The following is a 56,282-nucleotide window of genomic DNA, read 5'->3' as shown; positions in this document are numbered from 1 at the left end:
TTTTTCTTTTTTTTTTGTGTTTTCTTTTTCTTTTTTTGGGGCGCTTTGTGTTCTCCCCCCCCCCCCCCCCCCCCCCCCCACCCCCGGCTGGTTAGGCGAGCCTAAGCTAAATCATTCTTGGCGGCATTCCAAGCCGCCCCGGGGTCGCCTACGCGCTGACGCCGGCCGTGGTGAGGCTCTCGGCGCGCTCGGTGACGAGCGTGAGGAGGCCGTCCAGGTCGGCGGCGGTGGTGCGGGGGTGAAGGAGCGTCACCTTCAGCCACAGCCGCTGCCGTCCGTCGCCGTCCGCCACCAGGGCCCGGCCCAGGACCGCCCGGCCCTCGGCGAGCAGGTCGCGCCGGACGGCGGCGACGAGCTCGTCGCCCGCCGCGTCGGACAGCTCGTCGGCGGCCACCGGGCGGAACAGCACGGTGCTGATGCCGGGGCCGCCGGGGCGCAGCCGCAGCGCCGGGTGCTCCTCGATCGCCCGGGCGAGCTCCGTGGCCGCCCGGACGCAGTGCTCCACCGTGCGGCCCAGGCCCCGGCGGCCGAGGGCGCGCAGGGTCGTCGCGATCTTCAGCACGTCGGGGCGGCGGGAGGTGCGGATGGAGCGGCCGAGCAGGTCGGGCAGTCCGGCCTCGGTGTCGTCGTCAGCGTTGAGGTAGTCGGCGGTCAGCGACAGCGGCTCCAGCAGGGCGGCGTCGGCGACCGCGAGCACGCCCGCGGCGACCGGCTGCCAGCCCAGCTTGTGAAGGTCGTACGTCACCGACACGGCGTGCTCGATGCCGGCCAGGCGGGGCGCGAGGAGCTCGCTGAACAGCAGGGGCCCGCCGTAGGCCGCGTCGACGTGCAGCTCGGCGCCGTGCGCGCGGGCCACCGCGGCGAGTTCGGGCAGCGGGTCGACGAGGCCCTCGTCGGTCGTGCCGGCCGTGGCGACGACCAGCGCGGGGCCGCCGGCGCTGTCGGCCAGCGCCCGCTCCAGGGCCGCCGGGCTCATCCGGCCGCCCGGGCAGTCGACGACCACCGGGGTGGCGAGGCCCAGCATCCAGGCGGCCCGGCGCACGCTGTGGTGCGCGTTGGCGCCGACGAACACCTGGAGGCCCCGGGCGCCGGTGGCGCGGGCCCGCTCCCGGGCGAGCAGCAGGGCGACCAGGTTGGACTCGGTACCACCGCTGGTGATGACCGCGTCGGGCTCCGGCCGGCCCGCGTACACCAGGTGCGCGAGGGCCGCGGTGACCTCCTCCTCGATGACCGCGGCGGCGGGCGCCTGGTCCCAGGAGTCCATCGACGGGTTGAGCGCGGAGGCGACCAGGTCGGCGGCCGCGGCGACGGCGAGCGGCGGGCAGTGGAGGTGCGCCACGCAGTGCGGGTCGGAGGGGTCCGCGGCGCCCTCGGCGGCCGCGCGGGCCACACCGTAGAGGGCGTCCTCCGCGCCGAGGCCCTCCTCGGGCAGGACGGGCGCGCAGAGTTCGCGGGTGCGGACGGCGACCTTCTCCGGTCCGCCGGAGGGCAGCGGGCCGCCACGGGCGGCGGCGCCGTCGGCCAGGGCGTCGAGGGCGACGGCCGTCAGCCGGCGCAGGGCGCGGGGGTCCGCCGGGTGGGCGACCGCGTCGGGGCGGAGAGGCTCGCTCACGCGGCACGCTCCGTGGAGATGGCGGAGAGGGAGTCGGCGATGCGGTTCAGCACGGAGTCGGCCTGCTCGTCGGTGAGGACCAGCGGGGGCAGCAGGCGCAGCACGGTGTCGCCGCGGCCGCCGAGTTCGAGGATGAGGCCGCGCTCCAGGCAGGCCTGCTGGAGGGCGCGGGCGAACGCCGGGTCGCCGGGGCGGGAGCCGAGGGCGTCGGCTTCGGCGGTGGGGTCGACCAGCTCGGCGCCGATCATCAGGCCGCGGCCGCGCACCTCGGCGATCTGCGGGTGCTCGGTGGAGAGTTCGCGCAGGCCGGCGCGGATGCGCTCGCCCAGCTTCGCGGCGTGCTCGGCCAGCTGCTGCTCGGCGATGGTCCGCAGGGTGACCTCGCCGGCCACCATGGCCAGGGTGTTGCCGCGGAAGGTGCCGGTGTGGTCACCGGGCTGCCAGGTGTCGAGGTCGGGGCGGTAGGCGATGAGCGCCAGCGGGAGACCGCCGCCCACGGCCTTGGAGGTGACGAGGATGTCGGGGGTGACGCCGGCCCGCTCGCAGGCCCAGAAGTCGCCGGTGCGGCCGATGCCGGTCTGTACCTCGTCGATGATGAGCAGCACGCCGTGCTCGGCGGTGATGCGGCGCACCTCGCGCAGCCAGGCGTCGGGGCCGGGGACGACGCCGCCCTCGCCCTGGACGACCTCGAGGATGACGGCGGCGGGCTTGCCCACGCCGCTGCTGGGGTCGGTGATGTAGCTCTCCATCAGGCGGGCGGAGAGCTGCCCCGCCTGCTCGGCGCCCACGCCGAACGGGCAGCGGTAGCCGTAGGGGTACGGCAGCCGGGTCACCGGCTGGGCCTCGGCCGGGCCGAACTCGGCGGGGCCGCGGCGCATCCGGCCGGGGCCGGAGACGGAGGACGCGCCGAGCGTCATGCCGTGGTACGCGCCGGTGAAGGCGAATATGCCCTGGCGGCCGGTGGCGCTGCGGGCCAGCTTGAGCGCGGCCTCGACCGCGTCGGTGCCGGCCGGGCTGCAGAAGTGAAGCTTGGCGTTGTCGTTGAGGGTGCCCGGCAGACGCTTCAGCAGTTCCTCGCTGAAGGCGTCCTTCTGCGGGGTGATCATGTCGAGGGCGTGCAGCGGGGCGCCCGAGCCGATCACCTGCTGGAGGGCGGCGACGACGTCCGGGTGGTTGTGGCCGAGGGCGAGGGTGCCCGCACCGGACAGGCAGTCGAGGTACGTACGGCCGTCGGCCCCGGTCACCTCGGCTCCGGCGGCGGCGACGGGCGCCACCGGGATGGACCGGGCGTAGGTGCGGGCAGCGGACTCACGTTGCGCCTGTCGGTCGAGGAGACGAGCACGCAGCATGGTGGGATCCTTCGGTCACGAGCGGAGCTGGGCAGGCAAAGCGGAGCCGGCGGGCCGGGAGGGCATTCCCGCCACCCGCCGACTTAGGTAAGCCTAACCTAGCAAACGCTGGGCGCAACTCTCACCCGGCGCGTATCCCGTCTCCCCCACCGCACCTCACGCCCCGTCAGCAGCCTTCGCCATGTGCCGGCTCAGCGGAATCACCAGCGGCGAGCCCGTCTCCTCGTCGTGGCGGACCCGGGCCCGCAGCCCGAAGACCTCCCGTACGAGCTCCTCGGTGAGCACCTCGGACGGTGTGCCCCGCGCGACGACCCGCCCGTCCTTCATCGCCACCAGCCGGTCCGCGTAGCGGGCCGCGAGCGAGAGGTCGTGGAGGACCACGACGACCGTCCGGCCCGTCGTCAGGTGCAGCTCGCGGACCAGGTCCAGCACCTCGATCTGGTGTGCCAGGTCGAGGTGGTTGGTGGGCTCGTCCAGCAGCAGCAGCTCGGTCTCCTGGGCCAGCGCCATCGCGATCCACGCGCGCTGCCGCTGGCCGCCGGACAGCTCGTCCAACGTCCGCTCCGCCAGCTCGAACGTCCCCGTGGCGCGCAGCGCCCGTTCGACGGCGGCCTCGTCGTCCGAGGACCACCGCCGGTACCAGCTCTGGTGCGGGTGACGGCCGCGCGCCACCAGGTCGGCGACGCTCAGCCCCTCCGGGGCCGCCGGCGACTGCGGGAGCAGGCCCACGCGTTCGGCGACCTCGCGCGTGGGGATGCGGTGGACGGGCCGGCCGTCCAGCAGGACCGTCCCGGCGCTCGGCTTCATCAGCCGCCCGAAGGCCCGCAGGAGGGTGGACTTCCCGCAGCCGTTGGGCCCGATGATCGCCGTGACCGTCCCGTCCTCGATGTCGAGGTCGAGCTCGCGCACGACCGTCCGGTCCCCGTACGCGAGCGACAGGCCCTCCGCGCGCAGCCGCACCCTCGGGCTCGTGGCACCGCCGTCGTGCTCCGCGGCGGCGGGGCTCGCGGCGGGGGTGCTGGTGGTCTCGGTCATGACGTGCGGGCCCTTCCGCTCCGAATGAGCAAGTACAGGAGGTACGGGGCGCCCAGCGCGGCGGTGAGGATGCCGACGGGCAGTTCGATGTTTCCGAAGGCGGTGCGCCCGAGCACGTCGGCCCAGACCGTGACCGCCGCGCCGATCAGCGCGGAGGCGAACAGCGGCGGCGTGCCGGTGCGCAGCAGCCGGACCGCGAGCTGCGGGCAGGCCAGCGCCACGAAGGCGACCGGTCCCGCGGCGGCGGTCGCGGCGGCGGTCAGCAGCACCGCCGTGAACAGCAGTGCCACCCGGGTCCCGGTCATCCGGACGCCGAGGCCGCGCGCGGTGTCCTCGTCGAAGACCAGCGCGCCGAAGGGGAACGAGAGCAGCAGCGCCACGGGCATCAGCACCAGCAGCGTCCACATCACCGGCCGCAGGGTGTCCCACGAGGCGCCGTTGAGGCTGCCGTTGAGCCACAGCAACGCGCGCCCGGCGTCGACGATGTCGGCCTTGAGCAGCAGCCAGGACAGCACGCTGGTGAGGATGGCGTTGACGCCGACGCCCACGAGCAGCACGCGGTAGCCGGACAGTCCGCTCCGCACGGCCAGCGCGTAGACGGCCACGGCCGCCAGGATGCCGCCGGCCATCGCGGCCGCGGGGATGCCCACGTCGGCCAGCGTGCCGCCGACGCCTCCGTAGGCGCCGCCGAAGACGATGACGGTCACCGCGCCCACGCCCGAACCCGCCGTGATGCCCAGGATGTCGGGGCTCGCGAGGGGGTTGCGGGCCAGGCCCTGGACGACGGCCCCGGCCAGCGCCAGCGCGGCGCCGACGAGCAGGCCGGTCACCGAGCGGGGCAGGCGCAGCTCCGTCACCACCATGCGGTTGCCCTCGTCCCCGCCACCGAGGAGGGCCTGGGCCACGTCGCCGACCGGGATGTCGATGTCGCCGCGCCCGCAGTTGACGAGCACCCCCAGGAGGAGGACGCCGAGCGTCAGCAGGGGGATCAGCACCGTGCGGGGCCGCCATACCCCGGAGACCGGCCCCACGCGCAGGGGGGCGCGTCCGGGGACCGCGGTCGCGGGCGTCCTCCGGACCGAAGGCGCGCTCATATCCTCACCGCCTTGCGGCGGCGTACGAGCTGGATGAAGACCGGCGCGCCGATGAGCGCCAGCATGATGCCCACCTGGAGTTCGCCCGGGCGGGCCACCAGCCGCCCGAGGGTGTCCGCGGTGAGCATGAGGATCGCGCCGATGAGTGCCGCCTGGGCGACGATCCAGCGGTAGTCGGGGCCGGAGAAGTACCGGGCGATGTGCGTACCGACCAGCCCGACGAACCCGATGGGTCCGCAGACGGCCACCGCCGTGCCGGTCAGCAGGGTGATCGCCGCCATGCCCAGCGCGCGGTTCAGCCCGATCCGTACGCCCAGCATCCGGGCCACGTCCTCGCCGAGCGAGAGCGCGTTGAGCCCGGGGGTGTTCAGGGCGGCCAGCACGAGCCCGGCCACGATGAACGGAAGGGCCTGGACCGTCAGGTCGAGGGGCTGTCCGCTGACCGACCCCACCGTCCAGAAGCGGTACGTCTCCAGGGCCTGCCGGTCGAAGAGCACCATTCCGGCCGTGAGCGCCGTGAACAGGGCGTGAGCCGCCGCGCCGGCCAGGGCGAGGGTCACGGGCGTGGCACCGCCACGGGTGAGCGCGCCCACCGAGTACACCAGGGCTCCGGAGAGGGCCGCGCCGAGGAAGCCGAACCACACATAGCCGTACAGGCCGCTGACGCCGATGAGGAAGAGGGAGGCCACGACGCCCATGCCCGCGCCGGCGCTGATGCCGAGCACCACCGGGTCGGCGATGGGGTTACGGGTGTGACCCTGCATCAGGGCTCCGGCGGCGCCCAGCGCGATGCCGGCGACCAGCGCCGTCACCGTACGGGGCAGGCGCAACGAGCGGACGATGACGTCCCCTTCCGTACCGGAGGCACTCCACAGCCCGTGCCAGATCTGCCCCGGACCGAGCGGTTGGGCACCCAGTCCGATGCTCAACAGCACGGCCAGGGCCAGGAGACCCAGGAGCCCGACTGTCCACAGGCGGCGTGTTCTTGCTCTCTCGGACGCGACCTGCCTTGTTTGCCCCTTTTTCACGGGCGGCGCAGGTAGCGCTTCGGTCACGATCCCCTCCACAGCGATTTTCGGCCACTTAGGTGAGCCTATCCTTATGATGCACAACGAGAACAGAGAAGGGACCCCGCCGATGAGAGCCCGTTGGCTCAGTCGTTTCAGCCGCACTGTCGGAGCCGTCGCCGTGACCGCAGGCCTGCTCGCCACCGCCGCCTGTGGAGGCGGCTCGGACAAGGATACGGACGACAAGAGCGACAAGTCCTCGGCCGCCGTCGGCACCGCGTTCCCGCGCACGCTCGACCACGCCATGGGCAAGACGGAGATAAAGAAGGCTCCGAAGCGCATCGTCGCGCTGGACATGACGTTCGTCGACGCCACGCTGGCGCTGCAGTCCGAGGTCGTCGGCTACACGACCTTCGCCTCCCCCGACGAGAAGCTGCCCGCCTACTTCGGCGACGACGCGGCCAGGTTCGGCGGCAAGGCCAAGCCGGTCGGCATGCTCGAGGAGCCCAGCCTGGAGAAGATCCAGGCCCTGAAGCCGGATCTGATCCTCTCGGCGAAGGTCCGTCACGAGAAGCTGTACAAGCAGCTGTCCGGCATCGCGCCCACCGTCTTCACCGAGGACACCGGCGCGACCTGGAAGGACAACCTCAAGCTCGTCGGCAAGGCGCTCGGCAAGGAGAAGCTCGCCGACGAGAAGGTCGCCGCCTACGACAAGCGCGCCAAGGCGATCGGCGAGGAGGTCCGCAAGAAGAAGGGCTCCAACCCGTCGGTCTCCGTCGTCCGCTTCGTCGACGGCCCCACGCGCCTGTACAAGGAGGACACCTACATCGGTGTCATCGTGAAGGACCTCGGCTTCGGCAAGCCCGACGACGCCAAGGGCACCGGCTTCAACGCCGATATCTCCGAGGAGCAGATCAAGAAGGTCGACGCGGACGACATCTTCGTCACGGCCTTCCCCGACCCGCAGGGCGCCTCGAGGAAGAGCCAGGAGAAATTCCAGGCCAATCCGCTCTGGAAGCAGCTCAAGGGCCAGGTCCACGAGGCCAACGACATCACCTGGATGCTCGCCGTGGGCCTCTACGGCGCCCACTCGGTCCTCGACGACGTCGCCAAGACGTACGGGGTCGACGCCGCCCGCGCCTGACGCACCGGCGGTCCGTCCGTACAGCACGGAAAGGCCGGGTGCTCCCTCCGGGGAGCGCCCGGCCTTCGCCGTGCGGGCGGACCGTGAGCGGATGATGCGACGCGTCGTCAGGGGCGATCGCCCCGAGGGCAGGTGCCGCACATCTTCCGCGGGCCGAGGGTGTACCACAGACAGCAGGTGATCCGGGTGCGCGTGGCCTCGCCGGTCTCCGCGCCGGCGCCCGCCTCCCCGCACGACCGGAAGGCGGCCGCGCCCACGAACGGCGCGGTGCGGCCCGGCAGCAGCGCGTCGGCCGCCGCCGCGGCGCGGCGCTCCTGACCGGTGGCCCGGCCCACGAACCAGACGCCCTCGGCCAGCTCGTCCGTCGCCAGCCCCCACAGGGCACGCGGGCCCCGGCGCAGCAGCGGACGGAACTCCTCCAGAACGGGCCCCAGATGGTGGGCGACCGCGTTGCGCAGCGTCGCGCGCAGCGCCTCCTCGTCCGCGACCACACGGGCCCCGGGCCGCCCGGCCGCGGGGTCGCCGGGCAGGCAGGTGATGTAGGAGGGCGAGACGGTGAGCGAGGCCGACGCCTGGTCGTACCCGATGCCGTCGGGCCCGACCCATGGCACGCGACGCTCCAGGAACCAGGGGCCGCTCATGGCCACCGTGGCGAGGAAGGCGTACTGGTGGAGCACCTCCATGGCCGCCACGTCGCGCCGGGGCGTCACCCCGTGCTCCTCCGCCAGCCGCCGGCCCGTGACGTCGACCAGCCACTCGCGCAGCGCGGCGTCGCGGACGAGCCGCTCGCCGGTGATGCCCTCGCCCCGGGTCCCGCCCCCCGCGTCCAGCCGGACGAGGGGGGTGAGGACCTCCGCCAGGCGCGCGTACGTCTCCCGTACGACACCGGCCTCGTGCGGCGGCTCCACGCGGGCGGCGACGCCATGGGCGGCGACCGTCCCGGCAGCGGTGACTGCTGTCGTCACGAGGACCCCCAGCGGGTGATCGGCAACCGATTACAAGATAGGCAAGGCTTACCTTAACAATCGGATCTCCGCAAGTGATCTCCGGGTCCCGGTTCCTCTCACCTCGCCCCGCTCGCCGCGCCGAGCATGATCTCCCTGACCCGGTCCAGGTACTTCGGCACCCCCGCCGCGGCCTCGGGCGTGTCCGGCATGCTGACCACCAGATCGGCCCGGTCGGGGAACCAGTTGAGCCACAGCGACACACCGCTGGCGTTGTCGGGGCCGGTCAGGACGGTCGCGTCCGCGTCGAGGTAGTCGCGGGCGCCCGGCGTGGTCCGTCCGTCGATGTAGGACGCCATGGGGGGAATGCTGGGGACCTCGCCCCCGTCGAGGAGCAGCTCCAGCGCCCGGTGCAGCGGAACGTCGTAGCCCGCGCGGGCCCGCTCGAAGCCCTGCTGCGCGACGGGGATCGCGCCGGCCAGGGTCGGCGAGGCCGACAGCCGGAACAGCAGGGGCACCAGATTGACCAGCCAGCCGTGCACGCGGAGCAGCCGGGGGTAGCCCCTGGTCGACACGGCGGTGAGCACGCGGTAGACGTCGTTGCCGGTGAACTCCCACTGCGCGAGGGCCAGCGCGGCGAAGGCGCCCGCGGCGAACCCGCCGCCCTGTCCGGCGCAGTAGGCCCGGAACGCGCGGGCCTGGGCACCCGTGAGCACCGGGTACTGCAGCCGCGTACCGGTCACCAGTTCGCCGGAGTCGTTGCCCAGCGCGACGGGGAAGGCGGGGAAGCCGCCGTCCCGCACGGCCAGGAACTCCGACCAGGCGGCGAGCTCCGGCGCGTCCGCCGTCAGCGCCGCGGAGCGTTCCCGCTCCCGGCGGTTGCCGTCGAGGTAGCCGGCGACCGGCGGCAGGTCGATCCGGGTGCCGGCGCGGGCCGCGTGGTAGCGGGCACGGAGCTCGTGGAACACCAGCGCCAGGGAGTGCCCGTCGGTGTAGGCGTGGTCGATCGCGAAGAACACCGTGGACACCGTGTCCCGCCGGATCACCCCGGCCAGCAGGCTCGGCCAGCCCACCGCGGTCTGCTCGTCGATCCGCCGGTGGAGATGATCCCGCAGGTCGTCCGTGCCCGGGAAGTCCCCCACGGGCACGGGACGCATGGTGAGGGAGCCGGGCGGCAGCCGGAACCCGGCCAGGTCCCCGCCCTCCGGCTCGTACCAGGTGTGGAAGGCCTCGTGCCGGCGGACGAGGCCCTGCCAGGCCTCGGCGAGCGCGCCGAGGTCGGCCCGGCCCTCCAGGTCGAACGTCATGGCCACCCAGGGCGACTGCCGTCGCCCGGCGGCGCGGTGGGCGGCCGCCAGCCGCAGGTGCGCGCTCTGGAACAGCGAGGGGGGCACGTCGTGTCGTACGGGAGCCCGGTCGGTGGCCGGCGTGAACTCGACCACCTCGCCCGGCTCGGGCCTCCAGTCGACGATCTGGGTCATGCGCACGGTGGGGTCTCCTCCTACGGTTCGGCGGCGCCCCGAAGGGCGCGGGGAACTGCGCGACCGGCCACGACGCGTCCGCGGCCGGCTCACCGGACGTCCGGCGGAGCGCTCAGGCGGGCAGGGGCACTGCCTCGGCCCGGTGGCCGTTGGCGACGCGGGCGGCGGCGTGCGCGGCGGCCAGGACGAAGCGGCCGACGTTCGCGCGCGCCATGGCCGTGTCGGGGAAGCGCGTGGACAGGTGGACTCCGCGGTCGCTCCTGGTCAGCCACACGTACACCTCGGCCGGGCCGTGGATCCGGCTGCGCAGCATCCGGTCCTCCGGCCGCGGCGGGGTGCCCGGCACCCGGCGTACGTCGAGGCAGGACACCACGAACCGGGGGTGGATCTCCCGGCGCAGCATCCGGCTGATGTGGGGCAGCGAGCTGCCCGGGCCCGGGCCGCGGCGGCGCAGTTCGGCGGTGGCGAGGGCGACGGTGTCGGCGAAGGCGGCGCCGGGAGCCGTCGGGATGCGCACCGGGTGGAGGCCGACGAACCAGCCCGGTGCCGCCCGCCAGCCCTCGGGCCGGGCGTTGGCCAGACTCACCACGGACAGATGCCGCTCCCCCGCGACCTTCGCCGCGGCGAGCGCGAGGCAGGCGAGCAGCCCCGCGGCGGTCGTGCCCCCGCCCGCGCGCGACGCGGCGGCGAACCGGTCGGCCGCCGGTCCGTCGAGGAGCCAGCGGTAGGCGCTGCGCTGCCCGAGCGGCGCCTCGGCCGCGCCGAGCGGCAGCGGGAAGGCGGGGGTCCGGTCGCGGGTGTCGCCGAGGAGGGCCCGCCAGGGGGCCGCGTGCTCGCGGCCCGCCGGCGACCGGTCGACCAGGCTCCGCTCCTCGGCCCCGAAGTCCAGGAAGGTCGGCCCGGGCACGGCCCCGGCGCGGCCCGCGAGGAGGTCGCGGATCTGCCCCGGGATCATGGCGAGCGTGTAGCCGTCCATGACGCCGTGGTCGGCCCCGGCGAACACCGTCGTCCCGCCCGCGCCCTCGACCGTCGCGAAGACCACCTGCGGCCAGCCGAGCGGGCCGGTGCGGCGGTCGAAGAAGGCCTCGATCTGCCGGCGGACCGAGGCGCCGTCGGCGAAGTCGCCTATGTCCTCCCGCCGCAGCGCGACCGCGCCGGCGGGGAGCGTACGGCGCGCGCAGCCCCCGGCGGCCGGCAGCAGCCGGCTGCGCAGGTGCTCGTGCCCGCGCAGCCAGGCCGAGAACGCGGCACCGGCCCGGTCGGCGCCGGTGCGGCCGACGCCGAACGACACCCCGATCCAGGCCGGGTCCACATGGCGCGGCCCCCGGGCGGCCGCGGCCCGTACATGGTGCTCGTGGACGAGCGCGGGCGCCCGGGAATCGTCCGCCCAGGCCGAGTCCGGGGCGGTCGGCGTCCAGAACACCAGCCGGCCGCCCGGAACCGTGCTGTCACCCAATTCTGTGAATTCCAATGTCTTACCGATCCGACACCGTGCGGAGCCGGACTCCGGTCGTCTTCACCATTCTCTCCTCGTGACGCCTCGTCATTGCATGCGGAAACCATCCGGCGCGGAAGCTATCCGGCCGCGATGAAGCAAAGATGAAGGAGAGGTGTTTTCGCTGGTCATACCGGTACGGCCGACTCCCCGGGAATCAAGGCCACTTGTTGCCCACCAGGGGCGCTGCTAGCTTCACCCACCGTTATCGAATTCCGCACCGACGGAGGGTCGATTCATGAACACACGGGCAGACGCCGCGTCCTCCCGGATCCCGGGTGACGCGCCGCCGTCCACGGACTACGCCGCGCTGCGCGGCGACCCGGAATACGCCGGGTTGAACAGCGCGCTGCTCGACCTGGTCCCGGTCGGCTCCGGACCGGCCGTCCTCGACGTGGGATGCGGGGACGGAGCCGTCAGCGAGCGGCTGCTGGAGCGCGACCCGGCCATGTCCCTGATCGGCGTCGACCCGGACCGGGCCCTGCTCGACGCGGCGCGGACACGGCTGGGCGACCGGGCCCGCTTCGTCGAGGGCGACGCGTCCTCCGTCGCCCGGCTGTTCCCCCGGGACGTCTTCGACGTCGTCGTGCTGGCCAACTGCGTCCACCTCTTCCCGGACCTGGCCGAGGCGTTCGACGCGATCGGGCGGGTCCTCGCCGGCGGCGGGCGCCTGGTGTTCAACTCGGCCTTCTACGCGGGCGCGGAGTCCGCCGACGACCTGCCGCGGTACGCCGAGCTGGTCGGCTCGGCCCGCCGGACCGCCCGGACGCGCGGGCTCCCGCTGGCCCGGTCGGCCGCCGGCCGGCCCTCGGGACTGCGCAGGACCGCCGAGGACTACCAGGACGCCCTCGCCGCGGCCGGTTTCACCGGCGTGGTCACCGCCGAGCGGGAGTTCACCCTCGGCCGCCACTTCCTCACCGCGCTGTGCTCGACCCCGATGTTCGCCACCGCCACACTGCCCGGCATCGACCGGCACACCGCCGCCGAACTGCTCACCGAGACGCTGGAGAAGCAGTACGAGCGGGCCCCGTTCACCATCACACGACGCTGCGTCTACTTCACCGCCACCCGGCCGTAGAAGACTCGACGAAGGGAATTCCTCATGACCGAGGTGCTGCACGTGGTCACCCAGGCCATCTCCGGCATACGCCCGGACCTGGCCGAATCCGGAACGGCGATCACCCGCGACGCGGCCCTGTTCTACGCGGCCGGCCCCGGCCAGCCGGTGCTGGGCCTGGATTCCATGGAGGCGCTGGAGCTGATCTCCGTACTGGAGCAGGAATTCGGGATCGAGCTGGCGGAGACCGACATCAGGATCTCCGACCTCCGCACGGTCGGGGACGTCGTCGACGCCATGTCGGGGGCGATGTGATGCCGGAGCCGGCGCGCCGGCGCGTGCTGGTGACCGGCATCGGCGTCGAGTCGTGCGCGGGCGGCACGCCGGACGCCATGTGGGACGCCCTGTCCGCCGGGCGTCCCGCGATCACGGCGCTGGAGCTCGAGGAACCGCTGCCCTGCCGGGTCGGCGGCGTGGTCGCCGGCTTCGACCCGGGGCAGCACATGCCCGCCCGGCAGGTCCGCCGCACCTCGCGCTTCCAGCAACTGCTGTTCGCCGCGGCGATGAAGGCGCGGGAGGACGCCGGGCTGCGCACGGCGCCCGGGGCCCTGTACGTGGGCACGGGCGGCGGCGGGCTCGACGAGGCCGCGCGGCTCGTGACCGTCCTGCGCCACAGCGGCTGGTCACGGATGGACCGGCTCGGGCTGCTCCGCCTGCTGCCCAACCAGGCCGCCGGGCTGGTCGCCCAGGAACTGGACATCACCGGACCGGTGCTCACCCTCTCCACCGCCTGCGCGTCCTCGACGGACGCCATCGGGGCCGGGATGCGCGCGGTGCGCGAGGGCGTCGCGGACGTGGTCCTCGTCGGCGGGGTGGAGAGCTGGCTGGACGTACCGTGCCTGGCCTCGTTCTGCCTGCTGGACGCGCTCTCCCAGCGGCCCGCCGAGGAGGCGGGGTCGGCGTCCAGGCCGTTCGACCGGGACCGCGACGGCATGGTGCCGGCCGAGGGCGCCGCCGTGCTCGTACTGGAGTCCGAGCGGTCGGCGCTGCGCCGGGGCGCCACCGTGTACGGCGAGGTGCTGGGCGCCGCGACCACCTGCGACGCCCACCACCCCCTGGCGCCCCGCCCCGACGGCGCGGTGGCGGCCAGGACCATCGAGCTGGCCTGCGCCGACGCCGGCCTCGACACCGGCGCCGTGGACCTGGTCAGCGCCCACGGGACCTCGACCCCGCTGAACGACCGGGCCGAGACCGCGGCCGTCAAACGGGCCTTCGGCGACCACGCGCGCCATGTGGCGATCACGGCACCCAAGTCGGTCATCGGCCACGCGTGCGGCGCGTGCGGGGTGCTGGAGAGCGTCGGCGTGCTGCTCGCCATCCGGGAGAAGTTCGTGCCGCCCACCGCGAACCTGGACAACCCCGACCCCGAGTGCGACCTGGACTACACGCCCCTGGTGGGCCGGTCCGCCGCGATCAACGTCGCCGTCAAGCAGAACTTCGGGTTCGGCGGCCAGAACTCGGCGGTGGTGTTCGGCGCCGCGTGACGAGCGCCGAACACCGTGGGGCGCGGCCGGGGTTTGCGGGACAGGCCGGTCAGCGGGGCGGGCCGCCGCCCCGGCGCGCCCGGTAGGTGCGGGCGAGGTGGTCCTGCAGGCGGGCGTGGCGGAACTGGTAGACCGCGCCGGCCTGCCGGAGCACGCCCCGCTGGTAGGCGTCCTCCAGGAAGGCCACCAGGGACCAGGGCAGCCGCCCGGTCAGCGGCAGCCAGATCCGTGAGAAGGCCACCCACTGGCCCCAGGCGGTCAGCGCGAACCCGTAGCCGAGGGCGCCGCCGATCCCGCTGATGACGCCGAGCTTGAGCGAGGAGGCGGGGTCCCAGGCGAGCGGGCCCAGCAGGGCCGACATGGAGGGGATCGTCAGCGGCGGCGCGATGCCCGCCAGGATGCCGAAGGTCGGTACCCAGACGAGGAACTGGGCGGTGGCCGTCCGGCGGTTGGTGCGCAGCAGGCTCACCGGGTTGACGGCCGACCGGATGTCGAGAGGGGTCTCCAGGAACGCCAGGAGGCCCAGGGTGGGGCCGCCGCCCAGCGCGAAGACGGTCCCGAAGAACACCCCGTCGTAGAGGGCGATGTAGAGGGTGACCAGGGGGTCGTGGCCCCCGAGGATCCCCTTGAGCACCCCGTGCTCCAGCCCGTAGCCGAAGCCGAAGACGAGCCCGCACAGGAGCCCGATCGCGAAACGGACGGCGGTTCTCCGCCCGGCCTTCCCCGCTCTGCCGAACACCTTCATGCGCACGCCCGACGGCGGCACCGCCGTGTTCCGGGCCGCGGCCAGGAACCAGTAGGCGACCGCGCAGATGAGCCCGGACAGGAGGCCCGTCGTCAGGCTCTCCGCGATCTGGGTGCGGACGGTGTCGAAGAAGAGGCCGACGACGCAGTCGACGAGCCCGACGGCCAGACAGGTCATCAGCGCGGTCACCAGGGTGCGTGTCAGGCGGCGCAGCCCGGAGCCGAGCCGCCACCACTCCAGGTCGGGGGTGTCGAGCCGGGTCAGGTGGTGGGCGAGGTAGCCGAGCCAGTACTGGGCGCGTTCCGGGTCGACGTCGTGGCGCGGACCGCCGTCCGGGCGGCCCTCCGGCCGGAGCCGGTAGGCGGCGGCGGTGAAGGCGTCGAGGAGGTGGTCCTCCAGCTCTCCGGGACCGCCGAACCGGCCGGTGTCCAGGAGCGTGGCCGGATCACGGCCGGGGGTGTCGCTGTAGACGGCGCGGGCGAGCGTGACCATCAGCGGGGTGGTGAGCACCGCGGCGAGCTGGGTGCCGCCCGGCCCGCAGGGCCGCTCGCGCAGCGCGCTCAGCACCGGGTCCCACGCGGTCGTGACCGCGCCCCCGGCGGGGTCCCGTGGGGTACGCGCCTTGCGCGTGGTGCGGGGCAGGTAGTCGGCCAGGTCGTCCAGGGTGAGGTCCGTCAGTTCCACCGCGGCGGCGGACGTGAGGACGTCGGTCTCCGCCACCGCCGTGGCGTACTCGGACGGACGGCTCGTCAGCAGCAGGGGCAGCGTGGTGGCGTTGAGCGCCTCCAGCGCGGGACGGTGCAGCCCCCCGGCGATCTCGTCGAAGCCGTCCAGCACGGGGAGCACCCGGCCGGCCTCGACCAGGGCGGCGGCCAGGCTCGGGCCGCCGGGGGCCGGGCCGGCGAGACCGGGATGGTCGCGGATCAGCTGCGCGGTCAGCCAGTCCCGGAAGGTGATGGCGGTGGGGTCCCACGCGCCGATGCTGAAGATCACGGCCACCGGGTCGGCGTGGGTCCTCGACTTCACATGGTCCAGGACGAACCGCGTGGTGAGGATCGACTTCCCGGAACCGGGCCGGCCCAGCACCACCAGCCGACCGGAGGGTATCCGCCGGTAGACGTCCACGATCTCGTCCAGGCGGCCGCCGAGGTCCAGCGGACCGTGGGTGCCTCCGGCGGGCAGACGGCGGATGTTGGCCCAGTGATCGGTCAGCTCCTCGGGCACCGGCAGCCAGCGCACGGGCAGCGGGTACGGGTCGTGCACCTGCCGCTGCTCCTCCTCGCGCTGCCAGCGGGAGGCCACCGCGTGGGCGAGCTGCTCGGCGACGTCGGCGAGGGTGTCGTGGAGGGCGGAGGCGGGGCGGGGCCGGTGCTCGACGGCCGGTCGGGGCGGAAGGGGCGGTGGGGTGGCGGGTTCGACGTGGCCGGGTGGTTCGACGGGAGCGGGTGGCTCGTCGGGACCGGATGGTTCGGGATCGGCCGGCTCGTCGGGACCGGCCGGCTCGACGTGGCCGGCCGGCTCGACGTGGCCGGCCGGCTCGACGTGGCCGAGCGTGGTCCCGGGCCGGCGGACGGCGGTGGCGAGCAGTTCCTCGCGTTCCGCCGGAGCCAGCCCGAGCGCGTCGGCGAGCAGCCGCACCGTGGTCACCCGGGGGTCGGCGCGCTCGCCGGTCTCCAGCCCGCGTACGGTGCGCACGCCCACTCCGGCGCGCTCCGCCAGGGTCTCCTGCGTCATTCCCGCGTTGTGCCGCAGCCGCCGTAACAGCGTGCTGAACTCACTGGCCACAGGTCAGGGCCTCCCCCTCGGACAGGTGTTTCCCCAGGTGACGGACTTTAGCGTGGCCGGAGTGGCCGCCACCGGCCGCAAACGGCCGGTCGGTTGGCCTGTCCGGCACCGGGCGCCGGGACCAACGTCGACGGCATGCGCCGCGGCGAGCGGCCCGACCTCGGGGAGCCATCATGCCGATCACCACGACCACCCGCCAGCCGTCCATGACCTTGCTCCAACGCCAGGAGCGCGACGTGCTCTACGCGGTCGGCTGCGGCTTGCGGGACGACGAGATCGCCGCCGCCCTCGCCATACCCGAGGACGCGGTGGCCGGACACCTGGCGCGGATCCTCGCCACCCTCGGCCTGCGCGACCGCGCCGCCGCCATCGTCCACGCCTTCGACTGCGGTCTGGTCGCCCCCGGGCGCGGCCCCCGCAGGCCGGCGCCGAGCCTCGCACCGGCTCCGGCTCCGGCCCCGGTCCCGGTCCCGGCCGCGGCGCGGGGCCCGGTGTCACCGGCCGCCGCTCGCCGCGTGTCCGGGCCACGGTTGCGGATCTCGGTGCTCGGACCGCTGCGGGCCTGGCGCGACGGGCACCCTGTGGACCTGGGGCACCTGCGCCAGCAGGCCGTACTGGCGACGCTGGCCCTCTGCCCGGGCCGGACGGTCAGCCGGCAGGAACTGCTCGACTGGGTCTGGGGGGAGGAGCCGCCGAACACGAACGTCGTGCCGGTGTACATCTACCGGCTGCGCAAGGTCCTGCGCGTGGCCGGCGCACCGGACGCGGCGATCGAGCGCGACCGGTGCGGCTACCGGCTGCGGCCCGGCGCGGTCGCGGTGGACGTGGCGCGGATGGAGGAACTGGTCACCGCGGCCGGTACGGCCGAGCGGGCGGGCGACCTGGCCGAGGCGGTCCGCACCTGCTCCCAGGCGCTGGACCTGTTCCGCGGGGAGCCCCTGGCCGGCCAGCCGGGGCCGTTCGCGGAGCTGGAGCGGCTGCGGCTGACCGAGCGCAGGATCGTCCTCGTGCAGCGGAAGCTCGACTGGCAGTTGCGGCTGGGCCAGCACGCCGACGCGATCGCCGAGCTGTCGGCCCTGACCGTGGCGCAGCCGCTGAACGAACCGGTCGCCGCGATGCTGATGCGCGCGCTGTACCTCAGCGGCCGGCAGGCCGACGCGCTGACCGTCTACGACCGCACCCGCCGCCGGCTGGCCGACGAGCTGGCCGTCTCCCCGGGCCCCCTGCTGCGCCAGACGCACCGGACGATCCTGCGCGGGGACGACATCCGCCTCGGCCTCACCGGAACCACGCGGTGATCGGCCCGGCACGGCGTCCGCGCGACGGCGAGGAACTGCTGCTGGCGAGGATCTCGGCGGCGGCCGGCCGCGAGCTCCTGGGCAGGCGGCGCGCCACGTACACGGGAGTCACGGGAACGGTGTACGCGAAGTCCCTCCGGATTCCGGGGTTCCGCGCTCTGCTGGCCTTCGTACGGCACGGTCTGGCGTCCGCGGCGCACGACCGTGACGACGCGCGGCTGGACCTGTACGAGAACGGGATGACGGTGGCCGTCAGGGGCCGGATCCACATCGTCCGCTACGACGCGACCTCGGTGTTCCGGACGGACACCGCCTGCGCGCTCACCGGTGTCGACGAGGAGCGGATCGTGCTGCGACGCGCTCCGGAGCGCGGCGACGCGCCGCCCGCCTGGTGGTCCGGGATCCAGCGGGGCGTCACCGGTGCCCAGCTGCCCCGGGCGCTGGCGGCGCTGGCCGGGGGCGAGCGCCTGACGTTCGGCGACGTCTGGCTCACGCGGGAGGAGATCGGGTGGGAGGAGATCCGCGCACCGTGGCGGCGGGTCCGGGACGTCCGGGTCCGGAAGGGGGCCGTCGGGCTGGACGTCGACGGCACGTGGCACGGGCCGGGCCCGCGGGCCTCGGAGATCCCGAACCTCTTCCTCCTCCGCGCGCTCGCGGAGCGCCTGGGGCCGGCGGACGCGGGATGAGGCCCGGGCGGGTTTCATCACGATGTCACCGCCCGTACCTAACGTCGCCCACAGGCACACCGATTGACGCGACCTGAGGAAGGAGAACGAACGATGAGCCTGGTCCGCAGATGGAGGAAGGCGATCGTCGCCGGGGCGGCGGCGGTCATGGTGGCCGTCACGGCCGCCGCGCCCGCCGTCGCCGACGCCGGTCCGGTACGTCACTACTACCTGGAGCTGGGCGGCACGGGCGCGGGGGCGCCCGGGCCCGACTGCACCAGCAGCTACACCTTCGCCAACAAGCACCTCAACGGGGGCATTCCGGTACCCGTGTGCTACCCGGCGAGCGCCGGGCCCTGGCTCAACGGCCGCAACCAGTCCCCGGACCCGAGCGCGCCGAGCTTCGACGCCAGCGTGCACGAGGGCTACCGCAATCTGCTGGCCGCCGCGGAGGACACCCACCGCCGCGACCCGAGCGCCAGGCTCACGATCGTCGGCTATTCCCAGGGCGCGCAGGCGGCCGACCAGGTGCTCCAAACGATCGCCGCCGGCGGCACGGCCATACCCCGCTCGCAGGTGAACGGCATGCTGTACTCCGATCCGATGCAGCCGGGCACCGGCATCTGGGCCAAGCTCCCCAAGGGCTGGAGCGCCCTGGGCTTCACCTCCCCCGGCGCGGGCCCTGCCACGTTCACGGGCGTCCCGGTGCAGCGCTTCTGCATCCGCACCGACGGGGTGTGCGACGCGACGTCGGTGCTGTCCGTGGGCGGCTTCCTGGCCCAGCACCCCAAGTACTGGCAGGACGGCGACATCATGACGCGGACCATCGGGAATGACGGCGGGGACGGCGTCGTCTGGTACGACGCCTGACCGCTCGGGGGCCGGTGGATCCACCGGCCCCTGAGCGCGGACCCGAGAACCGTTGACCCATCCGGGTGATATCCGGGTCGCGCACATTCCCGAAATCCCCGACGAGGCGCACGCTCTGCCTACAGGAACACTCCCTTCACGCAAGGGAATCCGCAGGGGGAGCACATCATGGCAGGTCTGGAATTCGGACGCAGTGGCTTTCTGTTCCTCGGCGACGGCCAGCAGCAGGACTTCGCCTTCGACTTCGGCAAGGATCCGAACCAGTTCTCCTGGATCCGTCCGGCCACATACTTCCACGCCTTCACCGACACGAACTCCCGTCTCCAGTACGTGGCCGAGTACACGTTCTGGGACGGCACCAATCCGATTCCGCCCTTCTGGGCCCTGACCCTACGGTCGAGCGGAAACTCTCAATTCGTCTTCACCCTCGCCCTCGTCACCCCGTGAACACGGAGGGATCCCATCATGCGCGTTTATGCGGCATTCAGCGAAGACGGCCGGATCACCGCCCTGGCGGAGATCATCGAAGAGGGCGACGACCGTATCGGCGTCCGCCTCCTCCCCGGCGAGGACCGCGAGGTGGCGGAATTCACGGTGCCACCCGAGTACACCGGCAGGCCCCTCAGCGAACTGGTGGCCCACTACCGGGTGAACACCACCCCGGACGGCCCCCGCCTCGCGCGCCGCTGACGTCCGGGGCACGGATCCGAGAACGCGGAAGGCGTGCGCCGGTGCGCCTTTCGTGTTGTTCGCGTGCCACGATGGCCGGGCGGTGGCCGGCCGGGGTGGCGGGAAGATCTTCGCTTCGTCCGGTGTTGACGCCTCGCACAGGTCTTCGACGCTCGTGACAGGAGTGGAACACCGCCATGCCCAGCACCCCCGCCACCACCGCAACCGCGCAGATCGGCGTCACCGGGCTCGCCGTCATGGGCAGCAACCTCGCCCGGAACTTCGCCCGCCACGGCCACACCGTCGCCGTCCACAACCGCACCGCCGCCAGGACCAAGGCCCTCGTCGAGCAGCACGGCCACGAGGGGAGCTTCGTACCCTCCGAGAGTGCCGAGGATTTCGTCGCCTCGCTCCAGAGACCGCGCCGCATCATCGTCATGGTCAAGGCCGGCGAGGCCACCGACGCCGTCATCGACGAGTTCGTGCCCCTGCTCGACGAGGGCGACGTCCTCATCGACGGTGGGAACGCGCACTTCGCCGACACCCGGCGACGGGAAGCCGCCCTGCGCGAGCACGGCATCCACTTCGTCGGCGCCGGCATCTCCGGTGGTGAGGAAGGCGCCCTCAACGGGCCCGCCATCATGCCCGGCGGGTCCGAGGAGTCCTACGAATCCCTCGGGCCGCTGCTCGAGTCCATCGCCGCCAAGGCCAAGGACGGCACCCCCTGCTGCACCCACGTCGGGCCCGACGGCGCAGGCCACTTCGTCAAGATGGTGCACAACGGCATCGAGTACGCCGACATGCAGCTGATCGCCGAGGCCTACGACCTGCTGCGCGCCGTCGGCGGGTACGAGCCGGCGCGGATCGCCGAGATCTTCCGTACGTGGAACACCGGGCGCCTCGACTCGTACCTCATCGAGATCACCGCCGAGGTGCTCGCCCACACCGACGCCGCGACCGGGCGGCCGTTCGTGGACGTCGTGGCCGACGCGGCCGAGCAGAAGGGCACCGGGCGGTGGACGGTGCAGACCGCGCTGGACCTGGGGGTCCCGGTGTCCGGTATCGCCGAGGCGGTGTTCGCGCGGTCCGTCTCGGGCCACGCGGACCTGCGCACGGCGGCGCGCGGGCTGCCCGGGCCGGACGTCCCGGCGCTGTCCGCCGGCGAGGCGGAGGCGTTCGCCGCCCAGGTCGAGGAGGCGCTGTACGCCTCCAAGGTGGTGTCCTACGCCCAGGGCTGGAACATGATCGCCAAGGCGAGCGAGGAGTACGGCTGGGACATCGACCTCGGCGCGGTCGCCGCGATCTGGCGCGGCGGCTGCATCATCCGGGCCGCGTTCCTGGACCGCATCCGGGCCGCGTTCGCCGCCGACCCGGGCCTGGCCACCCTGCTGGCGGACCAGGGGTTCGCCGAGGAGACCGGCCGCGCGCAGGAGGCCTGGCGCTCGGTCGTCGCCACGGCGGTGCGCCACGGGGTGCCGACGCCGGGCTTCTCGGCGGCGCTCTCCTACTACGACGCCCTGCGCGCCCCGCGCCTGCCCGCCGCGCTCACCCAGGGGCAGCGGGACTTCTTCGGCGCCCACACCTACCGGCGCGCCGACCGCGAGGGCTCGTACCACACGCTGTGGAGCGGTGACCGCAGCGAGGAGCGGACGGACTGATCCCCCGTCGTCGTGAGGGTGCCGCTAGCCTGGTCCGTATGCCGGACCTTCAGCGGCACCCCAACATCGACACCGCCGTCCGCTACCACGAGGCCGTGGCCCGGTGGGCGACCGGTGCCGAACTGGCGGCGTTCTTCCACGAGGACGCCGTCCACCACGAGCTGCCCAACCTCCTCTTCCCCGACGGCGTGGTGCGCGACCTGCCCGCCGTGCTGGAGGCGGCCGACCGCGGCCGCGCGCTGCTGAGCGCGCAGCGCTTCGACGTGCTCAACGCGGTCGCGGTGGGCGACCAGGTGGCGCTCGAGGTCGCGTGGAGCGGCACGCTGGCCGTGCCGCTGGGCGAGCTGCCCGCGGGGCACGTACTGCGGGCCCGTATCGCGACGTTCATCGAGTTCCGCGACGGAAGGATCGTCGCCCAGCGCAACTACGACTGCTACGAGCGCCTCACGGCTTCTCCTCCTCCTTGATGTCGGAGATGAGCCGCGTGCTCAGGTCGGACTGCACGCTGAGGTAGGTGTATCCGGGCTTGGCCTCGTCGCCCCAGGTCAGCCGGACGCGCGTCCAGGTGTGCCCGGCGCCGCTGTTGTCGTAGGTGACCTGCCAGGCGCGCGGGGTGTTCTGGGCGCGCAGGACGCCGTCCACGCCGTTCTTCCGTTCCCAGGTCCTCAGGCGGTCCCGGAACTCGCCGGTGAGGTAGTGGGCGCGCAGGGCGTCGGCCAGGGCCGTGTCCGGCGTGCCGGAGCGGGCGTCCACGTAGGCGCCGTAGAAGGCGGCCACCCGGTCGACCACCGAGGACGGGGTGCCCTCGTGCTCCACCGCGGGGGCTCGCGTCCCCGCGCCGGGAGCGCCCGGGGCGGCCGCGAACGCGCCGGCGGACACCGTCAGCGCGGCCAGGACGGCGAGCGCCGCCGCTGTGCGCCAAGTCGTGCTACGGGATATGCGCATGGGTTTCCCCCCAATCGCACGGTGCCGCTGACGGCACCGACTCCGCTGGTTCACCTTGTAGAGCGCACGAGTTACCCGGAAGAGTTCCTTCCATGCATGCCGGGGGCTCTGTCTTGGGCTTCGGCCGGACTGGCATAGTTCCGGCGCACGACGTCTCGCACCATGCCCGTACAGCTTCCGGCCGGCTCCGAAAGGTACCCGCGCATGCGCCGTCCGCTCGTCGCCTTCCTCTCCCTCCTCCTGGCCGCCCTCGCGCTCGGCGCCGCCCCGCCCGTCACGGCGGCGGCTCCGGGGGCCGGTGGCCCGCCCGATCCGGTCGTGTTCGTGCACGGCGCCAACGCGGACCCGGGCGTCTGGGGCACGATGCGCGACGACTTCGTCCGCGCCGGGTATCCCGCCGACCGCCTGGCGGCCTGGTCGTACGACACCCGCCTGTCCACGAACGAGGTGCTCGCCGGACGGCTCGCCTCCTACGTGGACACCGTGCTGGCCCGGACCGGGGCCTCGCGCGTGGACCTCGTCACGCACAGCCTGGGCGGCCTCCCCTCCCGCTGGTACGTGAAGTTCGGCGGCGGTGCCGGGAAGGTCGGGCACTGGGTGTCGCTCGCGGGGCCCAACCACGGGACGAACGCCGCCTACGCGTGCGCCCTGCTCTACCAGAGCTGCCGGGACATGACCCCGGGGTCGTACGTGCTCCGGCAGCTCGGTTCCGGTGACGAGACGCCCGGCACGACGCGCTACGGCACCTGGTGGTCGCCCTGCGACGAGGTGATCCTCCCGCACTCCAGCACCCCGCTCGACGGCGCCGTCAACACCCGGACCGACGGCTGCCTCACGCACAACGGGCTGCTGACCGATCCCGTCGTCGCGCGGCAGGTCCGCGCCTTCCTCGCCGAGATCTGACGCCGCATCAGGACACTGCGTCCGGCGCCCCCGCCGCGGGCAGGGAGACGACCATGGTGAGCCCGCCCCCGGGGGTGTCCTCGGGGGTGAGCGTGCCGCCCATGGCCTCGGTCAGGCCGCGGGAGAGGGCCAGGCCCAGGCCGAGGCCGGTGGTGTTGTCGGTGTCGCCGAGCCGCTGGAAGGGCGCGAAGGCCCGCTCCCGGTCGGCGGCACGGATGCCGGGCCCCCGGTCGACCACCCTGAGCTCCACCCGGCCGGCCAGGACGCTGGCGGTGACCGAGACCGGGTGGCCGTCCGGCGAGTGCCGGACGGCGTTGGCCACCAGGTTGGCGACGACCCGCTCCAGGAGCGGCGGGTCGGCGAGCACGTCCGGCACATGGGTGAGGTCCTGGGCCGCGACGGTCGCGGCGGTGCGGTCCTGCGCCTCGGGCAGGCTGTCCAGGGCGGGCGGGAGCACCTCGGCCAGTGCGGTGGGCTGGAGGTGGAGGGTGAGGGCGCCGGCCTGGATGCGGCTCATGTCGAGGAGGTTGTCGACCAGCCGGTTGAGCCGGACCAGCGACTCCTCGGCCGTGGCCAGCAGCTCCTCCCGGTCCTCGTCGGAGAAGCGCACGTCCCGGCTGCGCAGCGAGCTGACGGCCGCCCAGCCGCTGGCCAGCGGGGTGCGCAGGTCGTGGCTGACGGCGGCCAGCAGCGCGGTGCGCATCCGGTCGGCGGCCCGGACGGGTTCGATCTCGGCGGCGGCCTCGGCGAGCCGGGCGCGTTCGACGGCGGCCGTGAGGTGGGCGGCGAAGGCGGTGAGCACCCGGCGCTCGGCGACCGGCAGGTTCCGGCCGCGCAGGACGAGCCGGTGGTCCTCCCCCACCGGGACCCGGATCTCGGCGGCCTCGCCGGGCGGGTCCTGTCCGGCCCGGATCACCTCCCCGTCCCCCTGGCTCGGGCGGAGTTCGGCGGAGGCCATGCCGAAGGTCTCCCGGGTGCGTTCGAGGAGGACGGGGACGTCCCGCTCGCCCCGCAGGATGCCGCCCGCGAGCGAGGAGAGGGTCTCGGCCTCGGCGGTGGCGCGGGCGGCCCGGCGGGAGAGCCGCAGCGAGCGGTCCACGACGGCGGCGACGGTCACGGCGACGACCGCGAACACCAGGAGCGCCAGGACGTTGTTGGCCTCGGCGATGGTGAACCGGCCGGCGGGCGGGATGAAGTAGTAGTTGAGCAGGAGGGAGGCGGTCAGGGAGGCCAGCAGGGCGGAGAGCACGCCGCCGATGCAGGCCACGCCGACGACGGCCACCAGGAAGACCAGGGCCTCGCTGGTGAGGTTGAGGCCCAGCGCGTCGGCGATCTCATGATGGCGCAGCAGCAGGGTCAGCGCGGCGGGCAGGGCGAGGCCGGCGGCGGGTCCGCCGAGGCGGCGGGCGAGCGGGGTGTCGTGGGCGGGGCCGGGGCGGCCCCGGCCGCGGCCCGCCCGCTCGTGGGTGACGAGGTGGACGTCGATGTCGCCGGAGGAGTCGGCGACGCTCTCGCCCACGCCGCGGGCGCCGAGGAGGCGCGGCAGCCGGCCGCGGCGGCTGACCCCGACGACGAGCTGGGTGGCGTTCTCGGCGCGGGCGAACTCCAGCAGGGCGACGGGCACGTGGTCGCCGACGACGGTGTGGTAGCTGCCGCCCAGGCTCTCCACGAGCCGCCGCTGGCGGGCCAGGGCGGCGGGCGAGGCGGCGGCGAGCCCGTCGCTGCGGGTGACGTGGACGGCGAGCAGGCCGCCGCCGGAGGAGCGGGCCGCGATGCGGGCGGCGCGGCGGATGAGGGTCTCGCCCTCGGGGCCGCCGGTGATGCAGGCGACGACCCGTTCCCGGGTCTCCCAGACGCCGCCGATGCCGTGGTCGGCGCGGTAGCGCTGGAGGGTCTCGTCGACGCGCTCGGCGACCCAGAGGAGGGCCAGTTCGCGCAGGGCGGTGAGGTTGCCGACCCGGAAGTAGTGGGAGAGCGCGGCGTCGATCTTCTCGGGGGTGTGGATGTTTCCGTGCGCCATGCGGCGGCGCAGCGCCTCGGGGGGCATGTCGACGAGCTCGATCTGGTGGGCGCGGCGGACCACCTCGTCCGGCACGGTCTCCAGCTGCGGGACGCCGGTGATCCGCTCGACGACGTCGCGGAGGGACTCCAGGTGCTGGATGTCGACGGTGGTGACGACGTCGATGCCGGCGGCGAGCAGCGCCTCGATGTCCTGCCAGCGCTTGAGGCGGCCGGCGCCGGGCGCGTTGGTGTGGGCCAGCTCGTCGACGAGCGCCACCCGGGGGCGGCGTTCCAGGACGGCGGCGACGTCGAGTTCGGCGTACTCCACGCCCCGGTGGACGCGCCGCAGCCGGGGCAGGACCTCCAGTCCCTCCAGCATCTCCTCGGTGTGCGGGCGGTGGTGGCATTCGGCGAGGGCGACGACGACGTCGGTCCCGCGCAGGGCCCGGCGCCAGCCCTCGTCCAGCATCCGGTACGTCTTGCCGACACCGGGGGCGGCGCCGAGGTAGACCTTCAGTCTGCCGGGACGCCTGCCCGGCGCGTCGGACGGAGCACCGGCCTGGGCCATGGCGCTGCTCCATTTCGTCTCGGGGGCGGCGGCACGCCGCCCGGCGGCGTGGGATAGGTGCATGACCCATCGTCACGTCGCCGGGACGGATCGCGGCAGGTCGGGCCGCGACGTTGACGCGTTCCTGACCCCGCGCCGCGGTTCGTGCCGCCGCTCCTGTGAACCGGATCCCCTAGTGCCGCTCGTCCACCACGGAGCGCAGCTTTCCGGTCGTGGCGGTGCGGGTGAAGGCGGCCGGTTGCGTGGTCTCGACGTCGAGGTCGAGGAGCCGTTCCCCGACGGCCGTGCGCAGCTCGGGGTAGCCGGCGAGGAAGGCGGCGCGGAGGTCGCCGGGGGTGGTGGCGGCGGTGTCCTCGACGCGGACGGTGAGGCGTTCGCGGGGGCCGTCGGCGGTGAGGACGATCTGGAGTTCGCCGGCGTAGCCGCGGTCCTCCTCGGCGATGGTGACGAACCGCCGGTGGTTGAGGAAGTACGTGGCCACGCGCATCACGTCGCCGAGCCTGCCCAGGAGTTCGAAGCGGGGGGCGCGGCTGCCGCAGGGGCAGGGTCCGGGGACGGCCCGGCCGAGGTCGCCGATGACGTAGCGGTCCAGGTCCTGGCCGCGCCGGGCGCGGGTGGTGAAGACCAGGCGGCCGGTGTCGCCGGGGGCGACGGGGCGGTCGGCGGCGGTGTCGAGGATCTCCAGGGTGTGGAGGTCGGCGTGCAGGTGGTGGACGCCGCCGGTGCTCTCGGCGCACTGGTAGCCCAGCGGGCCGAGGTCGGTGCTGCCGTAGGTGATGGAGCGGATCGTCTCGACGCCGAAGGTCTCGGCGAGGACGCGGCGCTGCTGTGCGGTGAAGTGCTCGCCGCCGTAGAAGATCTTACGGACGCGGCCGCGCAGCAGATCGGCCTGTTCGTGGAGGAGCTGCCACAGGTAGGAGGGCATGCCGAAGAGGGTGTCCGCCTCGTGCGCCACCAGCATCTCGGCCGTCGCCCGGTGGTCGGTGCCGGCGGCGATGGGCAGCTGGGTGCCGCCCAGGCGCTCCAGGATGGAGAAGAAGCTGATGAACCCGCCGTACATGCCGCCGCAGTAGAAGAGGTTGGCGGTGCGGTCGTGGCGGGGGTCGTAGCCGGCGGCGAGCAGGCCGCGGGCGGCGGCGTGCATCTGGGTGTCGTAGTCGTCGTAGGTGAACAGCGACAGGGCGGGGGTGCCGGTGCTGCCGCCGCTGCGGAAGAGGAGCTCGGCGTCGCGCGGGTCGACGCCGTGGTTGCGTTCCTGGACGGTGGCCTTGTCCAGCAGCGGGCCGGCGGGCGGCGGGAACTCCACGGGGCGCGTCAGGTCGTCGAGGCAGGCGGTGGTGGCGAAGCGTTCGTCGGCCTGGACGGCGACGCGGCGGCTGTAGCGCTGGAGGGCGTAGACACCGTCGTGGGGTTCGCCGGAGTAGCCGCTCTGCATGGCGCCGACCGGGGTGACGCGGGTGGCGCCGGCGGCGAGGACCAGGCGGGAGAGCTCGGCGATGTCGGCGCGGCCGCCGGCGATGCCGGCGGTCTGCAGGTAGCGGCGCATGGGGCGCAGCGTGGCGATGGCGCGGGTGCGGGGCAGGGGCTTGACCCAGACACTGCGGTGCAGCGGGGAGGCGGTGAGGGCGGACCGGGTGTCGGCCATGACGCGCCAGGAGCCGTCGGCGGCGGCGATGACCCGGGTGAGGCCGAGGTGCTCCTCCAGCCGGGCGATGAGCTCGGTGGTGGTGAGCTCGGCCTCCTCGGCGGGGTCGGGCTCCTCGCCGGAGGGCTCGGCGGGCGGCCGCGCGGCCAGGACGGCGGCGAAGCGCTCGGCGAACGCGAAGACCTCGCCGGTGTCCTCGGTGTCGAGGTAGACGACCTGGGGGCTGGAGCAGGCCTGCTGCTCGAAGAGGCAGACGTCGGCGGCCAGGGCTTCGAGGACGGCCGGGTCGGCCCAGGCGTCGCGGGTGAGGTAGGCGAAGGAGATCCGGTGGCCCCACTCCACCAGGCGGCAGCCGGGCGGGACATGGGCGGCGACGCCCTCGACGGCGGACTCGCCGCCCCAGACGGCGACGGCGTCGGCGGGGGCGCACATCGCCCGCAGCCACTCCTGCCGGGAGGAGGGGAAGCGCAGGACGACGACGCGTTCGGCGATGGTGCCGGTCGGGTCGAGTGCGGCCAGTTCGGCGAGCAGGTGCTGGGCGAGGAGGGTGTCGGCGCTGCTGGTCTTGAGGATGTTGACGTTGCCGGCGAGCAGTCCCTCGACGAGGCTGAGGGGGGCGACGGTGGCGGCGTTGCCGGGGGCGATGTGGGCGACGAGGCCGACGGGGGCCCACGCCTCGTAGACGGTCTCGCGGGCGTCGGGCCGGCCGAGCCGCTGCGGGGTGGTGCCGCCGAGCTCGCGGCGGAGTTTGCGGGTCAGCTCGCGGCGGCCGAGGAAGGCGGCGAGTTCGGTGAGGACGCCGGTGTCCTCGCCCTCGGGCAGGTGCCGGGCGAGGCGGGCGTACGTGGGGTGGGCGGGGTCGCGCAGGGCTTCGGCGAGCCGGTCGCAGGCGGCCAGGAGGGTCTCGGTCTCCAGCGGCCGGGCGAGGGCGGTCTCGACGGCGGCGGGCAGGGCGGCGAGGCGGCGTCCGGCCTCCTCGTCGTCGATGAACGTGCCCTGCCAGTAGTGCGGGGTGGTCTCGGTCGTCACGACATGCCCTTCATCAGTTCGGCGGCGGCCACCGCGCAGCTCTTGTTACGGCTCACTCCGGCGCGGCCGTGGATCACGAACCAGGGCGTGCCGAGGTCGCAGCCGCAGTCCTCGCCGGGGTGGAGGGAGGCGAGGTCGCCCATGACGACGCTCTGCGCCGGTACGGAGGTGATGTAGGGGGACACCAGGTGGAGGTAGCCCTTCTCGCCGTAGCCGAGCGGCTCCAGGGTGCGCGTGGAGCGGATGAATACCCGGGACCAGACGGGCGCGTGGAGGTTGTGGTGCGAGCACTCGATGTACGGGACGCAGTGCTCGACGGAGCCGAAGGTGTCGCGGATCCGCTCGGAGGGAACGCCGAGCTGTTCGGTGACCCGGGCGTACAGCTCGTGCTTGCCGATCTGCCGGTCGGTGTGGCCCTTCCAGCCGCCGCCGAGGATGATCAGGGAGCCCTCGGGCAGGGTGAGGGGCGGCAGGCCCATCGCCCGCATGCGCTCCAGGGTGAACCAGAGGAACGCGGGGAAGCCCAGGATGCGGACGGGCACGTCGTCCTCGGCGAAGCGGCGCAGCGCGGCGACGCAGCCGAAGGGGTCGAACTCATGGCCGTTGCCGGTGTCGCGCAGGGCGTACTCGACCTGCCGGGCGGGGGCGAAGTCGCACAGGTAGTTGTCGGTGAAGGCGGTGCCCAGCTTGAGGTCGCGGGCGGGCTCGTAGCTGTAGAGGAGGTAGTTGACCGGCTGGTCGGGGGTGATCCAGCCGTTGCGGTCGAAGATGCGGGCGACCATGCGCTGGGCGCCGCGGATGGTCCACTCGTCGAAGAACATCTGCGACTTCTGCCCGGTGGTGCCGGACGAGGTCAGGTGGAGGTGGACGTCCTCGCGGGGGATGGAGAGGACCTCGTGGCGCTTGAAGAAGTTCGCGTGGACGGGCGGCGCGTCGTAGGGCGCGGGGGGCCGCTCGGCGGCGTGGAGGCCGCGGAAGAAGGGGGACCGGTCGGCGTGCCAGGCGTTGATCTCCGCCATGGCGGCGGCGAACAGCTCCTCCTCGGCGGGGCCCGAGGTGTACGGGTCGGTCAGGTCGCACAGCCGCTGCACGTGGGGCAGCAGGTCGGGGTCGGGGACGGCGACCGGCGCGAGATGGGGGTTGACGGGGGTCATGGGGCAACCTCGAGTGTGGGCAGGTACGTCGACGCCCAGGCCGACGCGTAGGCGTCCAGGTACGGCTGGAGGGACTCGCCGACGACCACGCCGCGGAAGTCGATCTGTTCGGCGGTCCGGGACATCACGACGTAGTCGTGGAAGCGGCCGGCCTCCGGCCGCATGGCCGGGAAGAGGGCGCTGGGGATGAAGCCGTGGGCGAGGAAGGCGGACAGCATGCCGTGCTCGGCGAGCGGCACCAGCGCCTCGACGTAGCCGGCGCCGGCCCGGGTGAGCATCCGGGTGACGGCCTCCAGGCAGTCGGCGGCTACGGCCGGGCCGGGGTGGGCGGCGACGAGGGCGCAGTAGCGTCCGGTGCGGTTGAGGTAGGCGTACACCTCGAAGCGGTCGTCCTCGGGCACCAGCAGGGTGTTGGGGGTGTGCAGCGGGTAGAACCAGCGCTCGGTGTCCGGGAACCGGTCGTGGAAGCGGCGGCGGACGAAGCCGGGGGCCTCGATCATCTCCAGCCGGGTCGCCGGGGCGCTCTCCGGCGCGGGCCCGGGCGCGGTGACGGCGGTGTCCGCGTAGCTGACGGGCAGGTTCCGCTCGACGGTGCGCAGGAGCGGCGCGAGCGGCGCGGGCACCTCGGGGACGGGGTGGCGGCGGTCGAGGACACCGGCGGCGTGACGCGCGTAGAGTGCGAGGCTCTCCCGGCTGTCGAGGTCCACGGCGTTGGGCAGGAGGCCCAGCGGCTGGAAGCCGTTGCGGGAGACGACGCGCTGCGGGCCGGCGCTGACGGTGCGCACGGTGGCGTACACCGAGTCCAGCCGTCCGGCGTCCAGCGTCCGCGCGCACAGCTCCCGGGTGAGCGCCCCGGCGAGGCCGGCCGCCCGGTGGTCCGGGTGGACGGCGAGTCCCTCCAGCCGGCCGGTCCGGCTGCCGGCCTCGCTGTGCACGGCCGCCGACCCGGCGAGGCCGCCGGTGCGCGGGCAGCGGGCGACGAGCCAGAGGGTGTGGGGGTCCGCGATGAGGCGGGACATCTCGGCGGGGTCGGTGCCGAGGGCGACGGGGTAGTGCGGGCCGTAGACGGCGTAGTACAGCTGGCGCAGGTCGGCGATGTCGGCGGGCGTCGCCTCGTCGAGCACGGCGGTCATCGGTCTCCTCCGGCGCTCACGGGCTCCGGCTCCGGCGCGGCGGCGCCGTTCTCCTGGGCGGGGTCGGGGTCGCCCAGCAGGGCGAGCGCGAGGGCGGCCGGGATCAGGCCGGCGGCCTGGATCAGGCACAGCGTCCGCGCGGAGAGGTGGTCGCCGAGCAGGCCGAAGAGCAGCGAGGCGAGCGGGAACGTCGCGCCCAGCACCGCCTGCATCACGGCGAAGAAGCCGGGCTTGTCGGCGGCGGGCACGAGCCGCTGGAAGAGCGCCACGAAGCGCACCCCGATCACGCCCACGCACCAGCCGGCCGCCACCAGGCAGCCCGCCAGGACGAACCGTCCGCCGGCCAGGCCGGGCACGGCGAACGCGGCGGCCATCACACCGAGGAGGACCGCGCCCAGCGTCGTGGGCCGGCCGGGGACGCGGGCCCCGGTGAACGACCCGGCGAGCGTGCCGGCACCGAGCGAGGCCTCGAACAGGGCCACGGTGGAACCGCCGTCGTCCAGCACCGACTTGGTGTACAGGGGGATGACGACGAAGACGGCGGTGGTGAAGAGGTTGGCCGCGGTGAAGCAGAGCAGGATGCGGCGGACCCGGGGCAGGCCGGCGAGGATGCCGCGCAGCGTGCGCCGCTCCGGACCGGCGCCGTCCGCGCCCTCGTCGCCGTCCGCGGTGGTCGCGGCGGGGCGGAAGCGGGCCGTCGCGACGAGGACGGCGGCCAGGGCGTACGCGGCCGCGCAGCCCACCGCGAGCCCCGCGACGCCGGCGCCGTCGACGATCAGGGCGCCGAGCAGGGCACCGCCGAGGCTCGCCAGCGACTGGGTGGACAGCTCGAAGCCGGTGGCGGCCTCGATGTCCTCGTCGTCGACGAGTTCGGGCACGGAGGTGGTCAGGCAGGGGTCGAAGAAGGCCTGGCAGGTGGCGAGCGCGAGGGTGGCGGCGTACGCGGCGGCGAGCGGCAGCTCGCTCGCGCAGGCCCAGACGGCCAGCGCGGCCGCGGCGACGCCCGCCGCGCCGGCCGCGGCGCGCAGCACGGAGCGGTGCGCCCGGTGGGCGACGGTCCGGGCGACGAGGGGGGCCAGCGCCACGGCGGGCAGCGTGCTGACGGCCATGAACAGCCCGGAGGCCAGGCCGCGGCCGCCGTCGACGGCGTACGCGACGAGCCACCAGGAGACGCCGACCTGGAACATCCGCACCGCCGCCTGGGTCAGCACCTGGGCCAGCCAGACGGTGCCGAAGGCACGGTTGCGCAGGACGAGCGGCAGCCGGCGCTCGCGGGCGGCCGCGGGGACGGGGGCGGTCATGCGGTCGGCCTCTCGTCGATGACGCGGACGAGCTTGCCGGAGCGGGGGTTGACGACCAGGTCGCCGTGGCGCGTCCACTCCACGGCCATGGGGTGGACGTAACCGGCCCGCACGCTGTCGGGGTACAGCGGCCGGGCGGTGTCGAGCTCCTGGACGACGGCCTTGGCGAGCACCTCCAGCACGGCGGGGTCGTCGTCGCCGGGGGCGGTGGCCAGGCGCAGCACGAGCTGGTCGCGGCCCTCCCGGCGGCGCACCACGAGCTGGGTGCCGGTGATCCGGCCGTCGGTGTCCGCGGCGGCGACGGCGGCGAGCGCGTCCTGCGAGTAGAGGGACACGGGGCCGACGCGCACCCCCTCCTCGGCGCGGCCGAGGATGCGGAAGTGCCCGGCGGTGCGGTCGGTCCACTCGGCGCGGTCGCCCGCGGGGTAGCGGATGACGGGCATGAGGCGGCGGTAGAGCTGGGTCACCACGACGCGGCCGGGGCGGCCGTTCTCCTCGATGGGCTCGCCGGTGGTCTCGTCGAGGATCTCGACGACCGTGTGCGGGGTGAAGGCGCGGTGCACACGGGGGTCGGGGCCGGGCACGGGGCGGCCGAGGAGGCCGGCGTCGACGCTGGCGTAGCCGAGGGAGCGGGGTTCGGCGTTGGGGAAGGCGGCGGCCAGCAGCCGCCGCTGGTCGTCGAAGAGGGCCTCGCCGCCGAAGAACAGCAGCTCCACGGCGGGGAGCTGACGGCCCGTCGAGACGAGGTGCTCGGCGAGCCGGCACAGGGTGGTGGGGGTGCCCGCCACGACCTGCGCGCCGAAGTCCTCCAGCGTGGGGACCGTCGTCTCCAGGGGGGCCGCGCCGCCGATGGGCAGCCGGACGTTGTCGACGGGGGCGTGGGCGAGGGAGTCCAGGATGAACAGGAAGCTGGCGTAGAGCTCGCCGGCGTAGAAGAGGTCCGCGACCCGGTGGCCGGGGCGCAGGCCCGCGTCGACGAGGCCCTGGCCGAAGGCGGTGACGAACTCCCGCCACTCCTCGCGGGTGTAGCAGGAGAACTTCGGGGCGCCGGTGGTACCGCCGGTCTTGTAGACGACGGCCTCGCCCAGCGGCGCGGTCAGCACGCTGTTGTCCTGGAGGGTGTTCGCCTTCCAGAAGGCGCCCTGGTCGACGACCGGCAGCGCGGCGAGGCTGTCGGTGCCGGCCGGCAGGTGCGCGTAGAGGGCCGAGTAGAAGGGGGAGTTATGGCGGCTGAAACGTATGAGGTCCGACAGCGGATGAACGGACATGCGGCCTTTGCCTAGGTGATGCGGACAGGACGGAGTCTTGTGCGCACGGCGATGCGTGGCGGGGAGTTCTCTCCCGCCACGTGCCTGTGCGAGGCGTTCCGCGGGTGGTGCGTGGCGCGCTCGGTGCGCGCGCACTCCCGGCGTCGTTCCGGCGTCGCGTCCGACGCTCGTATACGAGGGAACGCCGAAAAAGATAGCGCAAAAACCCCGACTTCCTGAACGCATGTCAGGTCGGACTGGCCTGAAACCTTACTTTCTTCGGTGAGAGGGCCTTAGACCCCCAGGCCCGCATCCCGTGCCAGCAAGGCCGCCTGCACCCGGTTCTCGCATTCCAGCTTGGCGAGGATGCGACTCACATAGGTCTTCACGGTGGCCTCGCTCATATGGAGCCGCCGTCCCGCGTCGGCGTTGGAGAGGCCCTCCCCCAGGAGCGCGAGGACGTCGCGCTCGCGGTCGCTGAGCACCGCCACCCGCTGCCGGGCCTCGTCGGCCCGGGTGGCGGCCGCCCCGCCGCCGAGGGCCAGGGAGTCGGCCACGTGCCGGGTGGCGGCGGGCGAGAGATAGGCGTCGCCGGCGGCCGCGGCGCGCACCGCGCCGATCAGCTCGCCGGGGGCGGAGTCCTTCAGCAGGAAGCCGGCCCCGCCCTGGCGCAGGGCCCGCAGGACGTTGTCGCGCTCGCCGAAGGTGGTGAGGATCAGCACCCGGGTGCCCGGCACCGTACGGCCGATCTCGCCGAGCGCCGTGAGGCCGTCCATGAGCGGCATGCGGATGTCGAGCAGGGCCACGTCAGCGCGGTGATGCCGGGCCAGGTCGACCGCCTCCCGGCCGTTCGCCGCCTCGGCCACCACCTCGATGTCGTCGGCCGAGGTGAGGATCATCCGGATGCCGGCCCGGATGAGGGGCTCGTCGTCGGCGATGAGGACACGGATCACCTGCTGCTCCTGCTGGGGGTTGTGCCGGCGCGCTAGCTCTTGACGTGGAACTCGCGCTTCTCGGACAGTTTCCCGTCCTTGAAGCAGAAGCGGTACACGGTGTCCGTGTCCAGGCCCTCCGAGGTGTCCGTCGACAGCAGGGACAGGCAGGTGGTGCCGGCCGGTTCCGCGGGGAGCTTGCCCTTGACGTCCGAGGTGAGGAAGGACTTCCCCGACGGCAGCCGGTCGCGGACGGCCGCCTCGGACTCGCCGACCCTGACCGACTCGTAGACCGTGGGATCGATCATCGCCTTGTCCGCCTCGTCGACGATCTTCCCTATGCCGAAGACCGCGGCGGCGGCCAGCGCCAGGAGGATCAGCAGGACCACACCGCAGCCGATCAGGCAGCCGCCGCTCTTCTTCGTGCTCATGATGTCCTTGAACTCCTCGCGAGGGTCGAGCCGGTCGATGACCGGATCACCGTCGCCCGGAATCCCCTCCCCCGGCAGCCCCCGAAAGTCGCCGTCCGGGTCGACGAACGTCGTCGTCCCGTCCGCCGCCCCGGCGGCGGCCTTGCCCGCCTCGGCCGAGGCGTACGGCAGCATGCCGGCGAGCCGGAAGCCGCCGCCCTCGGCGGGGCCGGTGAACACCATGCCGCCGACGAGCCGGGCCCGCTCCCGCAGCCCGGTCAGGCCCTGGCCGCCGCTGACCGCGCCGGCCGGCGGCTCCTGGCCGGCGGGGGCCGGGCCGTTGGCGACCTCCACGAGCAGCGAGTCGGGCTCGTAGCGGAGATTGACGGCGATGGGGGCGCCCGGGGCGTGCTTGGCGGCGTTGGTCAGCCCCTCCTGCACGATGCGGTACCCCGTGTGGTCGGCGGCGGGGGCCAGGGCCCGGACCAGGCCGGACCGCTCCAGCGTCACCCGCAGGCCGGCGGCCGCGGCCGAGTCGACCAGCTCCTGGATGCCGGCGACCACCCGGGAGACCGGCTGCTCCTCCTCCGGCGTGCCGTCCTTGAGGATGCCGACGACCTCGCGCAGCTCCTGCATGGCGGCCACCGAGGCCTCCCGCAGCACGCCGACCGCCTCGCGCTGACGCCCGGTCAGCTCCCGGTCGACCTCCAGCGCGCCGGTCTGCACGGCGATGAGGGCGAGCTGGTGCCCCAGGCTGTCGTGCATGTCCTGGGCGATGCGCTGGCGCTCGCGCATCCGGGCCTGGCCGGCCACCATCTCGCGCTCGCGCAGCAGCTGGAGGTTGCGCAGCCGCAGCGTGCGCAGCAGGGTGCGGCGCTGGGTCCAGTAGCGGTTGGCGAGGCCGGGGACGACGGCGGCCACCAGGAAGAAGAGGGTGTTGAAGACCAGGATCAGGAGCGCCGACTGGTGTGCCAGATAGAAGGACAGCGAGACGAACAGCCCGAAGGAGACGCTGAAGGCCATGAGCGCGCGCAGCACACCGTCGATCCGGCGCCCGGCGGACCAGCCCGCCGCGGCCAGCAGCAGGGCGGCGCCGCCCTCGGTGGAGCCGCCCAGGGCCCCGGCGGCGATCAGGACGGTCGCCGGGAAGGCGCGGCGGGCCATCGAGAGCACGGCGACGGCCAGGGCGACGGCCACCGCGCGCGGCCAGCCCTGGCCCACCTCGGCCAGCCCGGCGAGCACCGCGAGCAGGAGGGCGAAGGCGCTCTCCCCGACCAGCCGGCGCCGGGACCAGTCCGCCGGATCGGTCAGTCGTCCCCACAGCTCACGGGCCCGCGATCTCGCATTCACACGGGAACCCTAGGCGCCACGCCGTCCCGGGCACACTCATCGAAGGTCGCGGCGTGGCTCGACGAAAGTTGACCGGCGGTGGGCGGGGCGATCAGACGCCGGGAGGGGCGCCCGTCGCCGGCCGCTGCTCCGTACCGCAGTACCGGCACTTCGACGCGGCCTGGGGCAGGTCCTCGGAAAGGCAGGCGGGGCACGTCTTCAGCGGTCCCGGATCGGCGAAGACGGTCACCCCGCGACGGGCCTGGACGTGCTTGTAGGGCACGACGATGAAGAAGTAGACGACGGCCATGAAGATCAGGAAGTAGATCACGGCCGAGAGGAAGGCGCCCGCGTCCAGATAGGTGGCCGGGTTCCCGGCGCGGCCCAGCTGCCAGCCCAGTCCCAGGGACCGCCCGCCCTGGAAGCTCGCGATGACGGGATTGACCACGAAATCGGTGAATGCCTTGATGAGCGTGGAGAGGGCCAGGGCGATGATCAGGCCCACGGCCACGGTGACGATGTCACCGCGCATCACGAAAGTCTTGAATCCCTTGAGCACGCGCAGCACGCTACCGGTCGCGCCGCCTTCCGCCGCGGTGCGGCACGAGCCCGGGCGGGGCCCGTCCGCCGTTCACATCGCCGGGTGGGCCTCCACATGGGTGACCGCCTCGATGTCGTGCCCGGCCTTCGCCAACAGGTCCCTGGCGAGCTGGTTGAGCGCCCGGGCCGCGGCGACCTCCTCGCCGACCTTCAGCTGGTCGGGGTCGTCGGGATGCCGTGTGGCGTGGGCTTTCGCGCGGAGCTCGGTGCCGTCCGGGAGTCTGAGCATCACCGCCGCGTGGGTGCGCTTGTCGATCTCCTGGAATTCCACCTCGACATGCCAGCCAACGATCGTCTGCATCGCGTCCACCTCCTGCGGTACGTATCCAGCGTGCACCCGGTCGGCGGAATGCGACACCGGACGGGCCGGGGCCCGTCCGGCTCCCGCGCGCGGGCGGAGCGCGCTCAGGCGGCCGCGGCCCCGAATTCCCGCACCGCTTCGTCGACCATCGCCTGGAGTTTGGCGTGGTGCGCCCCGCGCCAGTACACCCGGCCGCAGGCCACGCACTGGGCGAAGACGTCGTACGTCCGGCTGGTGCCGTGCTCCAGGTGCTCCCGGACGGCCTCCTTCTCCGCGTCCCGCAGCACGCCGTTGCAGGCGGTGCAGCGGGTCCAGGGGGCCAGTCGTGGCGCGAAGCGGCCGAGGACGTCCCGCAGCTGTTCGTCGGGCCGGTCGCTGTAGACGTACGCCCCGGCCCAGAGCTCCCGGCGGCGCAGCAGGCCCCGGTCGCGGGAGAGCATCACCCGGCGCTCGGCGGCGGAGAGGGCGGCCAGTGCCGGGTCGCCGAGGTCCTCGCTCTCGTACGCCGCGTCGACGCCCAGCAGCCGCAGCCGGCGGGCCAGCGTGCCCAGATGGACGTCGAGCAGGAACCGCAGGGGCGCGCCGGGCACCTCCTGGGGCCGGCTGACGGCCTCGACCTCCACGGTCTCGCCGGCGACCGGGACATGGGAGGTGGTCACCTGCCGTCCGTCGACGAGGAGCCGCCCGGCCTCGGTGAGCGGAACGCCGAGGGACTCGACGACGTGACCGAGGGTGGAGACGCCGTCGGTGGGCACGGCCACGCCGGGCTCGCGGCGGTCGGCGGGAAGGAAGATACGCAGCTCAGGGGCGAAGCTGAAGGGAATCTGGGGACCGTTCACGCTGCCCAGCATGCCATTGGCCCACGGCGCGGTGCCCGGGGTTTTCGGCGGGCCCGGCCCTCGGCAGGACGGGTGACGCGGCGATCGCCGGCGCGCGTGTCGGTCGGGCCGGGGGCGGGAGGCGGAGGAGGCTCGGCAACAGAGCAATCCGAAAATCATGTAATGCCATGACATGAGTGATACGCCTGGCAGCCCGTGTCGGGCCCGATCGAGGAGAGCTGCCCATGGAACCCGTATACGACATGATGGCCCGTCTGCTCACGGAATACTTCGGTGTTCCCGAGGAGCAGCTCACGCCGGACGCGACCTTCGAGCAGCTCGACATCGACTCCCTGGCCAAGGTCGAGATGCTCACCCTGCTGGAGGACCGGCTGAAGGTGACCCTCGATCAGGACCCCGAGGGCGCCACGCTCGGCGAGGTCGCGGCCCGCGTCGAGCGGCTGCTCGCCGCGGGCATCGGCGCCCAGCCCGCCGGCCCGTCCGGGGCCACGGCACCGGCCGGACCCGCGCGGTGAGCGAACGCGAGGTCGCCGTCACCGGCATCGGCATGGTGACCCCGGCCGGCGTCGGCCGGGAGGCGACCTGGGACGGACTGTGCGCCGGCGTCGGCCTCGGCGCCTACGACGAGGAGCTGGCCGGGCTCCCGGTCGACTTCTCGTGCCGGATCCCCGGCTTCGACGGCGACGCGCTGCTCGGCCGCCGGATCACCTGGCGCAACGACCGGTTCATCCAGCTGGCGATGGTCGCCGCGCGGGAGGCGATGGCCGACGCCGCACTGGACCCCGCCGCCTGGGACGGCCCCCGGGTCGCGATCGTCCTCGGCAGCGCCAGCAACGGCGGCGACCGCTGGCCTGTGGAGTACCGGAACCTGGCCGACGGCAGGGTGGAGTCCATCTCGCCCACCGCGCTGCTGCGTTCCCTGCCGAACATGGTGGCCGGGGAGGTCTCCACCGACCTGCGCGCCCTGGGCCCCTGCCTGACCACCTCCACCGCCTGCGCGTCGGGGGCGACCGCGCTCGGCACGGCCCGCGATCTCGTGCGCTCGGGGGCGTGCGACATCGCCATCGCCGGCGGCACCGACTGCGCCCGCGTCCCCATGGGCTCCGCCGCCTTCTACCGGATGCAGGCGCTCTCGACCCGCCGCCACGACCCGGCCGCCGCCTCCCGGCCGTTCGACGCGGACCGGGACGGGTTCGTGCTGAGCGAGGGCTCCGCCGTGCTCGTCCTGGAGCGGCCCGCCCACGCCCGGGCCCGCGGCGCCCGCGTCCGCGGCTACCTCTCCGGCTACGGGGCCTCCAGCGACGGCTACCACGCCACCCGCCCGGACCCCGAGGGCGTGGGCGCGCGCCGCGCCGTGGAGGCGGCGCTGGCCGACGCCCGCGCGGACCTCGCGGAGGTGCACCACGTCAACGCCCACGGCACGTCCACACCCATCAACGACAGTGTCGAGGCCGCCATGCTGCGGGCCGTCTTCCGCGACCCGCCACCGGTGACGTCGGTCAAGGGCGCCATCGGCCACTCCCTCGGGGCGGCCGGCGCGGTCGACGCCGCGTGCACGGTGATGTCGCTGGAGCGGCAGCTCATCCCGCCCACCGCCAACCTCGACCGCCTCGACGACGGGATGGACCTGGACGTGGTGACGAAGACGCCCCGGCGGCACCGGATGCGAGGAGCGCTCAGCAATTCCTTCGGATTCGGCGGCCAGAACGCCGTGCTGTTCTTCCGCGCCGCGTGACGCCTCCCCACGACCCCGGCGCCCCGGTCCTGCCCCCCGCCTCCTCCGGGGCCGGGGCCGCCGGCACGACAGGTACGACGGGCACCGCGCGCCGCCCGGCGGCGTGGCTGGTGCCCGCCGCCATCGCCCTCCTGACCCTGCTGCTCGCGGCGACGCGGTCCGGCACGGCGTCCCGCCTCGCCAACGGCGGCCAGGCCGCCACCACCGGCACCGGCACCGGCACCACCACCAGCACCAGCACCAGCACCAGCACCGAGCCGGGCCCTACGGATACCCCCGGCACCACCGGCCCGCCCGGCACCGGGCGCCGCCCGCCGCCCTGGCTGGTGCCCGCCGTCGCCGCCGTTCTGACCCTGCCGCTCGCGGCGGCGGGCTCCGGGACGGCCGCCCGGCTCGCCAACGGCGGCTACACCGCCACCGGCACCGAGTCGGCACGCGCCAACTCCCTGCTGGCCGAGCGCTTCGGCGCCGGCAACCCCGATCTGGTCCTCCTCGCCCGCGCCCCGGGCGGCGTGGACACCGCCCGGGCCAGGGCGGCGGGCCGCGAGCTCACCGAGCGGCTCGCCCGCGCCCCCGGTGTGGCGAGCGTCCGCTCGTACTGGCGCGGCGGTGACGCCACCCTGCGCGCCGCCGACGGCGCCGCCGCGCTCGTGACCGCCGACCTGGCGGGCGCCGACCGCGACGTGACACGCACCGCCGAGACCCTCGTGCCCGGCCTCACCGGCCGCCACGGCGTCCTCGACGTCTCCGCGACGGGCGGTGCCTGGGTCAGCGTCGAGGCCCGCCGGGAGAGCCAGCGGGACCTGGTACGGGCCGAACTGGTCGCCGCCCCGGTGACCCTGCTGCTGCTGGTGCTCGCCCTGCGGTCGCTGGTGGCCGCGCTCGTACCACTGGTGATCGGAGCCGTCTCCGTCGTCGGCACCATGGCCCTGCTGCGGCTGCTCACCTACGCCATGCCGGTGTCGGTGTTCGCCATGAACCTCACCACCGCCCTCGGTTTCGGGCTCGCCGTCGACTACGGCCTCTTCCTCGTCACGCGCCACCGCGAGGAGCTGCGCGCCGGATGCGCCGTCGAGACCGCCGTGCGGCGCACCGCGCGGCGGGCGGGGCGCACGGTCGCCGTGTCCGCCTGCGCGGTCGCCCTGTCGATGTCGGCGCTGCTGGTGCTGCCGCTGCCGTTCCTGCGCTCGATGGCCTGCGCCGGCATGGCGGTGGCCGTGTTCTCGGCGGTCACGGCGACCCTGCTCGTCCCGCCCGTCCTCACCCTGCTGGGCACCCGCGTCGACCGCTGGGACCCGCTCGCGGTCCTGCGCCCCGGCCGCGCGGCCGGACCGCCGCGCCCGGACAGCCCGGCCTGGCGGGCCGTGGCCCGCGTCGTCACCCGGCGTCCCCTGTACTTCGGCAGCTGCTGCGCCCTCGCGCTGGTGCTGCTCGCCGCCCCGTTCGCGCACGTCCGGTTCGGGCTGCCGGACGAGCGCGTCCTGCCCTCGCACACCGAGGCGCACCGCACGTCCGACGAGATCCGGGCCCGCTTCGTCTCCTCCTCGGACCGGACGGTGACCGTAGTGCTGCCGGAGGCCGACCCCCGGCGCGACGCGGCGGCCCTGCGGGCGTACGAGCGGGCCGCGGCCGCCCTGCCGTCGGCCGGCCGGGCCCGCTGGGCGGCGGTACCGCGCTCCGCGCCGGCCGCCGCCGCGCCCAGGCGGGGGGCCGCACCTCAGCGGGGGGCCGTACTCCAGCTCAGCGGCCCACGGCAGCTCCAGTCCCCGGCCGGCGAGGAACTGGTGCGGAGGCTGCGGGCGCTGCCCGCGCCCGGCGGCGGGCAGCTGGTCACCGGGCTCTCCGCGATGACGGCCGACACCCGGACGGCGGTGCGGGCACGGCTGCCGCTCGCCGCCGCCGTGGCCGCGCTCACCACGTGGGCGATGCTGTTCCTGCTCACCGGGAGCGTGCTGCTGCCGGTGAAAGCACTGGTCATCGGGGCGCTCAGCCTCGGCGCGAGTTTCGGGGCGATGGTGTTCGTCTTCCAGGACGGCCATCTGAGATCGGTCGTCGGCGCGTTCACGCCGACCGGGTCGCTGGACATCTCGATGCCGCTGCTGATGTTCACCATCGCCTTCGGGCTGGCGATCGACTACGAGATCTTCCTGCTGTCGCGGGTGCGCGAGCACCACCTCCTGACGGGCGACAACCGGGAGGCGGTGGTGGAGGGGGTGGCCCGCACGGGGCGGCTGGTGACGACGGGCGCCCTCGCCGTGGCCGTCGTCACCGGGGCGCTGGCCACCTCGGGGGTGACCGCGCTCAAACTGCTGGGCACGGGGCTGGCGACCGCCGTCCTGGTGGACGCGGTGCTGGTACGGGGCGTCCTCGTGCCGGCCTACCTGACGGTCGCGGGGCACCTCAACTGGTGGGTGCCGGCGTGGCTGGGCCGGGCGCACGCACGCGTGGCCGGGCGCCTGGGCCTGGACGGCGGGCACTGAACGGGGCGGCGGGGCCGGCCGGCGTCCAGCGGCTCGTCACCGGGCCGTCCGCCGCCGGGAACGGGTGAATTGTCCCCCGTGTCGCGTGCCACGCGCCCGGGCCGCCGTCCGCCCATGGCTACCGTCTGGAGGGTGGATCGGCAACGGCGCCGGGAGCGCCCCGCGGGACTCCGGCCGGCCGCCCTGGGCGCGGTCGCCGCCGTGGCCGCCCTGGCGCTCGCGGCCTGCTCCTCCGGGGGCGACGAGGACCGGCCCGCCCCGAACGGCGGCACCGGGAAGCAGGAGCAGCAGGGCTTCGGATCCGCCGGGAAGCCCTCCGCGAACTTCTCGGGCGTCTGGCCCAAGGGCAAGGTCGCCATCACCGTCCCCGAGGCGCCGCACGAGGGGCAGGAGCAGCCCACCGCGCAGACGTACCGCACCGAGGTGACGTTCGAGGACCGTACGCCGGGCGACGGCCGGTGGACGACGCGGCCCGAGCCGCAGACCGTGACCCTGGCCGCCGGGCGCACGACCGAGGTCTCCTGGGAGTTCCCGCCGGACGAGGGCAAACCGGCCGTCGCGGCCCACACGGTCTGCGCCGGACTCGCCGGATACGCCGGCGACCTGTGCGGCAGCGTCCCGACGTCCGGCCATGCGAGCCCCGGCCCGGCCTCGCCTCCCGGCGGCGGAGGCGGGGGCGGCGGCTCCTCTACGGGGCCGGGCGCACCCCCGGCCACCCCCGGCGTACCGCCCGGGGTGGTCCCCCCGGACGTGCCCGAAGAGCCGTAGGGAGGCGGGGAGGCCGTGGAGGACCGGCAGCGCGAGCCGGATCGGGAGCCGGACGGGGAGCCGGAGCCGGTCCGGCCGCAGTGGGGCACGTGGTTCAAGACGCTCGCCGGGATCGTCGCGCCCACCACCCTGGCGACGGGTCTGCTCCTCTACTTCGGCTTCGCCTATGTCGACGCCCGCTACCAGTACTTCGGCGTCGACGCCGCCACGCTGGACCTGTCCACGCAGGACTACCTGCTGCGCAGCGCGGGGACCCTCTACCTGCCGGTCGGGGTGGCCCTGCTCGCCGGGCTGGCCGGTGCCCTGGGCTGCTTCGCGGTGGCGGCGCTCGGCGCGGCCCGGCCACGGCTGGTGCCCGTGCTCGCGCGGGCGTCCGTGGCGCTGGCCGGATGCGGGGCCGTGCTGTTCGTCCTCGGCGTGCTCGCCGGCTGCGACGTCTGGCGGCCCGGGCTCCTGGCCACCCCGCTCATCCTGTGCTGCGGGCTGCTGCTGGCGGGGTACGGGCGGCTGCTGTACCTGCGGTCCGCCGGCCGCGCGCCCTACGGCCGGCGGGACCTGACCCTCTTCGCGTTCGTGGCGGCGCTCGTCTCGCTGTGCCTGTTCTGGACGGTACAGGTCTACGCCCAGCTGCAGGGCCGTGCCGACGCGCGCTACCTGGCCCGTAACCTGCGACTGCGCCCGGAGATCGTCCTGGACACGGCCGAGCGGCTGCACGTCACGGACCCGGGCGTGCGCGAGGAGGTACTCACGGCGGTGCCGGGCGCGCCCCAGCGTTTCCGCTACCGCTACCACGGGCTGCGGCTGCTCGCGCAGGTGGACAACCGGATGTTCGTCATCCCGCAGCGCTGGGACCGGGAGCGGAGCAGCGTCCTGGTCGTACCGGCGGACGCCAACGCCCGGGTCGCCTTCCGTCCCGGCTGAGCCCGGCCGAACCCGGCCGGGCCCGAGGCGGGGCATCGGATCGTCGCGTCGGTCAGATCGTCGCGGCGTCGATGACGAAGCGGTAGCGCACGTCGCTGGCCAGCACGCGCTCGTAGGCCTCGTTGATCCGCTCGGCGTCGATCAGCTCGATCTCGGAGGCGATGCCGTGCTCGGCGCAGAAGTCGAGCATCTCCTGGGTCTCCGGGATGCCGCCGATCATGGAGCCGGCGAAGGCCTTGCGCTGGGTGATGAGGGAGAAGGGGGCCACCGACAGCGGGCGCTCGGGGACGCCCAGCTGGACGAAGGTGCCGTCGGTCCGCAGGAGGCGGAAGTAGGCGTTCAGGTCCAGATCGGCCGAGACGGTGTTGAGGACCAGGTCGAAGGTGCCCGCGAGCTCCTCGAAGGTGGCCGGGTCGGAGGTGGCGTAGTAGTGGTCGGCGCCCAGCCGCAGGCCGTCGTCCTTCTTGCGCAGGGACTGGCTGAGGACGGTGACCTCGGCCCCCATCGCGTGGGCGATCTTGACGGCCATGTGGCCCAGACCGCCCAGGCCCACCACGGCCACCTTGCTGCCCGGGCCCGCGTGCCAGTGGGCGAGCGGGGAGTAGACGGTGATGCCGGCGCACAGCAGCGGGGCCGCGGCGTCCAGCGGGATGGCGTCGGGGATACGGAGCGCGTAGTTCTCGTCGACCACGAGACGCGTGGCGTAGCCGCCCTGGGTGACCCGGCCGTCGCGGCCGGTGGCACCGTAGGTGCCGATCATGCCGGTCCCGCCGGTGCAGTACTGCTGGAGGCCGGCCCGGCAGTTGTCGCACTCCCGGCAGGAGTCGACGAAGCAGCCGACGCCGACCCGGTCGCCGACGGCGTACCGGGTGACGCCGGGGCCGACCTCGGCGACCACGCCGGCGATCTCGTGGCCGGGGACGAGCGGGAAGTGGCCGCCCTCGCCCCACTCGGCGCGGACGGTATGGATGTCGGAGTGGCAGATGCCCGCGAACTTGATGTCGATCAGGATGTCGTGCTCGCCCAGCTCACGGCGGACGATGGTGGTCCGCTCCAGCGGGGCCTTCGGCGCGGGTGCCGCGTACGCGTGGACAGTGTTCGTGCTCATGCCCCGATCCTGCGTCCGACCTGCGACGACAGCCAGAACCCGGTGGAACGTACGCCCACGGTTCCTACTACTGACAGGACCACCCTGGCCACCGGCGGGCCCCGCATACTGAGGTCATGGACCAGCGCACCGAACTGAGCGAGTTCCTCCGCTCCCGCCGGGCCCGGCTGCTGCCGGAGGACGTCGGGCTGCCCTCGTACGGCGGGCGGCGCCGCGTGCCGGGGCTGCGGCGGGAGGAGCTGGCGCTGCTGGCCGGTGTGAGCGTCGCCTACTACACGCGCCTCGAACAGGGCCGGGGCCAGAACGTCTCGGCGTCCGTGGTGGACGCGATCGCCACCGCCCTCCGGCTGGACCGGGCCGAGCGGAACCATCTGACGCACCTGGTCCGGCCCGCGACGGCGCGGCGGTCACGGGCCGGTACGGCACGACCGCAGCGGGTGCGCCCGGCGGTGCAGCACCTGCTCGACGCGATGGAGGGCGTACCCGCGTACGTGCTGGGGCGGCGGATGGACATCATCGCCTGGAACCCGCTGGCCCGTGCGCTGCTGGGCGACTTCCCCTCCCTGCCGCCCGGACAGCGCAACATGGCCCGCCTGGTCTTCCTCGACCCCACCGCCCGCGAGCTGTACGTCGAGTGGGACGCCAAGGCGTCCGACATCGTCGCCCTGCTGCGACTGGACGCCGGGCGCTACCCCGACGATCCCGCGCTGGCCGCGCTCATCGGCGAACTGTCCGTCAAGAGCCCGGAGTTCCGCTCCCTGTGGGCCGCGCACAACGTCCGCGACAAGTGCTTCGGGGTGAAGCGGCTGCACCACCCGGTGGCCGGCCCCCTGACGCTGTCGTGCGAGACGCTGGTGCTGCCGATGGACGCGGAGCAGAACGTGGTCACTTACCACGCCGAGCCGGGTTCGCCGTCCGCCGACGCGCTGCGCCTGCTGGCGTCCTGGACGGCCGGGACCGCCGGGTCGGCGGGCCGGGAGTCCGCGCCCTCGGCGCTGCCCGGCGCGTAGGGACCGCGCGGCGGGTTCCGGACGGCGACGACCCCCGGGTGGAGGCGAATCACCCGGGGGTCGTGCCGTGGGGGTCCTGGGAGTCAGGGCAGCTGGGCCTGGAGCGCCCGGAGGGCGGCGGGCACGGGCTGGAAGAAGGTCTCCCCGCCGGAGGAGCAGTCGCCGCTGCCACCGGAGGTGAGGCCGAGGGCGGTGTCGCCGTCGAAGAGCGCGCCGCCGCTGTCACCGGGCTCGGCGCACACCGTGGTGCCGATCAGGCCTCTGACCTGCCCTTCCTGGTAGTTGACCGTGACGTTCAGCCCCGTCACCTCGCCGTCGTGGACCTGGGTGGTGCTGCCGCTGCGCCGTACCTGCTCGCCGACGGTCGCCTCGCCGGCCTTGGTGATGTTCTGCTGACCGCCGTCGTAGAGGTCCACCGCGCTGGGGTGGTCGGTGGTCGCCGTGTAGCGGACGAGGGCGTAGTCGTTGCCGGGGAACGACGACTTCTCGGTCGTGCCGACCCCGGAGCCGCCCTGGGACGCCGACCAGCTCGCGGAGGCGTTGCCGCAGTGCCCGGCGGTGAGGAAGTACGGCTTGCCGCCCTTGGTGACGTTGAAGCCGAGGGAGCAGCGGACGCCGCTCCCCCAGATGGCGTCGCCACCGGCGACGAGGGGGCGCAGCACGCCGGAGGCGTGCCGCACCGTGGCCCGGTCGCCGAGGGCGGAGACGGCCCGTTCCACCTTCGTCAGCGCCGCGCCCCGGACCGTGGGGTCGACGGTGACGACGACCTTGTGCGCCCGCTGGTCGACGTACGAGGTGGTGCCGGGGACGGCCACGCCGGTGTCCAGCGCCTGCTGGACGGAGGCCAGGGCGGCGGCCGAGCGGTCCGCGGGGGCGGGCGTCGCGCCGGCGCTCTGCGCTGTGAGGGAGGCGGTGGCCAGGGCCATGGTGCCGGCGACGGCCAGTGCCGTGCGGAGCCTGGGGATGCGTGAGTGGTTCAACTCGCCGACCTCCTGTGATGGGGGGTGCGCCCGACGTCGTCGGCGTCCGGGCACGGGAGGATGTCTGCGACACGACCGCGACCGCACGTCGCGTTCATGTCAAGAGCTGCCGAACGAGTGTCCCGTCCCGACAAGCGGGCCCACAAGAAAACATCCGGTCGCACACGATCCCCCAGAAGGGTGCGGTGCGACGACGCCCCCACCCCTCCACCGCCCGAACGGATATGACGTGGCGTCAGAGGTCAACGGGGTGAACACCCGTGACGAGGGGGCGGGCGGCATGCCCCGCGCGGAGCCGGGCCGAGCGGACGGCGACTGTCCGGTATTCGCCGTTCCGCTCAACTCCGCGACGCCGTAGGGCCGTTCAGGAGGAGCAGCTGCTGCCGCCTCCGCAGCTGGAGGAGGAACAGCTGCTGGACGAGCAGCTGGAATGGCTGGAGTGGCTCGAGTGGTGGCCGCCACCGCAGCTGGAGGACGACGAGCAGCTGCTCGAACTGCTGGAGCAGGAGGAAGTGTAGGAAGAAGAGGACGACGAGGACGAGGAGTACGACGACGAGCGCGACGAGGCCCTGCCGCTCCTGGTACGAGGCCTGGTGGCGGTGCTCGGCACGGCCTGGTCCGCCTTCCTGAACTGCCGGCGCAGCTCGCCGTCCGGGAGCTGGTCGACGCCGCGGCGGGCGACCAGCCCGGCCAGCCGGACGGCCTCGCCCTCCTCGCTCCAGGGGTCCTCGGCGGCCAGCCGGAGGCGGTACGCGGCGCCGAGGTCGGTGGCGTTGCGCCGGGAGGAGTCGCGCGGGGCGCACTTCGCCCGGACGACGATCCCGGCGACCACGAGAGCGACCACGAGCCCGGCGGCGACGCGGAACCCGGGCGCGAACAGCAGACAGATACCGCTGACTCCCGAGAAGACGAGGCCGGCCACCTGGAGGTGTGCGGCGAGCACCCACGAGTCCAGCGTGTCCGGGGACATCAGCAGCCCCCGGCCGATCAGGGCCTTCTCCAGGGCGTCGGGCGCGGCGCCCCAGCTCAGTTCGGTCCGCAGTCTGCGGAGCTTCTTCGTCCAGGTGCTGCCGCACTTCGCCAGGAGCGCGCGCTCCATGGCGTTGTGGGTGTCCGGCCGGACCACCTTGACCTTGCCGTCGGAGCTGATCCCGATCCGTCCGTCGGTCGCCATCAGCGTGATGACCGTGTCGGCGACCCGGGAGCCGCCGCCCATCAGGTAGGCGACCTCCAGCAGCTCGGGCGTGGCGGCCACATCGGCGGGCGTCCCCGTGCCGCGCGCCCGGCGGCGCAGGGCCACCAGGCGGGCCGACAGGGCGAGCGGCAGGGCGAACGCGACGACCGTGAGAAATATGAGCATGATCACCTGCTGTGTCTGCGGAGGGCCCGCAGGAGGCGGGCCGGGAGTCCACGGAGGCCCCGGGACACCGGGGCCGAGGGCCGCTGCCCGTCGATCCACGCGGCCAGCCCGGCCCGGCGCTCGGCGGCGCCGGGGTCATCGGGGTCGAGGCCGTCCAGGACGTGGGCAGCGAAGTCCAGGGCGTCGCGGCGGTAGCCGTCGGTCATGGGGCGTTTTCGCGCGTACGCCGTGAAGAGCGGGCGGTAGTCCGCGCCGAGGAGGGCGGGGAGACCGGGTGCGATCTTGGCGACGACGCCGGCGCGCTTGCCCAGCAGGGCCCGGCGCTGGATGTCCAGCCGGCGCGGATCGAAGCCCTCGGGCGGCGGAGCGCCGGCGACGAGGGTCGAGAGCAGGGCGTGCTGGGCGGCGGCGAGCCGCGCCCGGGCCTCGTCGGTGGAGCGGCCGGAGGTGGGCCGATCGGTGGTGGGGCGGCCGGAGGCGGGGCGCTCAGACATGCGCGGCACCCCGGACCACGGCGCGTATCGCGTCGAGCTCGGCGGCGAGCTCGCCGGACACGGGGAAGTCGTCGTCGCGCTCCAGCAGGACACCGGGCGGCGCGGTGCGGGCGCACAGCTCGGCGAGGACGTCGAGGACGGGCGGCCCGACGGGGTGGGCGTGGGTGTCGTGCCAGACGCCGTCGCGCTCGACGCCGCCCGCGACGTGTACGTAGGCGAGGGCGTCGAGCGGGAGCCCGTCGAGCACCGTGGCCGGGTCCTCGCCACGGTTGACGTGGTTGGTGTGGAGGTTGGCGACGTCGACCAGCAGCCGCACGCCGGTCCGCTCGACGAGCCCGCCGAGGAACTCCGCCTCGCTGAGCTCCTCGTCCGGCCAGGTCAGCAGGGCGGCGACGTTCTCCAGCGCGAGCGGCACCGGGAGGACCTGCTGGGCGATGCGCACGTTCTCGCAGAGGACGTCCAGGGCGTCCCGGGTGCGGGGCACGGGCAGCAGGTGGCCGGCCTCGGTCCGGGGCGCCCCGGCGAGCGGCCCGCCGGAGCGGACGAAGGCGATGTGCTCGCTGACCAGCGGGGCCCCGAGCGCCTCGGCCCGCTCGGCCAGGGCGACGAGGCGGGCCAGGTCGGGGCGGTCGGCCCCGCCGAGGCCGAGGGAGACGCCGTGCGGGACGACGGTGGTCCCGCGCTCGATCAGGCGCACCAGCGCTTCGGGCAGATGGCCGGGGCAGATGTTCTCCGCCACGACCTCCACCCAGTCGACGCCCGGCAGCAGCTCGATGTCGTCCGCGATCTCCGGGCGCCAGCCGACGCCCGTGCCCAGCGGCACGCTCATGATCACACCCCCGTGTTCCCCCGTGGCACTCGGTGCCGATGCGAAGGTCATTCCCTCCGCGGACCCGCTGAATCCTTGATCAGCAGGATAAGGAGCCGTGAAGTGATCGTCGCGGCGGGTGGTCCCGGCCGGCGGGCGCCGGCCGGGGCCGCCGCGGGCTCAGCCGGCGACCGGGGTTCCGGCGTCCTCCAGCAGGTCGGCATGGTGGCGCCGGGCCACGGCCGGGTGGGCGCGGAGCCAGCCCTTGATCTCGTTGCGGCCGTACTCGGCGAACAGCGGGTTGGTCGCGTCCTGCGTGACGCCGGGGGCCTGGTCGGCGTGGGCGAACGGGACGGGCGCGATCCGGGCGTCCAGCCGCGGGTTGTAGAAGAACGGCACCGAGAAGCGCTCGCGGGTGCCTGCCGGGCTGACCACGCGGTGGTTGGTGGCCTTGAGGTAGCCGTTGGTGGCGACCTCCAGCAGCTCGCCGAGGTTGATCACGAAAGCGCCGGGCAGCGGCGGGACGTCGATGAAGCTCCCGTCGGGTCCCTCCACCTGGAGCCCGCCGACCTCGTCCTGGAGGAGCAGGGTCAGGAATCCGTAGTCCTTGTGGGCGCCGACGCCCTGACCAGCGCCGTCGGGGGCGCTGCCGGGGTAGCGGACGAGCTTGAGGTGGAGATGGGGACGGTCGGCGAAGGCCTCGTCGTAGAAGTCCTCGGGGGCGCCGATGGCGGCCAGCAGCTCGTGGAGCAGCCGCTGGGCGACCGCGCTCAGCCGCTCGACCCAGCGCAGGGCGGCGGTGCGCAGCTCCGGCAGGGCGTCGGGCCACTGGTTGGGGCCCTCCAGCCACCAGTAGCCGGGGTCCTCCGGGCCGGGGACGTGGGGGGCGCGCTCGGCGCCTATGTCGAGCTGGTCGCGCCAGTCCTGGCTGCCGCCGGTGCGCTCGTCGCCGATGCGGGTGTAGCCGCGGAAGTGGGGCGAGTTGAGGTTGCTGATGGCGAGGCGGTCCGCCTCGGGGAGGGCGAAGAACTCGCGCATCACACGCGTGAGTTCAGCGGTCTCCTCGGCGGTGATGCCGTGACCGGTGAGGTGGAAGAAGCCGACGTCGCGGGCGGCGCGGTGCAGGGCGTCGTGAAAGCGCGCACGGGAGTCCGGGCCGGCCGAGGCGGCGGAGAGGTCCAGGACGGGAAGCTCGTTGATCATGAGATGTCCACTGCGTTAAAGGCCCGGTGAACGTCCGGCGGTAGCCGGACGGCCCGCCGGGGCCAGACGCAAGGGTATGCGGGCACGGCGGGGCCGGGTAGGGCGTGAGAAACAGAGCTGTGAAGCAGAGAGGAGAAAGCGGCGGCCACGGCCCTCAGAGACGGGCGGGCACGCGAAGGTGAATGGTCAGCCGCAGCGGCGACAGGACATGCTCGTGACGCGGACGAAGTCCACGTGGCGGCGCTTGACGAGATTCACAGGACCGAGGGTATACGCACTCGGCGGTGATCACCCCGCCGGACGGGGGTGGTTCGCGTCACACGCCGTTCACATTCGCCGCTTGTCCACCACCAGCACCCGCTCGTAGTGCCCCGTCTCCTCGATCTCGCCCACGTACGGCCGCACCCCGGCGAGGAAGGGCTCGCGGTGCGGGCCGCTCGTGAAGCCCCGCTCGTGGTCCGCCACCGAGGACCACTCGACGCGCAGCACGTAGCAGTCGGGCTCCTCCACCCCGCGCGACAGCTCGTAGCCCAGGCACTGGGGTGCGGAGTAGAGGTGCCCGGCCGCGGCGGCGCAGTCCTTCTCGAAGGCCCGGCGGCGCTCGGGGTCGGCGATCCGGTAACGGGTGTATTCGACGGTCACGGGACGTCTTCTCCATCCGGCATCAAAAGCCCGCCCGGACGCAGGCTGTGGGGGCGCTGTCCGAGCGGGCCGACGGCTGAGGAAACCCGCCGCGCCGCGCACGCTACCAGGCGCCCGCCAAAAGGAGTTGGGAGCGGCACCCCGCGAATGGACCGCTGGGGCGAATGAGTGAAACTCCGGAACTTCCCGAATAAACCGCAGTTACTCAGTTCGCTTCCCGATGGGAATCATCGATCGATCGAAAGGCATTGACGTGCTCAAGAAGGTACTCGCCACGGCTGCCGTATCGGCTTCGGCGGTCGGCGCCATGGCCTCCCCCGCCATGGCCATCGGCAACGACCAGGACGTCGCGAACGCCAATGGGGCGAAGACCGGCTACGGCAACACCAAGACCGGGGGCGAGGAAAGCCCGCAGATGAGCCTGATCCAGGGCACGCTCAACAAGCCGTGCCTGGGCATCGGGAAGATCAACCTCCAGGGCATCCTCGGAGCGGTTCCCATCGACCTCCAGGACATCCCGATCCTCACGTCGCAGCAGCAGCAGCAGTGCACCGACAACTCGACGATCAACGACGGCGACGACCCGCTGTCGCACCTGCTCGACGAGATCCCGATCATCTCGGGCAACGGTTCGGCGAACGGCGGCTGACAGCCGTCGGCGGAATCCCCGTCGGTTGCACGGAATTCCCCCCGCTTCCGGGTGTACGGGCCCCGGGGCGGGGGGATTCTTATGTCTCCGCCCTCGTCCCCTACCCTCGCCCCCGGGAGGCCTCCGCGGCCCGAGGCACCGACGACCGACCGTCACGCGCAACGGAGGACAGCGATGAAGGACATATCCCAGGCGCTCGTGCCGCCCCTCCTCGGGCCGGCCGGCAGGGGTCCCGCCCCCGCGTTCGACGGCTCGGGCATCGACGGCGGCCTCTACACGGACATCACCCGCGACGCGCGCCACGCGCCCTGGCTGCTCAACGACACGGTCGTCACCTGGTCCGCCTTCGGGCTGGCGCTGTTCGCAGCCCTGGTGCTCACGGCCTGGTGGCGGGCACGGCGCTCGGACTCGCCGATGATGGCCCGGGTGCTGGCCACGCCCCTGGTACTGGCGGTCGTCCACGGCGTGGACCTGGCGCTCAGGGCGCTGGTGCGCGAGGTGCCCCCGTGCCGGTCCATCCCCGGCAGCTTCACCCTGGAGTCCTGCCCGGTCCGGGGTGACTGGTCCTTCCCCAGCGACCACGCGGTGATCGCCTTCGCGGCGGCGGCCGCGCTGTGGCTCGCCGACCGGAGTCTGGGCACGGTGGCCGCGGCGGCGGCGGTGGCCATGGCGGCGTCCCGGGTGTGGATCGGGGCGCACTACCCGCACGACGTCGCCGTGGGGGCGCTGGTCGGCATCGCGCTGGCGGTCCCCTTGACGGTGCTGGCGACCCGGGGCACGCCCTGGGTCGAACGGGCCCGCAAGGGCCGGCTGCGCCCGCTGCTGCTGACCGCCGCGTGAAGGGCCGGGAGCGCGCCCGGCGCGGGACGCCGGCGGCCGGCGCCGCGGTGCTCGTGGCGGCGGGGGCCGGCGTGGCGGCCGTGGTGCTGACCGTCCTGACGGCACTGGTGGTGACCGCGGGCGGAGCGCCGTTCGCGGTGGACCGCGCGGCGCACGCGGAGGCGCTGGGGCTCCGCTCCGCCGGCGCGCTGACCGCCGCGCGGGCGCTGACCGCCACCGGTACGGGGGTGACGGTGTACGCGCTGGTGGCCGCGGCCGGGTGGCTGGCGTGCCACCGGGCGCGGCTGCCGGCGCGCCGCCGACTGCCGGTGGTGCTGGCCGCCCTGGCGGTCCTGGGGCTCGGCCAGGCGGTCCGCATCGGGCTGCGGACGGCGGTGGACCGCTCGCGGCCGCCGACCGCGGACTGGGCCGCGCACGCCCACGAGGCGTCCTTCCCCTCGGGGCACGCCACCACGAGCGCGCTGGTGGCGGGGCTGCTGGCCTGGGCGCTGCTGCGGGCGCTGCCGGGCACCCCGGGGCGGGTGGTGGCGGGCTGCTGCGGGCTGTGGGCGGCCGGGGTGGCGGTGACCCGGGTGTTCCTGGGCGTCCACTGGCTGACGGACCTCGTGGCCGGCTGGCTGCTGGCCGGGTGCTGGCTCGCGCTGACGCTGCCCGTACTGGGCCGCGCGACCGGGTGGGCGGCGGCACGCGGGCACGGGGCGGGAGAGCACGCGACGGGTGAGCACGCGGCGCGAAGGGCTGCGGAGCCGACCCGGCGGTGACGCGCGCGGGGACGCCGCACGAGGACGCCGTCCTGTCCGTACGCCGTCCTGTCCGTACGACCTCACGCTCGTACGCCCTCACGCTCGTACGACCTCGCACCCGTACGGCCTCGCGTCCGTCCACACGGCACCGCTATGGACTACTTTGCCGGACCATGACGGACATGACCGTTTCCAGGCGGACCCTGCTGGCCGGCGGCGCCGCGGCCGGTGTCACGGGCATGGCGGGCCCGGCCCGGGCCGCCGCCCGTGTGACGACCGGCTTCGAGCGCCTGGCCGCCGACGGCTACCGGCTGCTGGACGGGCAGCGGGTCGGCGTCATCACCAACCAGAGCGGCATCACCTCCGACGCGCGCGGCGTCGTCGACGTGATGCACGCCGACCGCCGGGTACGGCTCAAGGCCGTGTTCGGCGCCGAGCACGGCTACCGCGGCACCCCGCAGGCCGGGCTCTCCGAGGGCGAGTACACCGACCCTGCCACCGGGCTGCGGGTGTACGACACGTACCGCAAGAGCGGACGACAGCTCGCCGACCTGTTCGACCGGGCCGGGATCGACACGCTCGTCTACGACAGCCAGGACGCCGGCGCCCGCTTCTACACCTGCATCTGGACGCTCTACGACTGCATGGTGGCGGCCGCCCTGGCCGGCAAGCGGTTCGTGGTGCTGGACCGGCCGAACCCGGTGGGCGGCCGTGAGGCGTTCGGGCCCGTGCTCGACCGGAAGTACGCCACCTTCGTCGGCCGCGCCCCGATCGCCCAGGCCCACGGCATGACCGTCGCCGAACTCGCCCTGCTCTACAACGGCGAGTTCGTGCCCTCGGCCGCCGGGCGGGCCGTGGCGCTGTCGGTCGTGGAGATGACCGGCTGGCGGCGTGGCGACTTCTTCGACGCCACCGGGCTGCCGTGGGTGCCGCCGAGCCCCAACATGGCCACTCCCGACACCGCCCTCGTCTACTCCGGCACCGGGATGTTCGAGGGCACGAACATGTCGGAGGGGCGGGGCACGGTCCGGCCGTTCGAGATGCTGGGCGCGGAGGGGCTCGACGGCCGCTGGGCCGCGGCCGCGAACGCCGCCGGGCTGCCCGGGGTGCGCTTCCGGGAGGCCTACTTCTCCCCCACCTTCGGCCCCTTCCAGGGCAGGACGCTGGGCGGCCTCCACCTCCACGTCCTCGACCGTCCCGCCTACGACCCGGTGCGCACCGGCATCGCGCTGCTGGTGACCGCGAAGCGGACCTGGCGCGGTTTCGCCTGGCGGCCCGACCACTTCATCGACAAGCTGACGGGCTCGCCCCGGGTGCGGACGATGATCGACGCCGGTGCGGGCACGGACGAGGTGACGGGCGCCTGGCGTACGGAACTGGCGGCGTTCCGGCGGGTGCGGCGCCGGTACCTGCGCTACCGGTGAGGCGCGACGGGCGGCCCGGCCCCCGGTGACCCGAGGGGACCTCAGCAGTCCAGGGGGTAGGAGACCTGGTCGGTGACGGGTCCCTTGTTGCGGCAGATGCCGTAGCCCTGCTCCTGAAGATCGCTGATGATGCCGGACAGCGCCTCGGGGAAGTTGCTGAACAGGTGTCCCAGCACCACGCCGTTGTGCTTCTCCTCCGGCGTCGCGTCGCGCACGCTGGCCCGGATGTCCTCCACGCTGCGCGCCTGGCCGTCGGTCTTCTCCCAGTCGTGGGTGTCGATGGTCCAGTTGCAGATCCGGAACCCCATGTCGGCGGCGACCTCGCGTTCCCGCTCGTCGGCGGCGCCGTAGGGCGGGCGCAGCATGTTGCCGCCCACTCCGCGCTGGATCTCCTCCGTCAGGGCGTCGTCGTCCAGCGCGGTGAGCTTGCGGTGGGTGTAGGAGTGGTTGCCCACCCAGTGGCCCTGCCGGCGCAGCGTCTCGGTGATCTGGGGGTACTGGGAGGCGAAGCGGCCGATGAGGAAGAACGCCGCGCGCACGCCCTGGGCCTGCAGCTGGGCGCCGATGCGGACGGAACGCTGCGGGTCGTTGTAGGGCCAGTCGTCCAGCGTCAGCAGCACCCGGCCGGAGGTGTTGCCGCACCGCTCGCGGTCGTAGACACCCTCCGGCTGCGCGGCGCGGGAACGGGGCGCGGCGCCCGCGCCGTCGCCGTCGTGGGGCACTCCGTCGATCCGGCCGGCCGCGGTGCCGGGGCGCTTGCCCAGGGCGGCGGCCCGGCACTCGGGGCCCCCGATGCCCCCGGGCCCGCACTCCAGCGGGTCGCCGTCCAGCGTGTGCACCAGGTACGCCGAGCAGGCCACCAGCACGGACAGCGTCAGGACCTGCTTCAGCGGAGCCCGTCGTCGGCGCCGGTGGCGCCCGCTGCCACGCCGGAGGACGTCACGGTATCCGGACATGCACGACTCCTCACGGGTGACGGGCCGTCGGCGGCGTGCGGGGTCCGTCACCTCACCCCGGCGACGACGCCGGTTCGATGATCTTGACACCCACCCTCGGGGCAGCCGCCGGACCTCGCAACCGCGCGCGGAGCCGGGATTGGCCCGGCCGGGGGGGGGGGGGGGGGGGGGGGGGGGGGGGGGGGGGGGGGGGGGGGGGGGGGGGGGGGGGGGGGGGGGGGGGTGGGCGGGGGGGGGGGGGGGGGGGGGGGGGGGGGGCGGGTCGGGGGGGGGGGGGGGGGGGGGGGGGGGGGGAAAAACACCCCCCCCCCCCCCCCCGCCGCCGCGCCCCCTCCCGCGCGGTCTTCCGCCCGGTGGCCATCCGCACCGAGC

General features: G+C 74.1%; 49 protein-coding genes and 1 pseudogene. 22 read left to right on the top strand and 28 right to left on the bottom strand.

All coding sequences use genetic code 11. The annotated features are described in order from the left end of the window. Nucleotides 1-148: 148 nt before the first annotated feature. From AC07BS_RS22080 to AC07BS_RS22060, 5 genes are all read right to left on the bottom strand, one after another. Nucleotides 149-1,612, bottom strand: coding sequence for a pyridoxal phosphate-dependent decarboxylase family protein (locus AC07BS_RS22080; RefSeq protein WP_478933956.1), 1,464 nt, complete (start codon nt 1,610-1,612; stop codon nt 149-151). Beyond that, the gene (locus AC07BS_RS22075) at nt 1,609-2,961 is read right to left on the bottom strand and encodes a diaminobutyrate--2-oxoglutarate transaminase family protein (protein ID WP_478647817.1); all 1,353 of its coding nucleotides are present in this window, start codon (nt 2,959-2,961) and stop codon (nt 1,609-1,611) included. Before AC07BS_RS22075 ends, AC07BS_RS22080 begins: the two co-directional genes overlap by 4 nt. 156 nt (nt 2,962-3,117) lie before the next feature. Next, nucleotides 3,118-3,996, bottom strand: coding sequence for an ABC transporter ATP-binding protein (locus AC07BS_RS22070; protein WP_478647815.1), 879 nt, complete (start codon nt 3,994-3,996; stop codon nt 3,118-3,120). Beyond that, a complete protein-coding gene (locus tag AC07BS_RS22065) occupies nt 3,993-5,090 on the bottom strand; it encodes a FecCD family ABC transporter permease (protein ID WP_478933953.1) in 1,098 nt (365 codons plus the stop codon). The genes AC07BS_RS22070 and AC07BS_RS22065 overlap by 4 nt, the downstream gene beginning before the upstream one ends. Next, nucleotides 5,087-6,118, bottom strand: a complete 1,032-nt coding sequence (locus AC07BS_RS22060) for a FecCD family ABC transporter permease (protein ID WP_478647812.1) — start codon at nt 6,116-6,118, stop codon at nt 5,087-5,089. Before AC07BS_RS22060 ends, AC07BS_RS22065 begins: the two co-directional genes overlap by 4 nt. A 160-nt stretch (nt 6,119-6,278) precedes the next feature. Here AC07BS_RS22060 and AC07BS_RS22055 point away from each other — a divergent pair, with 160 nt between their 5' ends. Next, entirely contained in the window at nt 6,279-7,241 is a 963-nt protein-coding gene (locus AC07BS_RS22055) for an ABC transporter substrate-binding protein (protein ID WP_478647811.1), read from the top strand. 107 nt (nt 7,242-7,348) lie between these two features. Here AC07BS_RS22055 and AC07BS_RS22050 read toward each other — a convergent pair whose 3' ends face one another. The 3 genes from AC07BS_RS22050 to AC07BS_RS22040 all read right to left on the bottom strand — a co-directional run bounded on the left by AC07BS_RS22050 (nt 7,349) and on the right by AC07BS_RS22040 (nt 11,122). Continuing rightward, nucleotides 7,349-8,206: a (2Fe-2S)-binding protein gene (locus AC07BS_RS22050; RefSeq protein WP_478933951.1), complete on the bottom strand. Its 858-nt coding sequence runs from the start codon at nt 8,204-8,206 to the stop codon at nt 7,349-7,351. A 98-nt stretch (nt 8,207-8,304) separates the two neighbouring features. After that, on the bottom strand, nt 8,305-9,666 hold the full coding sequence (locus AC07BS_RS22045) for a condensation domain-containing protein (RefSeq protein ID WP_478934053.1): 1,362 nt from the start codon (nt 9,664-9,666) through the stop codon (nt 8,305-8,307). A 112-nt stretch (nt 9,667-9,778) separates the two neighbouring features. Further along, nucleotides 9,779-11,122 (bottom strand): condensation domain-containing protein, encoded by a 1,344-nt coding sequence (locus AC07BS_RS22040; RefSeq protein WP_478647808.1) that lies wholly within the window; start codon nt 11,120-11,122, stop codon nt 9,779-9,781. A gap of 277 nt (nt 11,123-11,399) precedes the next feature. Here AC07BS_RS22040 and AC07BS_RS22035 point away from each other — a divergent pair, with 277 nt between their 5' ends. The 3 genes from AC07BS_RS22035 to AC07BS_RS22025 are packed head-to-tail and all read left to right on the top strand — an operon-like array spanning nt 11,400 to nt 13,762. Next, nucleotides 11,400-12,239 carry a class I SAM-dependent methyltransferase gene (locus AC07BS_RS22035; protein WP_478647807.1) on the top strand — a complete coding sequence of 280 codons (840 nt, stop codon included), beginning with the start codon at nt 11,400-11,402 and terminating at the stop codon, nt 12,237-12,239. Between the two features lie 24 nt (nt 12,240-12,263). Continuing rightward, nucleotides 12,264-12,533: an acyl carrier protein gene (locus AC07BS_RS22030; protein ID WP_478647805.1), complete on the top strand. Its 270-nt coding sequence runs from the start codon at nt 12,264-12,266 to the stop codon at nt 12,531-12,533. After that, complete coding sequence (locus tag AC07BS_RS22025; RefSeq protein ID WP_478647804.1) at nt 12,533-13,762, top strand: beta-ketoacyl-[acyl-carrier-protein] synthase family protein; 1,230 nt, start codon at nt 12,533-12,535, stop codon at nt 13,760-13,762. Before AC07BS_RS22030 ends, AC07BS_RS22025 begins: the two co-directional genes overlap by 1 nt. Nucleotides 13,763-13,811: 49 nt before the next feature. On the opposite strand, the gene AC07BS_RS22020 is transcribed toward AC07BS_RS22025, so the two are convergent. After that, complete coding sequence (locus AC07BS_RS22020; protein WP_478933948.1) at nt 13,812-16,292, bottom strand: helix-turn-helix transcriptional regulator; 2,481 nt, start codon at nt 16,290-16,292, stop codon at nt 13,812-13,814. A gap of 173 nt (nt 16,293-16,465) precedes the next feature. Here AC07BS_RS22020 and AC07BS_RS22015 point away from each other — a divergent pair, with 173 nt between their 5' ends. The 7 genes from AC07BS_RS22015 to AC07BS_RS21985 all read left to right on the top strand — a co-directional run bounded on the left by AC07BS_RS22015 (nt 16,466) and on the right by AC07BS_RS21985 (nt 21,919). Further along, nucleotides 16,466-17,590: an AfsR/SARP family transcriptional regulator gene (locus tag AC07BS_RS22015; protein WP_478933946.1), complete on the top strand. Its 1,125-nt coding sequence runs from the start codon at nt 16,466-16,468 to the stop codon at nt 17,588-17,590. Beyond that, the gene (locus AC07BS_RS22010) at nt 17,587-18,276 is read left to right on the top strand and encodes a DUF6585 family protein (RefSeq protein ID WP_478933944.1); all 690 of its coding nucleotides are present in this window, start codon (nt 17,587-17,589) and stop codon (nt 18,274-18,276) included. Before AC07BS_RS22015 ends, AC07BS_RS22010 begins: the two co-directional genes overlap by 4 nt. 93 nt (nt 18,277-18,369) lie before the next feature. Then, the gene (locus AC07BS_RS22005; protein WP_478933943.1) at nt 18,370-19,125 is read left to right on the top strand and encodes a PE-PPE domain-containing protein; all 756 of its coding nucleotides are present in this window, start codon (nt 18,370-18,372) and stop codon (nt 19,123-19,125) included. 168 nt (nt 19,126-19,293) lie between these two features. Further along, nucleotides 19,294-19,572, top strand: coding sequence for a hypothetical protein (locus AC07BS_RS22000; RefSeq protein ID WP_478933941.1), 279 nt, complete (start codon nt 19,294-19,296; stop codon nt 19,570-19,572). An 18-nt stretch (nt 19,573-19,590) separates the two neighbouring features. Further along, entirely contained in the window at nt 19,591-19,815 is a 225-nt protein-coding gene (locus AC07BS_RS21995; protein WP_478647795.1) for a hypothetical protein, read from the top strand. Nucleotides 19,816-19,991: 176 nt separating this feature from the next. Beyond that, entirely contained in the window at nt 19,992-21,452 is a 1,461-nt protein-coding gene (gndA, locus tag AC07BS_RS21990) for an NADP-dependent phosphogluconate dehydrogenase (RefSeq protein ID WP_478933939.1), read from the top strand. 38 nt (nt 21,453-21,490) lie between these two features. Further along, entirely contained in the window at nt 21,491-21,919 is a 429-nt protein-coding gene (locus AC07BS_RS21985) for a nuclear transport factor 2 family protein (RefSeq protein WP_478647791.1), read from the top strand. Here AC07BS_RS21985 and AC07BS_RS21980 read toward each other — a convergent pair. After that, a complete protein-coding gene (locus tag AC07BS_RS21980; RefSeq protein ID WP_478933937.1) occupies nt 21,897-22,397 on the bottom strand; it encodes a hypothetical protein in 501 nt (166 codons plus the stop codon). The genes AC07BS_RS21985 and AC07BS_RS21980 overlap by 23 nt on opposite strands. A 204-nt stretch (nt 22,398-22,601) precedes the next feature. On the opposite strand from AC07BS_RS21980, the gene AC07BS_RS21975 reads away from it, so the two are divergent. After that, nucleotides 22,602-23,300: an esterase/lipase family protein gene (locus tag AC07BS_RS21975; RefSeq protein ID WP_478933935.1), complete on the top strand. Its 699-nt coding sequence runs from the start codon at nt 22,602-22,604 to the stop codon at nt 23,298-23,300. Nucleotides 23,301-23,307: 7 nt separating this feature from the next. On the opposite strand, the gene AC07BS_RS21970 is transcribed toward AC07BS_RS21975, so the two are convergent. From AC07BS_RS21970 to AC07BS_RS21920, 11 genes are all read right to left on the bottom strand, one after another. Next, nucleotides 23,308-25,869 (bottom strand): sensor histidine kinase, encoded by a 2,562-nt coding sequence (locus tag AC07BS_RS21970; protein WP_478934051.1) that lies wholly within the window; start codon nt 25,867-25,869, stop codon nt 23,308-23,310. Nucleotides 25,870-26,041: 172 nt separating this feature from the next. After that, nucleotides 26,042-28,543 (bottom strand): acyl-CoA reductase, encoded by a 2,502-nt coding sequence (locus AC07BS_RS21965; RefSeq protein WP_478933933.1) that lies wholly within the window; start codon nt 28,541-28,543, stop codon nt 26,042-26,044. Then, complete coding sequence (locus AC07BS_RS21960) at nt 28,540-29,697, bottom strand: LuxE/PaaK family acyltransferase (protein WP_478933932.1); 1,158 nt, start codon at nt 29,695-29,697, stop codon at nt 28,540-28,542. The genes AC07BS_RS21965 and AC07BS_RS21960 overlap by 4 nt, the downstream gene beginning before the upstream one ends. Continuing rightward, nucleotides 29,694-30,830, bottom strand: a complete 1,137-nt coding sequence (locus AC07BS_RS21955) for a GNAT family N-acetyltransferase (protein ID WP_478933930.1) — start codon at nt 30,828-30,830, stop codon at nt 29,694-29,696. Before AC07BS_RS21955 ends, AC07BS_RS21960 begins: the two co-directional genes overlap by 4 nt. Further along, nucleotides 30,827-32,131 carry an MFS transporter gene (locus AC07BS_RS21950; RefSeq protein ID WP_478933928.1) on the bottom strand — a complete coding sequence of 435 codons (1,305 nt, stop codon included), beginning with the start codon at nt 32,129-32,131 and terminating at the stop codon, nt 30,827-30,829. The genes AC07BS_RS21955 and AC07BS_RS21950 overlap by 4 nt, the downstream gene beginning before the upstream one ends. Continuing rightward, nucleotides 32,128-33,399, bottom strand: coding sequence for a phenylacetate--CoA ligase family protein (locus AC07BS_RS21945; protein ID WP_478933926.1), 1,272 nt, complete (start codon nt 33,397-33,399; stop codon nt 32,128-32,130). Before AC07BS_RS21945 ends, AC07BS_RS21950 begins: the two co-directional genes overlap by 4 nt. A 272-nt stretch (nt 33,400-33,671) precedes the next feature. Continuing rightward, entirely contained in the window at nt 33,672-34,331 is a 660-nt protein-coding gene (locus AC07BS_RS21940; RefSeq protein ID WP_478647783.1) for a response regulator, read from the bottom strand. 32 nt (nt 34,332-34,363) lie between these two features. Next, nucleotides 34,364-36,070 carry a sensor histidine kinase gene (locus tag AC07BS_RS21935; protein WP_478647781.1) on the bottom strand — a complete coding sequence of 569 codons (1,707 nt, stop codon included), beginning with the start codon at nt 36,068-36,070 and terminating at the stop codon, nt 34,364-34,366. Nucleotides 36,071-36,161: 91 nt separating this feature from the next. Further along, nucleotides 36,162-36,608: a large conductance mechanosensitive channel protein MscL gene (locus AC07BS_RS21930; RefSeq protein WP_478647779.1), complete on the bottom strand. Its 447-nt coding sequence runs from the start codon at nt 36,606-36,608 to the stop codon at nt 36,162-36,164. Between the two features lie 72 nt (nt 36,609-36,680). After that, on the bottom strand, nt 36,681-36,950 hold the full coding sequence (locus AC07BS_RS21925) for a DUF1876 domain-containing protein (RefSeq protein ID WP_478647777.1): 270 nt from the start codon (nt 36,948-36,950) through the stop codon (nt 36,681-36,683). A gap of 104 nt (nt 36,951-37,054) precedes the next feature. Beyond that, complete coding sequence (locus tag AC07BS_RS21920; RefSeq protein WP_478647775.1) at nt 37,055-37,789, bottom strand: Mut7-C RNAse domain-containing protein; 735 nt, start codon at nt 37,787-37,789, stop codon at nt 37,055-37,057. A gap of 224 nt (nt 37,790-38,013) precedes the next feature. On the opposite strand from AC07BS_RS21920, the gene AC07BS_RS21915 reads away from it, so the two are divergent. The 5 genes from AC07BS_RS21915 to AC07BS_RS21895 all read left to right on the top strand — a co-directional run bounded on the left by AC07BS_RS21915 (nt 38,014) and on the right by AC07BS_RS21895 (nt 43,693). Further along, nucleotides 38,014-38,304: an acyl carrier protein gene (locus tag AC07BS_RS21915; RefSeq protein WP_478647774.1), complete on the top strand. Its 291-nt coding sequence runs from the start codon at nt 38,014-38,016 to the stop codon at nt 38,302-38,304. Further along, nucleotides 38,301-39,524 carry a beta-ketoacyl-[acyl-carrier-protein] synthase family protein gene (locus AC07BS_RS21910; protein ID WP_478933922.1) on the top strand — a complete coding sequence of 408 codons (1,224 nt, stop codon included), beginning with the start codon at nt 38,301-38,303 and terminating at the stop codon, nt 39,522-39,524. Before AC07BS_RS21915 ends, AC07BS_RS21910 begins: the two co-directional genes overlap by 4 nt. Further along, the gene (locus tag AC07BS_RS21905; RefSeq protein WP_478933920.1) at nt 39,521-42,004 is read left to right on the top strand and encodes an MMPL family transporter; all 2,484 of its coding nucleotides are present in this window, start codon (nt 39,521-39,523) and stop codon (nt 42,002-42,004) included. The genes AC07BS_RS21910 and AC07BS_RS21905 overlap by 4 nt, the downstream gene beginning before the upstream one ends. Before the next feature lie 132 nt (nt 42,005-42,136). Next, complete coding sequence (locus AC07BS_RS21900; RefSeq protein ID WP_478647769.1) at nt 42,137-42,772, top strand: hypothetical protein; 636 nt, start codon at nt 42,137-42,139, stop codon at nt 42,770-42,772. 15 nt (nt 42,773-42,787) lie between these two features. After that, the gene (locus tag AC07BS_RS21895) at nt 42,788-43,693 is read left to right on the top strand and encodes a hypothetical protein (RefSeq protein ID WP_478933918.1); all 906 of its coding nucleotides are present in this window, start codon (nt 42,788-42,790) and stop codon (nt 43,691-43,693) included. A 52-nt stretch (nt 43,694-43,745) separates the two neighbouring features. Here the strand turns inward: AC07BS_RS21895 and AC07BS_RS21890 are convergent, their stop codons facing one another. Beyond that, the gene (locus AC07BS_RS21890; RefSeq protein WP_478647766.1) at nt 43,746-44,801 is read right to left on the bottom strand and encodes an NAD(P)-dependent alcohol dehydrogenase; all 1,056 of its coding nucleotides are present in this window, start codon (nt 44,799-44,801) and stop codon (nt 43,746-43,748) included. Between the two features lie 116 nt (nt 44,802-44,917). Here AC07BS_RS21890 and AC07BS_RS21885 point away from each other — a divergent pair, with 116 nt between their 5' ends. Continuing rightward, nucleotides 44,918-45,811 (top strand): helix-turn-helix transcriptional regulator, encoded by an 894-nt coding sequence (locus AC07BS_RS21885; RefSeq protein ID WP_478647764.1) that lies wholly within the window; start codon nt 44,918-44,920, stop codon nt 45,809-45,811. A gap of 83 nt (nt 45,812-45,894) precedes the next feature. On the opposite strand, the gene AC07BS_RS21880 is transcribed toward AC07BS_RS21885, so the two are convergent. The 5 genes and pseudogenes from AC07BS_RS21880 to AC07BS_RS21860 all read right to left on the bottom strand — a co-directional run bounded on the left by AC07BS_RS21880 (nt 45,895) and on the right by AC07BS_RS21860 (nt 51,298). Then, the gene (locus tag AC07BS_RS21880; protein ID WP_478647762.1) at nt 45,895-46,791 is read right to left on the bottom strand and encodes a S1 family peptidase; all 897 of its coding nucleotides are present in this window, start codon (nt 46,789-46,791) and stop codon (nt 45,895-45,897) included. 364 nt (nt 46,792-47,155) lie between these two features. Then, nucleotides 47,156-48,151 carry a TIGR04222 domain-containing membrane protein gene (locus tag AC07BS_RS21875; RefSeq protein WP_478647760.1) on the bottom strand — a complete coding sequence of 332 codons (996 nt, stop codon included), beginning with the start codon at nt 48,149-48,151 and terminating at the stop codon, nt 47,156-47,158. A gap of 2 nt (nt 48,152-48,153) precedes the next feature. Beyond that, nucleotides 48,154-49,474, bottom strand: a pseudogene (locus AC07BS_RS21870) (MbnB/TglH/ChrH family RiPP precursor modification enzyme). Nucleotides 49,475-49,633: 159 nt separating this feature from the next. After that, nucleotides 49,634-50,656 (bottom strand): isopenicillin N synthase family dioxygenase, encoded by a 1,023-nt coding sequence (locus tag AC07BS_RS21865; RefSeq protein WP_478933915.1) that lies wholly within the window; start codon nt 50,654-50,656, stop codon nt 49,634-49,636. A 327-nt stretch (nt 50,657-50,983) separates the two neighbouring features. Beyond that, nucleotides 50,984-51,298 carry an antibiotic biosynthesis monooxygenase family protein gene (locus tag AC07BS_RS21860; protein WP_478933913.1) on the bottom strand — a complete coding sequence of 105 codons (315 nt, stop codon included), beginning with the start codon at nt 51,296-51,298 and terminating at the stop codon, nt 50,984-50,986. 253 nt (nt 51,299-51,551) lie between these two features. On the opposite strand from AC07BS_RS21860, the gene AC07BS_RS21855 reads away from it, so the two are divergent. The 4 genes from AC07BS_RS21855 (at nt 51,552) to AC07BS_RS21840 (ending at nt 54,954) form a co-directional block, all read left to right on the top strand. Beyond that, nucleotides 51,552-51,947 (top strand): rodlin, encoded by a 396-nt coding sequence (locus AC07BS_RS21855; protein ID WP_478647754.1) that lies wholly within the window; start codon nt 51,552-51,554, stop codon nt 51,945-51,947. 174 nt (nt 51,948-52,121) lie between these two features. Continuing rightward, nucleotides 52,122-52,787, top strand: coding sequence for a phosphatase PAP2 family protein (locus AC07BS_RS21850; protein ID WP_478933910.1), 666 nt, complete (start codon nt 52,122-52,124; stop codon nt 52,785-52,787). Further along, complete coding sequence (locus AC07BS_RS21845) at nt 52,784-53,548, top strand: phosphatase PAP2 family protein (RefSeq protein WP_478933908.1); 765 nt, start codon at nt 52,784-52,786, stop codon at nt 53,546-53,548. Before AC07BS_RS21850 ends, AC07BS_RS21845 begins: the two co-directional genes overlap by 4 nt. Before the next feature lie 164 nt (nt 53,549-53,712). Next, entirely contained in the window at nt 53,713-54,954 is a 1,242-nt protein-coding gene (locus tag AC07BS_RS21840) for an exo-beta-N-acetylmuramidase NamZ family protein (protein WP_478933906.1), read from the top strand. Between the two features lie 41 nt (nt 54,955-54,995). On the opposite strand, the gene AC07BS_RS21835 is transcribed toward AC07BS_RS21840, so the two are convergent. After that, the gene (locus AC07BS_RS21835) at nt 54,996-55,910 is read right to left on the bottom strand and encodes a polysaccharide deacetylase family protein (protein ID WP_478933904.1); all 915 of its coding nucleotides are present in this window, start codon (nt 55,908-55,910) and stop codon (nt 54,996-54,998) included. Nucleotides 55,911-56,282: the final 372 nt, after the last annotated feature.

The organism is Streptomyces sp. NPDC044063, assembly GCF_056434285.1.
The sequence above is the reverse complement of the archived record's forward strand: the minus strand, read 5'-3'. Positions and strand labels throughout refer to the sequence as shown.

What these genes read in the sequence shown, in the direction of transcription:
- AC07BS_RS22075 (WP_478647817.1), bottom strand. Translation starts at nt 2,961, where the DNA reads ATGCTGCGTGCTCGTCTCCTCGACCGACAGGCGCAACGTGAGTCCGCT.
- AC07BS_RS22070 (WP_478647815.1), bottom strand. Translation starts at nt 3,996, where the DNA reads ATGACCGAGACCACCAGCACCCCCGCCGCGAGCCCCGCCGCCGCGGAG.
- AC07BS_RS22065 (WP_478933953.1), bottom strand. Translation starts at nt 5,090, where the DNA reads ATGAGCGCGCCTTCGGTCCGGAGGACGCCCGCGACCGCGGTCCCCGGA.
- AC07BS_RS22045 (WP_478934053.1), bottom strand. Translation starts at nt 9,666, where the DNA reads ATGACCCAGATCGTCGACTGGAGGCCCGAGCCGGGCGAGGTGGTCGAG.
- AC07BS_RS22035 (WP_478647807.1), top strand. Translation starts at nt 11,400, where the DNA reads ATGAACACACGGGCAGACGCCGCGTCCTCCCGGATCCCGGGTGACGCG.
- AC07BS_RS22030 (WP_478647805.1), top strand. Translation starts at nt 12,264, where the DNA reads ATGACCGAGGTGCTGCACGTGGTCACCCAGGCCATCTCCGGCATACGC.
- AC07BS_RS22025 (WP_478647804.1), top strand. Translation starts at nt 12,533, where the DNA reads ATGCCGGAGCCGGCGCGCCGGCGCGTGCTGGTGACCGGCATCGGCGTC.
- AC07BS_RS22015 (WP_478933946.1), top strand. Translation starts at nt 16,466, where the DNA reads ATGCCGATCACCACGACCACCCGCCAGCCGTCCATGACCTTGCTCCAA.
- AC07BS_RS22005 (WP_478933943.1), top strand. Translation starts at nt 18,370, where the DNA reads ATGAGCCTGGTCCGCAGATGGAGGAAGGCGATCGTCGCCGGGGCGGCG.
- AC07BS_RS22000 (WP_478933941.1), top strand. Translation starts at nt 19,294, where the DNA reads ATGGCAGGTCTGGAATTCGGACGCAGTGGCTTTCTGTTCCTCGGCGAC.
- AC07BS_RS21995 (WP_478647795.1), top strand. Translation starts at nt 19,591, where the DNA reads ATGCGCGTTTATGCGGCATTCAGCGAAGACGGCCGGATCACCGCCCTG.
- gndA (WP_478933939.1), top strand. Translation starts at nt 19,992, where the DNA reads ATGCCCAGCACCCCCGCCACCACCGCAACCGCGCAGATCGGCGTCACC.
- AC07BS_RS21985 (WP_478647791.1), top strand. Translation starts at nt 21,491, where the DNA reads ATGCCGGACCTTCAGCGGCACCCCAACATCGACACCGCCGTCCGCTAC.
- AC07BS_RS21980 (WP_478933937.1), bottom strand. Translation starts at nt 22,397, where the DNA reads ATGCGCATATCCCGTAGCACGACTTGGCGCACAGCGGCGGCGCTCGCC.
- AC07BS_RS21975 (WP_478933935.1), top strand. Translation starts at nt 22,602, where the DNA reads ATGCGCCGTCCGCTCGTCGCCTTCCTCTCCCTCCTCCTGGCCGCCCTC.
- AC07BS_RS21970 (WP_478934051.1), bottom strand. Translation starts at nt 25,869, where the DNA reads ATGGCCCAGGCCGGTGCTCCGTCCGACGCGCCGGGCAGGCGTCCCGGC.
- AC07BS_RS21960 (WP_478933932.1), bottom strand. Translation starts at nt 29,697, where the DNA reads ATGACCCCCGTCAACCCCCATCTCGCGCCGGTCGCCGTCCCCGACCCC.
- AC07BS_RS21955 (WP_478933930.1), bottom strand. Translation starts at nt 30,830, where the DNA reads ATGACCGCCGTGCTCGACGAGGCGACGCCCGCCGACATCGCCGACCTG.
- AC07BS_RS21950 (WP_478933928.1), bottom strand. Translation starts at nt 32,131, where the DNA reads ATGACCGCCCCCGTCCCCGCGGCCGCCCGCGAGCGCCGGCTGCCGCTC.
- AC07BS_RS21945 (WP_478933926.1), bottom strand. Translation starts at nt 33,399, where the DNA reads ATGTCCGTTCATCCGCTGTCGGACCTCATACGTTTCAGCCGCCATAAC.
- AC07BS_RS21925 (WP_478647777.1), bottom strand. Translation starts at nt 36,950, where the DNA reads ATGCAGACGATCGTTGGCTGGCATGTCGAGGTGGAATTCCAGGAGATC.
- AC07BS_RS21915 (WP_478647774.1), top strand. Translation starts at nt 38,014, where the DNA reads ATGGAACCCGTATACGACATGATGGCCCGTCTGCTCACGGAATACTTC.
- AC07BS_RS21890 (WP_478647766.1), bottom strand. Translation starts at nt 44,801, where the DNA reads ATGAGCACGAACACTGTCCACGCGTACGCGGCACCCGCGCCGAAGGCC.
- AC07BS_RS21885 (WP_478647764.1), top strand. Translation starts at nt 44,918, where the DNA reads ATGGACCAGCGCACCGAACTGAGCGAGTTCCTCCGCTCCCGCCGGGCC.
- AC07BS_RS21875 (WP_478647760.1), bottom strand. Translation starts at nt 48,151, where the DNA reads ATGCTCATATTTCTCACGGTCGTCGCGTTCGCCCTGCCGCTCGCCCTG.
- AC07BS_RS21865 (WP_478933915.1), bottom strand. Translation starts at nt 50,656, where the DNA reads ATGATCAACGAGCTTCCCGTCCTGGACCTCTCCGCCGCCTCGGCCGGC.
- AC07BS_RS21850 (WP_478933910.1), top strand. Translation starts at nt 52,122, where the DNA reads ATGAAGGACATATCCCAGGCGCTCGTGCCGCCCCTCCTCGGGCCGGCC.
- AC07BS_RS21840 (WP_478933906.1), top strand. Translation starts at nt 53,713, where the DNA reads ATGACCGTTTCCAGGCGGACCCTGCTGGCCGGCGGCGCCGCGGCCGGT.
- AC07BS_RS21835 (WP_478933904.1), bottom strand. Translation starts at nt 55,910, where the DNA reads ATGTCCGGATACCGTGACGTCCTCCGGCGTGGCAGCGGGCGCCACCGG.